The organism is Natronobiforma cellulositropha (genome assembly GCF_025629245.1).
GTDB lineage: Archaea > Halobacteriota > Halobacteria > Halobacteriales > Natrialbaceae > Natronobiforma > Natronobiforma cellulositropha.
This window is the reverse complement of the sequence record NZ_JANZXN010000032.1, coordinates 1-55,882: the sequence shown is the minus strand read 5'-3', so window position 1 is coordinate 55,882 and position 55,882 is coordinate 1. Positions and strand designations below refer to the sequence as shown.

Genomic DNA, 55,882 nt, shown 5'->3' with positions numbered 1-55,882 from the left:
CGAAGGCACCGCGTTTCAGACGAACCCTTGTGGGGTTGAAGTAACCGCCTCGATGCGTTCTGGCACCTCGGTGCGCGTTTCAGACGAACCCTTGTGGGGTTGAAGTGAGAACCACATAAAGAGGTATCAATCCAACGATCGGTTTCAGACGAACCCTTGTGGGGTTGAAGTCAGCCGAAGCCGTCTGATTCGCAAGCGATAGTGCCGTTTCAGACGAACCCTTGTGGGGTTGAAGTGGCCTCGTCGGTGGGGTCGGGTGCTCGTGGATACTGTTTCAGACGAACCCTTGTGGGGTTGAAGTGTGGGCATCGACCTCAACCCCGAATACATCGCGAGTTTCAGACGAACCCTTGTGGGGTTGAAGTGAAGAGTACAGTTACGTCGAGTCGACTGACAGAAAGTTTCAGACGAACCCTTGTGGGGTTGAAGTATGTGTCCTGAAGCCCGCCTGTGGAGTCGAACCACGGTTTCAGACGAACCCTTGTGGGGTTGAAGTTATTCGATAAAGACACTCTATCTCTGTCGCAAACACGTTTCAGACGAACCCTTGTGAGGTTGAAGTCGCCGCCGTCGGTCTGAACCAAAGTCGTCTGGGAATCGTTTCAGACGAACCCTTGTGGGGTTGAAGTCGCTGGTCGCAGGGCGAGACGCTGTTTGTCGACGAGTTTCAGACGAACCCTTGTGGGGTTGAAGTTGTTGCATGGCAACTAATGGCCTAACGGGCGCGAGTTTCAGACGAACCCTTGTGGGGTTGAAGTCCGCTCGAGATCCTGCAACCGGAGCGGGCGTACACGGTTTCAGACGAACCCTTGTGGGGTTGAAGTTACTTCGAGCTCGTCGAACAGGTTGAGCGAGCGCAGTTTCAGACGAACCCTTGTGGGGTTGAAGTATGGACTGGGGCGTCGATCTCGTCATCGCCTATCGGGGTTTCAGACGAACCCTTGTGGGGTTGAAGTGGTCATCGTCTGCTGGTCGTCTTCGTCGTCGTCGACGTGTTTCAGACGAACCCTTGTGGGGTTGAAGTCGGACGAGTGAACCCGTGTTCCGGTGGGAGGACAGGTTTCAGACGAACCCTTGTGGGGTTGAAGTCGGACGTAGGTCCCGGTGAGGTCGTCGTCGGTGAACAGTTTCAGACGAACCCTTGTGGGGTTGAAGTCCGTCGCGGAACGCGCGGTCTGTCGTCTTTGTCGCGGGTTTCAGACGAACCCTTGTGGGGTTGAAGTTCACTCATCGCTGCCACCGTCCGTTGCCGCTGCTGGTTTCAGACGAACCCTTGTGGGGTTGAAGTCCTCCGAGAATTGCACGGCCTCCGTGAGTTGGATTTGGTTTCAGACGAACCCTTGTGGGGTTGAAGTCGTGGAGAGGGCGACCTGGCATCGTACGACGTGAGGTTTCAGACGAACCCTTGTGGGGTTGAAGTCCCCGGACCTGCTACTTCGGAGAGGCTTGGGCACCGGTTTCAGACGAACCCTTGTGGGGTTGAAGTCATCAGCTGGTAGGTGATGACTCTCCCGTCTCTCTCTAGTTTCAGACGAACCCTTGTGGGGTTGAAGTCCCGCCCGGCCTGGCTTGCTAAAGTCTACGGTTGTTTCAGACGAACCCTTGTGGGGTTGAAGTTCTAAGTCGTCGATGACGTACTCGGCGAGGACGTGGTTTCAGACGAACCCTTGTGGGGTTGAAGTTCTCCTAGCCACTCTTCTGCAGCGTCTTCTAGAGTTTCAGACGAACCCTTGTGGGGTTGAAGTTAACTGTTCCCCTTCCTTGCGGTCGACTTGTCTGGGTTTCAGACGAACCCTTGTGGGGTTGAAGTGTACGACGAGTGTCCGCACGGGACGACACCGAGCGGTTTCAGACGAACCCTTGTGGGGTTGAAGTCTGGCCTGCCTCTCGGAGGACGTCCAGGTCTTCCTCGTTTCAGACGAACCCTTGTGGGGTTGAAGTGGTCGACGCGCTCGTCGAGGCCATCGACAGCGCGCGTTTCAGACGAACCCTTGTGGGGTTGAAGTGGTCGACGCGCTCGTCGAGGCCATCGACAGCGCGCGTTTCAGACGAACCCTTGTGGGGTTGAAGTGGGGTTGGCGAGTCGCCGGTGATCGTCTCGAGAGCCGTGTTTCAGACGAACCCTTGTGGGGTTGAAGTCGACGCCAACCGTGTGGACATCTACGTCTACGACGTTTCAGACGAACCCTTGTGGGGTTGAAGTCTCCGGTCGAACTGCGATTGGACCGAGGAAGACGTGTTTCAGACGAACCCTTGTGGGGTTGAAGTAACTCCGGAGAACACCGTTCCAGACCCCTCCACAGGGTTTCAGACGAACCCTTGTGGGGTTGAAGTTCGAACTAGATAAAAGTCACTGGTGGTGATCTAAGATCGTTTCAGACGAACCCTTGTGGGGTTGAAGTTCGTTTGGACCCAACAGACAGGACAGTCAGGTCCGCGTTTCAGACGAACCCTTGTGGGGTTGAAGTTCGAGGAGGTAGAGTGGAAAGGACCGGACTACGCATCGTTTCAGACGAACCCTTGTGGGGTTGAAGTCCGTGGCGGTGTGTCTGACGTTCCGCTTCGAGTAGTGTTTCAGACGAACCCTTGTGGGGTTGAAGCGCCCAGACGACGACCCACACGCCAGCGACGCAGATCAGGTTTCAGACGAACCCTTGTGGGGTTGAAGCGCCCAGACGACCCCTCTCAACGTGACACACTCGAGACGACGTTTTTTGTACGATTCGAACAGAGGAGACACTAATGAAGATCATCAAAGACAGCGTCCACGATCACATCACGATCGACGGGGTGGCGAGAGACCTCCTCGATACGCCTGCGCTCCAGCGCTTGCGGAGGATTTCACAGCTGGGGACGGTGTCGATGGTCTACCCGTCGGCGAACCACACGCGGTTCGAACACAGCCTCGGGGTCTACCACCTCGCGTGTCTGGCACTCGAGCACCTGGGTATCGGCGGCAAACAGGCAGAGCGGGTGCAGGCGGCGGCGTTGCTCCACGACGTGGGTCACGGCCCGTTCAGTCACAACGTCGAGGACGTGACCTACCGCGAGACGGGGCGCTATCACGACGATGTCGAGCACCTGCTGACCGACGGGGAGATTGCGCGCGTACTCGAGGCACACGACCTCGAGCCGAAGCGGGTGGCGGGGCTGGTGGCGGGTGAGGGGCGGTTCGGCCAGCTGGTCTCGGGCGAGCTCGATGTCGACCGGATGGATTACCTGGTGCGGGATGCCCACCACACGGGGGTGCCGTACGGGACGATCGACCACGGACGGCTGGTCCGGGAGGTGACGTTCGTCGACGGCGAACTCGTCGTCGGTGAGGGGAACGTCCAGTCGGCCGAGAGTTTGCTGGTCGCGCGGGCGCTGATGAACCCGGTCGTCTACAGCCACAGCGCGGCGCGGATCGCGAAGTCGATGTTGCGCCGCGGGAGCGAGCACTTACTCGAGTCGCCCGAGAACGACGTCGACGCCGAGGTCCTCCAGCGGATGGACGACCACGACCTGATCGTCGCGTTACGAAACTGTGAGGCTGCGGCGACGTTCTCGGAGGGGCTCGACCACCGGCGGCTGTACAAGCGGGCGGTGTGGGCGGAGATCGACGACGTGCCGGGGGGGATCATCGAGGCCGACCACGAGTCGATCCGGGAGTTCGAGCGTGAGATCGCCGACGAGGCGGGTGTCGGTGCGGACGACGTGTTGGTGGACGTCCCAGGCCGGCCCTCGATGGCGGAGTCGACGACGCGGGTGGTGGTCAACGGGGAGGTCCGGAAGCTGGGTCAGCAGTCGCCGCTGGTCGACGCGCTTCGGGCGGCGCAGTACTCCCAGTGGCGCCTCGGTGTCTACTCGCCCCCGGCGTGTCGAGAGCCAGTCGGCCACGCGGCCCGTCGCGTCCTCGGTCTCGACATCGACGGCCCGCTCGTCAGCGAGGTCAGAGACGGGCTGTACGCGACGCTCGACGAGTTCACCGAGTGAGGCGAGTGTGTGGCGAACGCTTCAAGGGTACGAGCGCACAATCGCCCACATCGACTATGGAGACAGTATACGAGGGGACGATTCTCGCCGGGGAGGCGTTCGAACCGACCGAGGGCCACCTCGTCGTCGACGACGGAACCATCGTGGGGATCGAGGAGGCGGCGGTCGACTCGAGCGACATCGTCGTACCGGCGTTCGTCAACGCACACACGCACGTCGGCGATTCGATCGCAAAAGAGGCGGGCGCGGGGCTCTCACTCGAGGAACTGGTCGCACCGCCCGACGGGCTGAAACACCGACTGCTCCGGGCGGCCTCGCGTGAGGAGCTGTGTGCGGGGATCCGCCGCTCGATCCGATACATGCAACGCGGCGGGACGGCCCGCTGTCTCGACTTTCGAGAGGGCGATGTCGAGGGCGTCGAGCTGCTCAGGGACGCCGCAGACGGTCTCGAGATCGAGGCACTGGCGTACGCTCGCGGGTCGCTCGAGGCGATGGAGGCGGGCGATGGCTTCGGTGCGAGCGGGGCGAACGACGCCGACTTCGGGCGCGAACGCGAGGCGGCGCGCGAGACGAACACGCCCTTCGCGATTCACGCGGGTGAGGGGGATGCGAGCGACCTCGACGGCGCGCTCGACCTCGAGCCCGCCTTTCTCGTCCACGTCGTCCATCCCGAGGCGCACCACCTCGAGCGGATCGAACACGAGGGTGTGCCGGTGGTCGTCTGTCCGCGGTCGAACCTCGTCACCGGCGTGGGACTGCCGCCGCTCGAGGACCTGGTGGCGCGGACGACCGTCGCGCTCGGGACGGACAACGTCATGCTCAACGCGCCGTCGATGTTCCGCGAGATGGAGTTCGTCGCGAAGCTGAGCGACCTCTCCGCTGTCGAGGTGCTTCGGATGGCGACCGCCAACGGCGCGCAACTGGCCGGACGCGACGACGGGATTCTCGAGGCTGGCCGTCCGGCGAACCTGTTCGTCCTCGACGGCGACTCGGACAACCTGGCGAGCGCACAGGACCCCGTACGCGCCGTCGTCCGCCGTGCCAGCGTGGCGGACGTGAAGACGGTCGTCCTCGAGGGCTGACGAGAGGTTTCGAATCGAAACATTCGGGCCGCTCGAGATTGCTTTCTCGAGAAATTCGCTGCGATAACGTTATCAACTCACGCGTTCGTATGTCATACGATCACACGATGCACGACTGTATCCTCGTCCCGACCGATGGCTCGGTGGAGGGCGAGCAGGCGCTCGAGTACGCGATCGACCTCGCACGGGTTCACGATGCGACGATCAGGGCGCTCTACGTCGTGAACGCAGCGAGCTACGGCGGTCTCCCGATGGAGACCGCCTGGGACGGCATCAGCGACGCGCTCCGCCAGGAGGGGCAGGCGGCCGTCGAGCGGGTCGAGGAGCTGGCACCCGAGGACGTCCACGTCGAGACGGTCGTCCTCGAGGGGTCGCCCAGTCGCGTTATCGTCGAGGAAGCGGGCGCAGAGGACTGCGACCTGATCGTCATGGGAACGCACGGCCGCGGCGGCATCGACCGCCTCTTACTCGGCAGCGTCGCCGAACGCGTCGTCCGCTCCTCGCCAGTACCGGTGTTGACCGTCCGCGTCGAGCGAGGCGAGCGACTCGAGGACGCGAGCGCCGACGCCCAGGTCGCCGTCGAGTAACCCTCCCTCTCGAGCCACCGGACCGCTACTCACACCGGCCGGAGGTGTGTACAGTCGCCAGCGGTGACCGTCACCCGCTCGCCGCTTCCCTCGAGTTCGACGACTAACCCGCCAGAGTCGGTGACTTCGAGCGCCACCCCGACCACCTCGTCGCCCGCTCGCTCGACGCGAACGCGCTGGCCGAGCGTGAGCGCGAGCGCGCGCCACTCCTCGAGCGTTCGCTCGAGGTCGTTTCGGCAGGCGTCGAACTCCTCGAGGAGGCGCTGGAGGAACACCCGCCGGTCGACGTCGCCCGCCTCGTCGCGGATACTCGTGGCCCCCCCGGGCAGGGCCGCAGCGTCGAGGTTCGCGTTGACACCGATGCCGACGACGAGCCAGGCGATACGGTCGGTCTCACCTTCCATCTCGGTCAGGATGCCCGCGAGCTTTCGGTATCCGGTGGCGGTCTCGTCGGACGGGACGACCACGTCGTTCGGCCACTTGATCCGGGCGTCGACGCCCGTCTCGCGTGCCGCCCGCGCCGTCGCGACCGCCGCCGCGAGGGTGAACAGCGGTGCGCTGGCGGGTGGAACGTCCGGCTGACAGACGACGCTGAACCAGCAGCCACCGGCAGGTGCGCTCCAGGCCCGCTCGAGTCGGCCCCGCCCGCCGGTCATCTCCTCGGCGACGACGACCGTATCGGCCGCGTCCGCCGCGGCGAGTTCGCGCGCCCGGTCGTTCGTACTCGCGAGCGTCTCGTGGAACTCGACCGAGAACGGAGCCTCGAGTCCGTACTCGATGGCGGGACCGTTGTAGGCGGGAATCGAGGCGAGCGCGTAGCCGTCCGGTCCGCTCTCGATCTCGAAGCCCGCTTCACGCAGCGCTTCGACGTGTTTCCAGATGGCCGCGCGTGACATCTCGAAGCGCGAGGCGAGTGCGGGACCGGCGACCGGTCCGTCCGCGAGCGCGTCGAGAATCGCCCGTCGCGTCTCGTTCATACCGGTAGTTCGCGGGAGCGCTCTTCAAACGGTCGACTCGGGGTGGACTCGAGCGCCTACAGAACAGGTGTCGGGCTACTCGCCGCGGATCTCGCGGAGTTTCTCGCGGCCGGGGGCGATCAACTCGTCGAGGTAGCGCGCGAGCGTCGCCTTCGCGTCGGCGGGGTGGAGGTCGCCGGACTCGAGGTCGGTCGCCAGCGCCTCGTACTCGTGGTAGGTGAGGTCGCCGCCGTACTTCGGCGGGCGCTCGACGGTCACGTCGTCGAAGCGCGCGAAGATGTGGTACTCGAACAGTTCGAGGACGGGGTTCTCGAGGTCGCCCTCGGGGTCGCGCGTCGGCGGACAGAAGGCCGAGTTGACCTTCTCTTCGAGGTCCTCGGTCGAGTCTTCCATCGAGATGGTGACGCCTGCACTCGAGGACATCTTCCCCTCGCCGGTCGTGAGGTCGGCGACGATGGGGGTGTGCAGACACGGGCGAACGTCGTAGCCCAGTTCCGAGAGTTCCTCGCGGGCGAGCATGTGGACCTTGCGCTGGTCCATGCCGCCGACGGCGAGGTCGACGTCGAGGTACTCGATGTCGAGCGCCTGCATCAGCGGGTAGACGACGTGGCTGACGCGGGCGGACTCGCCGGACTGTAACTCGGCCATCGCGCGCTGGGCGCGGTTGAGCGTCGTCGAGAGCTCGAGCTGGTGGAGATCCAGGACGTACTCCTCGTCGAGCTGGTAGTCGGAGCCGTAGACGAACTCGGTCGAGGCCTCGTCGAGACCGTAGGCGAGAAACTGTGCGCGCATCTGTCCAGCGGTGTCGCGAATCTCCTCGAAGGTGCCCTTCCCGTTGAGGTAGGCGTGGACGTCAGCCAGCAGGATGACGACCTCCATGCCCGCCTCCTGGAGGTCGATGAGCTTGTTCGCCGTCAGCAGGTGGCCGATGTGGAGGACGCCCGAGGGTTCGTAGCCCACGTAGGCGCGCTTGCCGTCCGGATCGGCGGCCAGTTCGAGCACCTCCTGGTCGGTGACGACCTCCTCGACGTTTCGCGTGAGCAGGTCGTGAGTCTCGTACGGGCCGCGGTCGTCCGACGCGTCGGACTGGCTAGTCATACCCGGAGGAAGCGCGAGGAGGGATTTATGCGTTTGTTTCCGCCCGCGTCAGAACGGTCTGACGAGCGAGCCGAGTCGGTCGCGTGCGGTCCCCGCGAGGTAGCCCGTCGCCGCGCCGACGCCAGCGCCGACGGCACCGGTCACCGGCCCGCCGAGACCGCCGATTGTGCCCCCGGTTTTCGCGCCCTTCGCCGCACCGCGGGAGGCGTGTTTCGATCGCAGACAGGGTGGCTCGAGTCGTGGCATACGCGCTTCATCGGCCGAGAGGGGCATAATCGTTGGGTCCCACCGGTTCAGTCGTCGATCAGTCCGCGGCCGTCGTTCCGGACGCGCTCTCGAGCCGGGTCGAACGCCAGAAGCCCTGGACGTACGCGCCGATGAACATGCCGGCGATACCCCAGAGGATGGCGTAGTTTCCGATTCCGAGGCTGGCGTAGGCTGCACCGGGACAGATGCCGGAGAGACCCCAGCCGACACCGAAGATGCCGCCGCCGACGACGACGTTCCGGTCGAGCGACTTCAGGCGGCGCTCGTAGGCCTTCGCGGTGAGCGGCGCACGGTCGAGAAAGTGCGTCGCCCCGAAGAAGGTGATGCCGGTGACGATGGCCGCGCCGAACATGACGAACAGGAGACCGAAGTCGGTCAGCTGGAGGAACGAGAGGACAACCTCCGGCTGGGCCATGTTACTGAACGCGAGACCGAAACCGAAGACCAGCCCGCCGAGGAAGATCAGCGGCATGAACAGCGGATGGTTCTCGCTCTCGCTCATGGAACCACCTCCAGGGCGAGCACGAGCTGGGCGGTCCCGATGGCGATCAGGAGGAAGGTCGCGACGCCGACGAACGAGGTCGACGAGACCGAGCCGACGCCACAGACGCCGTGGCCGGAGGTACAGCCCTTTCCGAGACGCGTCCCGATACCGATGAGGATGCCACCGAGGAACAGCCGCCAGGCCTGGACCTCCGTCACCCAGAGGGCGTCCTGATACAGCAGGGCGTAGACCCCCGCCCCGGCGACGATACCGAGCGTGAAGACGACGCGCCAGTCACGCGAGGGACGATACTGCTGGAAGCGAGAGAGATTCGAGCCGTAGGAGAGTGTCGACTCGAGGAAGGTGCTCGCGCCCGCGATGTGGCCGGTGCCGAGGTAGATGACGGCGACGCCGAGACCGACGAGCACCCCGCCGACCGCGTAGTGGGTGATGCCTTCGGGAAACGGCTCCGCGAGGATCCCGAAGACCAGTTCTGGTGGAATCATTACTCCCCGAGAGGGAGCGAACGGGTATGAATCCCCCCACTGAGGGGAAAATTGTGGCTATCGCGGACGCCAGCGTTTACACGCGCGTCGGCTTCGCGATCACGTCGAGTTTCTTCGCCGCGTAGCCGAAGACGTTCCGGTAGCCGTACGACGACATCAGCACGGGGTAAAACGGCTCCGCGGCCACCTGCGTGTCGCCGTCAGCGGCCGCGAACGGCGCACCCGCGTCGACGCGTCTGAAGTTCTCGACGAACACCTCGTAGGTGTCGGCGTCGGTCTTCGGAATCCGCTCGATCAGCTGGTAGACCGGGAGTTCGCGCGAGACGGTGTCGCCGGGGAGCGCCCCGACAGCCGTCAGAAACGCCCGCGTGAGCCGGTCGGCGTTCTCCGCCGCCGTCTCAGAGCCCTGGAGTCCACACTCGACTTCGATCGTCTCGACCGAGGAGAACAGCCGCCCACGCGAGAAGTTGCCCGTCTCGACGAGCGCCGCGACCGGCAGCTGTGGACAGATCTCTCGAGCGAGATCGTCGATGCCGTGGACGATCGCGAACGGCTCGCTGTGACTCTGCGTCGAGTGCATCGAGAACGTCAGACAGCCCTCGAGTTCGGCCACCAGATCGGCGGCGAGTCGCCCTTCGTGCGTCTCTGCGTCCGGGTCGCCCGGAAACGCCCGGTTCAGGTCCTCGTCGACGAAGCGAACCTGGCGCTCGAGCGCCTCCTCGTTCACCACGACGAGTTTCACTGGTCGCGTCACCCGCGGGCGGTCCGCGAGCAGCCGTTCGATGGCCCGGACGCCACACGGTTCGTCGCCGTGGATACCGGCGACGACCGCGACCTCTGGCGTCCCCGTTCCCAGCTGTGCAACTCTCATCGAGGACCCATAGGTGCGTCTCCCTGAAATGTAATTCGGTCCGCCGGGGTGTGGCGTGCACACAACCGGCAGGGTGGTGCGAGTGCGGTGCTCGAGCGCGCGCTACTCGAGCGCCTCGGCGTACTCGAAGTCGGCCGGCCCCGCGACCGGCCGCTCGCCGTCGAGGGTGATCTGCCAGCCGTCGAGCGCCGACGGGTCGGCCAGCGCGTTGGTGAGCGTCGTCCGCACCCCGAGGAGGTCGACCCCGTAGTAGTCGCGGGGGACGCCGTGGAAGTACTGCAGCGCGGTCTCGAACAGCGAGCGCATCCCCGCGTCGTTCTCGAAGTCGACGCGTTTGTACGCCCCGGCGGCGACCTGGACCATCCCGTGGAGGAAGGCACTCTCGGCGCTCCCGCGGCCGTAGTTGTACCACTCGTCTTCGAAACAGTCGTGTGACTCGTGGTAGGCCCCCGCGTTGTAGAGGCGGACGCCGTGGATGGTCGCCCGTCGGAGCGTCCCGTGTTCCCACACCTGCTCGTCCTCGAGCCACCCGGTCGGGTTCCCCGCGGGCGGGCCGACGGTCGGATCGCGGGTGTGCTCGTCCATACCGGCCGTTGGGTGGGCGGGCCGGTAACTCCATCGGTGGACGCTCGAGCGAACGTTTATTTCCGTTGGAAACAGATTCAGACCGAATGCAGTATCCCCGCGGATCGTGCGAGCGCTGTGGTGGACGGCTCTCCGAGCACATCGAGGGTGGGTACATCTGTCTCAACTGCCAGGAGCGCTACCCGGCCGGGTACCTCGAGTGAGGAGGTCCGGTGTGTGGGCCACTCGAGTCGGTGTCCCGTCCGGTGAAAATCGGAGGGTATTCAACGACGACAGGCGTAGGCCGACGTGCGTGCGAGGGTAGCCAAGCGGCCAACGGCGGCGGACTCAAGATCCGCTCTCGTAGGAGTTCGTGGGTTCGATTCCCTCCCCTCGCATCGTAGCGAAGCGCACAAACGCGCTGAGTAAGATGCAGGAGGGATCGAATGACGCTGGGGTTCTGCGCGAAGCGCAGGTTCCCGGAGGTGGTTCGATTCCCTCCCCTCGCATCGCAGTGAGGCACACGAACGTGCCGAACGAGATGCGGAAGGTCCTGCGGTAGAGATCTTCCCTCGCAAAGCGTTCTGTGAACCCGAAGCCCGAGTAGTCACCACTACGAGTCGCTCGCATCCGTGTCGGTGAGAAGTACGATAGCGCTGACGAACAGAAACCCAGCCAGCACGAGATAGAAGACGCCGTCGGAGACGACCCACGGAAAGTCAGAGACCGACCGCAGCAACAGCACGAAGCCGATGACCAGCAACAGTACGGACTCGAGGTTGGCGCGGACCTGCTCGCGGAGCGAGAGAGTCACAGTCGCCACCGACAGCGTACACAGATATCAGTGTGTTGTCTTCTCGTCGCGAGAGACCACCACGCGGACGGTCGCTACCGACGCCTCCGGAACACACGGAAGCGCACATCGCCGGACGGATTCGAGCGCTCGAGCGAGCGAAAAAGGATGGCTGGGAGATCAGCGCCGCCGGAAATACAGCGTCATCGCCAGCAGAACGAGCAGCGCGGGGACCACACCGAAGCCCGGCAGTCCGTCGTCACGGCTGGCCGAGGGAGCGCTCGAGTCTGCCTCCCGCTCGTCGCCCGCCGTTTCGTTCGTCGTCTCGCTCGCGTTCTCGCTCGAGTTTTCGTCAGCTGCCGCGTCGGCGACCGACTCGTTCGCCAGGTCCTCGGCGAGTACCGGGTCGTCGGCACCATCTGCCGGGCTGGTCGCCGTCTGCGTATCCGCCCCATCCGTGACGGTCACGCTCCCGAGTGTCACGCCGTCGAGGCTGATCGTCGCGGCAGACTCGAGCGCGACGCTGAAGGTGAGCGTCCGGCGCTCGTCGGTCTCGAGCGAGAGAGTCCGGTGCTCGAGCGTGGTGCCGTCGGCGCGGAGAGTGAGCGTCTCCTCGCCGGACCCGCCGGTGTTCTCGACGGTCGCCTCGACGGTGACGGTCTCGCCCGGGGCGACGGTTTCCGGGGAGACGCTGCCCGAGACGACGGTGAAAGAGGGGGAGGGGTCCGGGGTGGGCGACAGGAGGAGACCACCACCACCACCGCCGCCCGAGGACGGCGACGCGAGCGAGACCTCGAGCGCCGTCGAGTCGTTGACGTGGAGAGTTTCGACGAGCGAGTCGGCCGCGAACTCGTCGGTGTTCGGCGGGTGGACGGTGACCGTGACAGTATCGTTTGCTCGCAGGCCCGCCACCGGTGCCCCGTCGGCGACGAACGCGCCGCTCCCGTTCGTCGCCCCCGTCAGTGCGTGGTGGTGGCGGTCGGTGTCGGCGACCGGGGCGATGGCGACGCTCGCGTTCTCGACGGGAGCGCCCTCGTCGTCGGTGACGGTGATCGCGAGGTCGTGCCAGTCGGGAGTGGCGAGCGACCCGAGGTCGGTGTCGTTCGCGAACGCCTCGTGGGCGAGCGTCGCGATGGCTGGCGGGGCCTCGGCCGGGTCCTCGAGCAGCGTCACGTGGTGGAGTGCGTCCTCGAGACCGAGTCCAGCGAACCCGCCGCTCGAGTCGACCGGCGCGTCGTCGGCCCAGTCGGCCGGTTCGGGGTCGACGCGGACGGTCGTCTCGTTCGGAGACGTACCCGTAAGTGTCCCGGAGATGGTGATCGCCGGCCGGTCGGTGACGTAGAGGCTGCGCTCGAGCGTCTGGGTCTCTCCGCCGAGGGCCGTGAGCGTCGCCGTCACGGGTCGCTCGCCGACGGTATCGAACGCGAGCGAGACGTTCCGGCCGACCGCCGTCTCCTCGTCGTCGGCCGTCCAGTCGACGCGCTCGAGCGCGTCGGTGTCTCCCGAGACCGAGAACGCCGTCGGTTCACCTTCGAGCGTCCACGCCGGGCCCTCGAGCGTCGCGTTCGCGAACGGCTCGTCGTAGGCGACCGCCAGCGTCAGCCGGTCGTGCTCACCGGCCGCCCACGCGCTCGAGCCGCCCGTACTCGCGTTCTCGAGGGCGAACTCGACCGTCTCACCCGCCGTTCCAGAAACCTCGAGTGGGCCGTCGCTCGCCCCGAGGTCGCCGACGCCGAACCAGCCACCCTCGACGGGGGCGCTCGCGCGTTCCTCGCCGTCGACGAGCGCGCGGACCGTCAGGCCGTCGCGGGCGAGGTCGCCGTTGACCGAGACGGTTCCCTCGTAGGTCGCGGGCGGGTCGCTCGAGACGATCATCGCACGAGTGGTCGCCACACCGCCGCGCTCGTCCTCGAGTGAGAGCTGGAGGACGCCCTCGACACCCGCCGCGACCGTCGCGTTCACCGGAACGCCGCCGCGGACGTGGCTCGCCTCGATCGCGAACGGGTCGCCGGGGGTGACCGTCTCGCCGTCAGCCCAGAGGGTGACGTTCGCGGGGTCGACGGTCGTCTCGGAGCCGAGCGAGAGCGTGACGTTCCCGGGTTCGGTGACGCCGAAGAGCGCCGACTCTGGCTCGCCGCTGACGCCGTAGTGGCCGACGTCCCGAGCCACGTAGGTCGCCCCGTCCGTGAAGTACGCGACCGCGTTGGCGACGACGGCCGCCCCCTCGTCGGTGAACGCCCCATCGCGGGGCGTGCCGGTGAACAGGACCTGTCGCTGCGAGCGCTCGAGCGCCAGCCCGCCGCCGTCGCCGAGCACGCCGTCGGTCGTGACCGCGGCGAGTCGCTCGAGGTCGTCGCCCTCGTGGTCGAACCAGGTCCGGTTGGTGGCGCTCTCGACGAGCGTGACCGACTCCCGCTCGGCGGCGACACCCGCGAGCAGCGGGTGTGTGCGGTCGGCGACGACGGTGAGCGCCCCGGCCGTGCCGGGGTCGTCACCTGCGGGCGCCGTCTCGAGCGTCGAAGGAGTTCCGGTCGCGGCGCGCAGTCCGGAGAGTCCGTCCCGCTCGTCCGCCCCGCCGAGGTAGAGGACGCCGACGCCTTCACTCGCTGCAGCGTCGACGAACTGCGCGGACGCCGTCTCGTTGCCGTCGAACTCGAGCGCGACGAACGCGTCGTACTCGTCGACGAGCGCCGGGACCTCGGCGGCATCGACGTGGTGGAGGCGGTGGGCGACCGAGAGCCGGGTGTCGAGGTCGTCGCGAAGGGCGGTTGCGGCCTCCGTCTCACCGTCGGCGACGACGCCCACGTCGTAGATGCGCGGAACGACGGCCGTGGGTCCGACGCGAACGACCCGTTCGGCACCGTCGCTGGCGGCGAACGTGAACGCGAGTTCGAGCGTCCCGTTCGCACCGTCGTCGATACCAACGTCGACGACGAGGGGGTCACCCTCGGTGTGAGTGCCGACCTCGAATTGCTCGTCGAACGACTCCGGAGCGCCGTCGGCAACCAGTGAGAGCGCGTCGGTCTCGAGCGTCGCGTTCTCGGTGAGCGAGACGGAGACTGTGTCAGCACCCGCGACGGCGACCGTCGCGTTCGCACTGGCGTTTCCGCTCGATTCGAGCAGTTCCGGTGGCGCTTCGAGGAGCGTCACCGAGAGCGTCGCCTCGAGCGTGACGTCGTGAGTGGTCACCCCACCACTGAGCGCCGTGACGGTGCCGGTACTCGTATTGTACCCGCCGGCGTCGACGGTCACCGACCGCTCGCCGGCGTCGACGAGGAGGTCGTAACTGCCGTCGGAGGCGGTCGTCGTGGTCCAGGTGCCGTCGACCGAGACGGATGCACTCTCGATCGGATCGCCGACTTCGTCGGTGACGGTTCCCTCGAGCGTCGCCGGCGCGTAGCTGTCGACTGCGCCGCGAACGTCGACGATGCCGTGGCCGTATCTGGTGTCCGGGTCGCTCGGCTCACCGGCCGGTTTCCACGCGGTGTCGTAGAGGGCGGCCTTCACCTCGTCGGGCGTGGCGTCGGGGTGAACCGAGCGAAAGAGTGCGACGGCACCGGCGACGTGTGGCGCGGCCATCGAGGTCCCTTGCTTCGAGCCGTAGCCACCCGGAACCGCACTCTCGACGGCGACACCGGGTGCGGCGATCTCGGGGACGACGTACTCCTCGGGCCACTCTTCCGGTGGGTTCGACCACACGTCGTCGGTGACGACGGTCTGGCCGCCGGAGAACGAGGCCACGTCACCCGACGCGTCGACCGCACCGACGCCGACCGAATCGTAGCTGTTGCCCGGCGTGCCAGAGATCCCGTGGCCGTCGTTGCCGATGGAGGCGACGACGGAGACGCCCGCGCTCTCGGCGTTCCTGATCGGCTGGATCATCCCGTCGACGAAGCCGCCGCCTTCGGGTCCGAGACTCATCGAGATCACGTCGGCGTCGTGGTCGACGGCCCACTGCATCCCGCCGACGACACTCGAGAACGTCCCACCCTCGGGTCCGAGGACGCTCCCGTGCATGAGGTCGACCTCGGGGGCGACGCCGATCCAGGTCCCGCTCGCGTTCCCGCCCGCGACGGTGCCGCTGACGTGCGTCCCGTGATCGCCGGCGTCGAACGGCTCTGAACCACCGATCTCGTTCCCGCTCGAGTCGAACTCCGCCCAGCCACCGGGGTAGGTCGGATCGGTCGCGTCGGCCGTGTACAGCGAGAGGTCGGGGTGCGAGGCGTCGATGCCGGTGTCGAGGACGGCCACGCGCGTCCCCACACCCTGCGTCTCGTACGCCTCCCAGACCGCCGTCGCATCGATCGCCTCGATGCCGTAGGTCGTGTCGTACGCGGCCGGTTCGACCTCACCCGTACTGGTGAGGGGAGCGGTTGCGGTCGCTCCATCGTGAACGGCCACCTCGAGATTCGCGTGGATGGTGTGGACCGCATCGAACGCGCCGAGCGTCTCGAGGTCGACGCGGTCGGTATCGACCGCGAGAACCACGGCATTGGTGAGCCAGAAGCTGTTCTCGACGGTGACTCCGGGCGTCTCGTTCGCGTAGGCGATGACGTCGACCTGAGTCGTCTCGGCGTGGGTGGAGAGGTGGTCCCGGACCGCGGCGGACGACCCGCCAGGTGGCGGGGTCGTCTCCGTCAGTCGGACGACGACTTCGACGGTTCCCGACATCGACTCGAGTGCAGGATCGAACTCGAACGACGGCGGCTCGGCCGTCTCGGGTTCGGCCGCCTCGTCGGCGGCGGTTACCGAACCACCGCCGACCACGGGGGCGACGAGGAACGCACTGCAGAGCCAGAGTGTGACGAGCACGAGCACTGTCGTTCGAAGGTGCGAGCGCTCGAGGCGGGGACCGGACATTCACCGGTGGTGGGCGTTCACGGCGGAAAGAGGTTCCGGCCGGTGAGAGGTTCCGGTCAGTGAGAGGCTTCGGCCAGTGAGAGGTTCTGGCCGGGATATATTTGATGGTGCGAGCGCGTGCGTGCCGAGCGGTTCGTCGACGGCGTGTGAAGCGACCGGTGTACCTGGTGGGTGCGAAGTGCGCGGTTCGTCTGGTGGGCGCGGAGAACGGTGTGTCGAGTGCGTACGGAATCCGCCATCCCGCGAGCCCACAGCGTTTTGACGGTTGCAGTGGTCACCCTCGACCATGCGCGACGAGTCAGCCAGGCGGGCGATGGTCGCCACGCGGGCCGCGAACGCAGGTGCAGAGATCGCCCTCGAGCGGTTTCGAACGGACCACGACGTGGATACCAAAGCCGGAAAGACGGACGTGGTGACGCAGGCCGACCGCGATGCCCAGGCGGCGGTCGTCGCCGTCATCCGCGAGGCGTTCCCCGACGACCCCATCGTCGGCGAGGAGGACGACGAACTGAAGGTCGTCCCCGAGACGGGACCGGCGTGGATCGTCGACCCCATCGACGGGACGAGCAACTACGTCCGGGGGAGCCGAACCTTCTGTACCGCCGTCGCGGCCGTCATCGACGGCGAACCGGTCGCCTCGACGACCGTCTTCCCGGCGCTCTCGGACACCTACCACGCAGGACCCGACGGGGCGTTTCTGAACGACGAGGCGCTGGCTGTCAGCGACCGTTCGGACCCGGAGACCTGCATCGTCTGCCCGACGATGTGGTGGGACCACGGCCGCCGCGACGAGTTCACCGCCGCCACGAGCGCCATCCTCGAGCGCTTCGCCGACCTCCACCGCTCGGGGTGTGGCCAGGCCTCGCTCTCGCGGGTCGCCGCCGGTATCTACGACGGCACGATCACGAACCTCACGCCCGACCCCTGGGACAGCGTCGCGGGCGTCCGCCAGATCCGCGACGCTGGCGGCACCGTTACCGACCTCGAGGGCGAGCGCTGGCGTCACGACAGCCACGGACTGGTCGCCTCGAACGGCCGGATTCACGACCTGCTGCTCGAGGCGGCCCGCGAAATCGAGGCGGTGCGGTGAGCGATGAACGTGACGAACCGGAACGATAAAACGCCAGTGTCACCCGATATCGGGTATGCGTGAGAACATCGGCCGACTCGGTGCGTCCGTCTCGTCGGCGCTCGAGAGCGCAGAGGCGAGCACGCGGGCGTTCGTCGATCGGGTCGGTGCGGAACGCCTCTGGGCGGCGACCGTCCTGGCCCTCGTCGCCGTGTTGGCGCTCGGTTCGCTGTTGTTCCCCCAGCAAGTCTACGTCGACTTCATCTGGCAGTACTACTGGGGACCGGTCTACGCCGACGCCCACGGTCTCGGGACGAACGGCTGTGTCGCCTGGGCTGACGGCGCACACGAACTCTACGGCAACTGTGCCAACGCGCCCGCCGACGCCGGGCCGACCGCGAGTCCCGGCTACACCTTCGTCTCCTACGCAGGGTACATCCCGACGCTCGTCCTCTTTCTCGTCGGACTCCTCTTCCTGATCCGCAGGCTCGAGGTGACGCGCTACCGGGCGGGCTTCTACGCACTGTTCCCGTTCATGCTCTTCGGCGGGGCGCTGCGAACCGTCGAGGACGCCAACGTCGCCGCTCCCGACCTGCTGCTGCCGGTGCCCTGGACCGCCCTCATCATCAGCCCGTTCATCTACTTCACCGTCGCGCTCGTCGCGGCGATCGCGCTCACCGTCTCGGTGGTTCTCGAGCGCCGCGGGTACGTCTCGGGCTACGAGTATCCGCTGTTCGGGTTCGGGACGGCCGCGTTCGTGCTCACCGTGGGCTACCTCTCGTATCTCGCGGCGACCGAACCCTGGGTCGACTTTCACGCCGCCATCCTCGTACTGACGCTCGTCGGTGCGACGGCCGCGACGGGACTCGCCTGGTGGGGTATCGTCCGCTTCGCGCCGGAGATCAACCAGGGGACGCTCTACATGGGCGTCATCGTCATCTGGGCGCACGCCGTCGACGGCGTCGCGAACGTGATCGGTCTCGACTGGGCGTCCTCGCTCGGCTGGGAACACAACCTCAGCCCGAAACACCCGATCAACGCGGCCATCGTCGAGTACACCGGCGCGTTGCTCCCGAGCGCCGTCACCGAGGTCACCGGCCAGGCCTGGCCGTTTCTCATCGTGAAAATCGCCGCCGCAATCGCGATCATCTGGGTCTTCGACGAGAGCGTCTTCGAGGAGAGTCCGCGCTACGCCTACCTGCTCATGGTCACCGTCGTCGCCGTCGGCTTAGGTCCCGGCACGCGCGACATGCTCCGGGCCGTCTTCGGCATCTGAACGGACTCACCCGGTTTCAGTGCAGTTGCGCGAGCGCTGTGAGCGACGTCACCCTCGGACGGTCCCTGCAGACTCGTCCTCGAGACCGCCCGAAACTGTCTCGAGTACCAAGAGTTATCCGCAGCGTCGACGGAAAGAGAACAGATGGATGATATGAGCGTCGAGGAAGCGATGGAACGCTACGGACCGAGCGAACTCACCCCCGAGGACCTGCTGGTGCTCGAGGATCCACACTTTCACGGCGAACACGTCGCGGTCGTGACCGGTTCCAGTTCGGGTATCGGCCGGGCGACGGCGCTGGCGTTCGCCGCGAACGGTCTCACCGTGGTCGGGACGGGTCGAGACGAAGCGACGCTCGAGTCCGTCCGCGAAGACGCCGAGGCGTTCTCGCTCCCGGGATCGGTCGTTCCCGTGACGGCCGATCTGACCGACGACGAGGACATCGAGCGGCTCGTCGACGAGGCAGCGACCTACGGGGCGGTTCGCTACCTGGCGAACATCGCCGGCGTCCAGCACGTCGCCCCCATCGAGTCGTTTCCGGTCGAGCGCTACGACCTGATCCACGCCGTCAACCAGCGTGCGCCGTTACTGCTCGCGAAGGCGTGTCTCCCACACTTTCGTGCGAACGGCGGCGGGGTCGTCGCCAACATGTGTTCGGTCCACGGCCACGTCGTCACCCAGGACAAAGTCGGCTACAACACCACGAAGTTCGGCCTGCGCGGGCTGACGAAATCGATCGCCGCCGAGGGCGACGGCGCGGTCAGGGCGTTCACCGTCTCGACGGCCTACGTCAAGACCGCCCTCCTCGCCGAGCAGCTACCGGCGACCGCGAACCGCCGCGGGCTGACGGTCGAGGAGGTCGTCGAGGACGTGATGCTCGAGCCCACCCGCGTCAACGAGCTGATGGAACCGGTCGAGGTCGCGAACCTGTTCGTCTTCGGCTGCTCGAATCACAGCGACCACCTCAACGGCACCGACCTCACCTACGACGGCGGGATGACGGTGACTTACTGAGGATCAGGCTTTTCGCTCGAGGAACGCACGCGCTTCGCGCTCGCCGTCGCTGAACAGGCGGTCGATGAACGCGGGGTCGCGGTCGAGTTTCGTCCGCCAGTCGAGGTCGTCACCGCCTGGGAACGGGATGCGCTCGACAGTCGTGTGCGTGTACTCCTCGGGGAGGTAGCCCGCCTCGATCCAGCCGTTGACCTTCTCGAGGAAGTTGATCTCGACGTTCAGCGAGAGGTTGCCCGAGAGTTCGTTCCGGCGGTTGTCGATGCCCTCCATCGACTGCGGCGGGCCGGGGCGCTCCTGTGGGTTGATCTTGAGCAGCCAGATCTCGTCGGGGTCGGGCACGTCGTCGGCGCTCATGAAGTCGTTTATCGGCGGGTTCTTCGCGAACAGCCCGTCCCAGTAGTGGGTGCCGTCGACCTCGACGGCCTCGAACAGGTGTGGCTCGGCCGCCGACGCCAGGATCGCCCCCGCCGAGAGGTCGTCCTCGCGAAACACCTCGAAGCGGCCCGCACAGACGTCGATGGCGCTGATGAACAGCCCCGGTTCGTCGCCCTCGAGCAGCGACGGAACCGCCTCGAAGTCGACGTGTGACTCGAGGACCTCGCGAAACTGTTTCAGCCCCCAGCGCGATCCGGGCGAGTTCGCCGGACTCACCTCGGGTAGCGGGACGCCCGCGCGCTGGAGTCCGATCGTCCAGCGGATGACGTTGTTCGCGGCGCGGTGCAGCGGCGTCGACGCCGAGAGGTCGTCCCAGAAGCGCTCCAGGAGATCGCGTGGATTCTCCTCGGGGTGGACCTGCCCGTACCACGCGAGCGTCGCACAGGCCGCGCCGCCGGAGGTGCCGCTGAAACCGACGATCCGGTGATTCTCGGGGAGATTCTCGAGCAGTTCGCTCAGGACGCCCGCGGTGAAGGCGGTGTGGCTGCCACCACCCTGGCAGGCGATGGCGACGGTAGTCTCGTCCGGTGACATCGTCCGGGTGTTCACGCTCGATGACAGTAACTGGTCCGGAACGCACCGGGGCGCGTCGTGGACGGGACAGCCGGAGGCGAAAGCGGCCGCTGGCCCGAGCGCTCGGCGGGCGCGCGTATCGGGACCGGTTTAGGCTCCGGCCACGCTAGTGGCAGTATGAACGAGAGCGAACGGGCCGAGGCGGGGTGGTTCGCCGCCGTCGACCGGGACGAACCCGACAGTGTCCGACGGGCGCTCGAGAACGGGCGTGCAGACGGTCCCGCCGACTGGCCGCGACTGGCCGTCGAGGCGGGCTTCGCCGCCGACGAGGACGCCTACTACGACAGCCTCCACGAGGCGACGGTGACGGCGACGCGAGCGGCCGTCACCGAGCGCGAGCGGGCCGACGACCGCCAGCTCGTCCACGCGGTGCGCGCGATGGACGACTGTCGGCGGACGGCGAACGAACTCGCCGAACGGCTCGCCGAGTGGGCGGGCACGCTCGAGGCCGAGGCGGGAACGGGACTCGAGTACGCGCGCGTCCTCGCCGCACGCGACCCCGAGCCGCACGAGAGCGCGGTGGTCTCGCTGGCAGGGCGCGTCGTCGATCTGGCCGACGAGGCCGACGACTTACACGCACTGGTCGAACGCCTCGCGCCGACGGTCGCCCCCAACCTCTCGGCGCTCGCCGGCCCGGTGCTCGCGGCGCGACTCGTCTCGCTCGCGGGCGGTCTCGAGTCGCTCGCGAAGAAACCCAGCGGGACGATTCAGGTGCTCGGCGCGGAAGACGCCCTGTTCGCGCACTTACGCGGCCACGCCCCGTCACCGAAACACGGGATCATCTTCACCCACGACGCCGTCCGCGGGACGCGCCGCGAGGACCGAGGATCGGCCGCGCGAGCGGTCGCCGGAAAGCTGGCCATCGCCGCCCGCGTCGACCACTACGCGGGCGACTACCGGCCGGAACTCGAGACCGAACTCACAGAGCGGATCGAGACGATTCAGGCTCGAGCGGGCGGGGCGGACGGCGCGGACGACGGAGGGAACGATGAGTGAGCCAGGAGCGCTCCCGGCGGGCGTCGAACGGCGCGTGATCGACGGCCGCGAGCGCCTCGCCACCCGCGGCGAGGCGGTCTACGGTGAGCCGACCGACGGTCCCTGGCGCGCGTGGGACCCCAACCGCTCGAAACTCGGTGCGATGCTCGAGTCGGGGATGGACACCGGTCTCGAGGGCGGCGAGACGGTCCTCTACCTCGGTGCGGCGAGCGGGACGACCGTGAGCCACGTCGCCGACGTCGCGGACGCGACCTACGCAGTCGAGTTCGCCCCCCGACCGGCGCGCGACCTGCTGGAGGTCGCCGAGGGCCGGCCACGGCTGTTCCCCCTGCTCAAAGACGCCCGACAGCCCGAAACCTACGCCCACGTCGTCGAGACCGACGTCGACGCCATCGTCCAGGACGTGGCGACCCGCGGACAGGCACGCGTCGCCGTCGAGAACCGGCGTTTCCTGGCCGACGACGGCCGCCTGCTGCTCGCGGTGAAAGCCCGCAGCGAGGACGTGACGCGCGACCCCGACGAGGTGTTCGCCGACGTGCTCACCGACCTCGAGTCGGCCTACGAAGTGCTCGAGGAGCGCCGTCTCGACGACTACCACGTCGACCACCTCGGCGTGGTCGCACGCCCGCGCTGAGGGGGCGGCGGGCCGCGCGGAGTCGGGAGGGCCAGTCCACACCGTATTTAGTACCGGGGGCCGAAGCGGGGACCGATGGAACGCGGGTCGCCGGAATCGTTCACGCGGATGGGTACGCTGGGCATCGAAGAGGAGTGTTTCGTCGTCGACGAGCGGGGCCGACCCGCGAGCGCGACCGACGAACTCGTCTACGAGACGGAGCCACCCGAAGCGCTCGAGGGGAAACTCGACCACGAACTGTTCACGTTCGTCATCGAGACGCAGACGCCGGTGATCGACCACCCGAGCAACGCCCGCGAGGCGCTGCTCTCGGTCCGCGAGGCGCTCGTCTCCCACGCCGCGGCCCACGGCTACGGCATCGCCGCCGCCGGATTACACCCGCTCGCGAACTGGCGCGAACTCGAGCACGCGGACAAACCCCGCTACCGCGCCCAGCTCGACCGGATTCGCTACCCACAGCACCGGAACACGACCGCGGGCGTCCACGTCCACGTCGGCGTCGACGACGCGGACAAGGCCGTCTGGATCGCCAACGAACTGCGGTGGTACGTCCCGATCATCCTCGCGCTCTCTGCGAACTCGCCGTACTGGTGTGGCTTCGATACGGGTCTCGAGTCCGCGCGGGCGAAGATCTTCGAGGCGCTGCCGAACACCGGCATGCCGACGGCGTTCGCGGACTACGAGGCGTTCGACGCCTTCGAGCGCCGGATGGTCGAGACGGGGTCGATCAGCGACCGCGGTGAACTCTGGTACGACGTCCGCCCACACTCGAGTCACGGCACCGTCGAGATCCGCACGCCCGACGGGCAGGCCGACCCGGAGGTGGTGCTCGCGTTCGTCGAGTACGCCCACGCGCTCGTCTGCGCGCTCGCCGACGACTACGACGACGGCGTCTCCCCTACCGACCACCGGCGCGAACTGCTCGACGAGAACAAGTGGCGCGCGCTGCGCTACGGCCACGAGGCCTCGTTCATCGCACGCGACCTCGAGGGGACCGTCACGCTCGCGGAGGTCGTCGAGCGCGAGTGCGACCGACTGGGAGTCGACGGCATCCGTCGCGTCTTCGAGACCGACAGCGGGTCGACCCGCCAGCGCCGACTCCGCCGAGAGGAGGGTGACGACGCACTGTGTGCCTCGCTCGCACTCGAGACCTCGTGACGGTCGGGACGTGTCGGCCGGGCCGTCGGCGGTGGCCGCTCGAGTCACCCGGTCCGTTCGTCCACTCTCGCTCGGGTCCTCACCCCGTTTCCTCCGTTGTGTGCGAGCGCGGATCGATTCGTAAAAACTGATAACCATCCCACGTATATCGATGGTAGTGACAGTCGCCCTCCAAGATTGTGACGGACGAACGCCGCGCGTGGTGAGCGGCCGATGAAACGCCGAGCGGCGCTCGCGCTCGTCCTGGCACTCGGCGTCCTCGGCGTTCTCGTCCTCGCCGTCGGCTGGGAAGAGGTCTTCGAGGCCATCGGACGGGCCTCGCCGGAAACCTACGCGCTCGCGTTCGTGTCGACCGGCGTCTGTTTCGCCTGCCGCAGCGCGGTCTGGTATCGCGTGCTGGCCGTCGTCGACCAGCCCCGGCCGTACTGGCTGGTCGGGAGCGTCTTCCTGACGGCGTCGTTCGCGAAGTACGTCACCCCCTACGGACAGGTCACCTCCGGGGTCGGCGTCGCCGCAATCGTCAGCCGCTACACCGACACCGCCTACGAGGAGAGTCTGGCGGCGATCATCTCAGCCGACATCCTGAACTATCTCCCGTACTATACGTTCGGCTTTCTCAGCGCCGTCTACGTGGTCGTGATCTACTCACCGCCGGTCGACCTCGGGACGCACGCCCTCCCCATCGTCGCCCTGGTCGGCGTCATCGCGACCGTCGGACTCGTTCTCGCGACCCAGCGCGCCCTCGTACTCGGTGTGTTCTACCGCTTCGTATCACTCCTCCGGCGAGGCGTCGCCCGGGTCTCCGAGCGCGCCGCGGCCAGGCTCACCCGCGAGAACGTCGAGCGCAAACTCGAGGGCTTTTACACCACGCTCTCGCTCGTCTCTCGAGACCGGCGGTCGATGACGGTCGCGCTCGTCTACGCCCACCTCGGCTGGCTCGCACTCGCCACCACCCTCTACCTGAGCGCACTCGCACTCGACGCACCGGTCGCCTTCGGCGTCGCGATGCTCGTCCTCGCGGTGAGCAAACTCGGATTTCTGGTGCCGACACCCGGCGGTCTCGGCGGCGTCGAGGCGACCATCGCCACCGCGCTCGTCCTGTTGACGCCGACGACCGTCACCGTCGCGGCCGCCATCGCCCTGCTCTTTCGCTTCGCGACCTACTGGCTCACCGTCCTCGTCGGCGGCGGCACGTCGGTCGCACTCACCGTCACCGATCCGCTCCCGGCGGAGTGAGCCACGAGAACGCGCTCTCGGCGTCACAGGGGCGTGCCACAAAGGTTTATCCGCGCGGGTGACTTTGTCCTCACCGAGAGGACACATGGCTTCGGATGATACCAACGACGAGCGGGTAGACGACGCCGACGACTCGAGGGTGGGCGACGGCGAAGACGAGGAGATACCGGTCCACGTCGAGCAGCCAGACGATGCGGACGGACACCCTCGAGAGGGCGTCGGCGCGGCCGTCGAGGAGATCGACGGGCGGATCGTCGACGTACTCGCCTGGATTCTCGATACGGAGACCCGGGCGAAGATCTACGTCTACCTGCTCGCGAACCCCGCCTCGACGAGCGAGGAGGTCGCGAAAGGCACCGGTCTCTACCCGAGTACGGTACGAGAGGCGCTCGCCGAACTCCACGACGAAGAACGCGTCAGCCGGCACAAACGTGCGAGCGAGGGGGCCGGAAACAACCCCTACGAGTACACCGCCATCCAGCCGAGCGAACTCGTCGGCGGCGTCGTCGACCAGATCCAACACGAGTTGAACACCGTATTCACGCTCGACCGTCTCCTCGAGCGACGCACCGAGGACGACGCCTTCGGCGAGGACGTCGAACCCGTCCGGATCACCGTCGACGACGTCTCGAGTGAAGAGTCCGTTGACGGGAGTTCGGACGACGGTTCGGGCGGTCCCGACGAGGAGGACGGAAGCGACGAAGACGACGGTCCCGGACCGTAACGACGAGTGCCGACGGAGAGCAGACGACTTTTCTCCTCGAGCCAGCACCCGACGGCTCACCCGTCGCCGTGGTGGATACCGAGGATGCCGGGGCGCTCGAGTGTCCCCGCTGTATCGATCGCATCGACCTCGAGCGTCGGCCAGCCACCGGTCGCGGTCAGCGTCTCGAGGTCGCCGTCCTCGGTGAGGAGGTGGGTATCTTCGCTCTTTGCGCCCTGAATCGTCGGGTTCCAGGCGTAGGCCATCGGCGCGACGACGGGCGTCTCGAGGTCGGGCGTCGCGATCCACTCGCGGCCGGCGAACCCGGCCGCACCGCCCTGGTGGTGGTGTTCCCACTCGCCGTCGACGCCGACCGCCGCGTAGGCCTCCTGAATCGCGGCGAAGACGTCGCTCGCCGTGCCATCGGCCGCGGCGGTCTCTCGCGTGGCCGCGAGCGCCGTCGCCTCGACACGAGCGGCGTCCCGGTGACGGGACTCGAGCCACTCGGGCGGGTCGAAGGCGACGGTGCGGGTACAGCTCGCGTGGAGACCGTAGCGCTGGGCGGTGACGGAGACGAGTGCGTACGCACCGAGGTCGGTCTGCGTCGGCGTGTAGTGGCGGTATATCCCGGCGCGCTTCGAGCCGCCGACGAGGACGACGGGGGCTTCGATGCCGCGCGAGCGCAGGGCGATCGAGAGCGCGGCCGCGACCTCGTCTTCGGTGTCGTCGGGACGGAGTTCGCGACAGACCGATTCGACCGCGGCGGCGGTTTCGCGGCCGAGGTCACGGTAGCGCTCGCGGTCGCGTTCGGTGAGTGGCTGGCGAAGCGGCGTCGGATCGAGCGAGGCGAGGCCGGGAACGTCGACGTCCGCGGCGGCGGGACCGTCGACGGCGTCGGCGAGCGCCTCGGCGAGCGAAGCCGAGTACCACGGATAGGTCTCGACGGGCGTCTCGTCGGGCAGGTCGGGGAGTTCTTCGGCTTCGATCCGGTCGGCTTCGATCGTATCGGTCAGGACGCGTACCTGCGACCCGTCGTAGCCGACGGCGGCGACGCCCACTGGCGACTCGCGGTCGACGACGTTGTCGCCGCCGGTCAGCCAGGCGAAGGCGTTCGGCCGGGCGAACCAGACCGAGGTGAGGTCCTCAGCGTCGAGGAGGGCGTCGAGGCGCTCGAGTTTTGCAGCTAGCACGGACGGTGACTCGAGCGGAGGGTTCTTGAATCCGACGAAGGCGGTGGTGTCGACGGACTCGAGGCGGGCAGGCCGAACACGGGACCTTGAAGTACGGCCGTTCCTAACGGGCGCTCAGAGAACCCGTGTCGTTCGACACCCACACGTCCGACTCTCGAGGCCCCTCGTTCGGCCGGTTTGGCTTCCCGCACCTGCTCGCCGCCACGGTCGCGCTCGTCGCGGCGACGATACTGCTCGGCGTCGCCGCGAAGGCGACGGGGTCGGGACTCGCCTGTGACGCGAACTGGCCGCTGTGTGACGGCGGCATCCTCAACCTGTTCCCGGCGAACTTCCCGAGTTTCTTCGAGTGGATCCACCGCGTGGTCGCGATGGTCGCGGGCGTCTTCATCGTCGCCACCGCCGTCGTCGCCTGGCTGGGGGCGGTCACCGACCGACGGATCACCGCCGCGATCACCCTCGGCCTGGTCCTGACGCCGATTCAGGTGTTCCTGGGCCGGGAGACCGTCCTCTCCTACGAGTTGACGATCCTCTCGCTGCACTTCTGGACGGCCGTCGTCATCTTCGTCCTGTTCGTCGCCTCGGCGGTGCTCGTCTGGGCCGACCGGATCACGACGAGACACGTCTCGGGTGCGCTCGCACTGGGTGCGGCGATGGTACCGCTGCACGTCCTCCTCAGCCCGCTGTTCATCGGCACGTACACCTCGGTCATCCAGACGACCCAGTACGCCGTCGTCCTCACGCTCCTCGCGTCGGTCATCCTCGCCGCGATCGTCACTGCCCGCCGGTACGAGCGCCGTCGCGTCTCGGGTGTCGTCCTCTCGACGCCACTCGCCGCCCTCGCAGTGCTGGTACTCGGCCGCCGCTCGGTCATGGCGTTCGCACCCGCACTCGACGTCCTCTACGTCGTCGTCGCGGCTGGTTCGGTCGTGCTCCTCCTCGCCGGTGCCATCCTCACTCACCGGTACGGTCAGTAACTGATCGCGAGGACGGCGGCGAGCAACGCCACGGCGAGTCCGAGACCCAACAGTGCGTAGTTCGCGACCACGTTCGAGGCCCGTGTGAGCGAGACGCTGTAGCGACGGTTCGAGAGCGGCCAGAACGGACGGATACCCGCCGGAGTGAGCGCGTCGGCGAGGAGGTGTGAGAGAATCGAGAGCGAGCCCACGGCGAAGGCGAATCCGACCACACCGAGACCGGCGAACGCGACTCCCTCACCGACGAGCAGTGCTGCGACGCCAGCGAGCGCGACACCCACCAGAGCGGCGAACGCGAACGTGTGCGTCGGCCCGCGGTGCTCGAGCGCGGGGACCCGCTGGTCGTAATCCGGAAGCGTCGAGAGGGCGAGGACGGTCACACACCCGACGATTGCAGCGGGTTCGTACCCTGCAGACGCAACCACGAACCCGAGTGGTGCGTACACCAGGAGTGCAACACCGTAGTGTCCCGGCCGGTACATCACTCTCCGCGAGGACGTGCCGGAAAATAAACCCCCCGCCGAACGCGAGTCCGTGGCGAGACGACCGCGCAAATCCAGGCCGGTCGCTCGAGCGACTGACGGCTCGATCGAAATTCATCCCGAGTGACTGTCGAAAATTGTAAGCCATGTACGGTGCAACTTGTGGCTATGCGAACTCTAGACGAAACTGACCTCAACATCCTTCGCCTCCTGGTCGAAGACGCACGCAGGCCGTACAGCGACATCGCAGACCGTGTCGACGTCTCGGCACCGACCGTCTCCGACCGCATCGACCGCCTGAGTGAACTCGGCGTGATCAACGGCTTCACCGTCGACCTCGACCGAACGACGTTCACCGACGGTATCGACGTGCTGATCGACGTCGAACTGCGCGCCGGAACCGACGACCGCCTCGTCGACCGGGTCGCGGCTATCGACGCCATCGAACACGTCTTCGTGACGGCCGACGCCCGACTGCTCGCCGTCGCGACCGCACCGATCGGCCGCATCCGAGACATCCTCGCGGAGGGAATCGACCTCGAGTTCGTCGACTCCTACCGCGTCCACCTCGTCGAGGAGCGACGCTGGCAGCCGACGATCGGGAGCGCAGAACTCGCACTCAGCTGTGACGAGTGTGAGAACACCGTCACCAGCGAGGGCGTCTCGCTGCGCCTCGGTGGCGACCTGTATCACTTCTGTTGCCCGACGTGTCGATCGAACTTCGAGAACCGGTACGCGAGCCTCACCGAATCCGTCTGAGTGTCAAGCGAGCACGCGTCGACGCCGCGGCGAGACGGCACCCACGAAGATCACGGGAGTTTTCCTCGAGTACCGCCTACGGACAGCTATGCGGACGAGTCTCAACGTCCCCGACGAGATGATCGACGAGTTCGACGCGACGTGGCGCGCGGAGGGACTCGACTCACGGTCGCGTGCACTACGCGAGGCGATCTCAGAGTACGTCGAAACCCACCACCGACTCGAGTGTGCAACCGGGCCGGTCGCCGCTGCGGTGGTCTTCGATTACGAACACGACGACGTGATCGAGCGGCTGCACGACCTCCAGCACGAGTGGCAGTCGGTGATCGACACGACCAGCCACGTCCACCACGGCGAGTGGTGTCTCGAGACCGTGTTCTGTCACGGCCCGGCAGAGGACGTGCGCGAGTTCGTCTACAGTCTCAAGGACTTCGACGCAGTCAGTCGCGTCTCGGTGATGCTGTTACGCGCCGATCCGCCGTCTCGAGGCGAGGGTGAACGCGCGGGAGACTAGCCCGGTATCGTGAGACGGCCCACGGCCGGGTACCGCACCCGACAACGTGTACGTGGGCCACCAGGTGCGCCGACGGTCGGATAGTGGGGTCAGTCTCGAGACGTCCATAAAGCGCTTCGATATCTAAGGCGACCTTTCTTGCAGTGGACGAGCAATGTCTGAGTGACCAGCCTGTATGGAGTCCCCACGCAGACGTTCGTCGACGAACGCATCGACACCGGATGGTGACCGGAGCGCGCAGCCGGTTCACTCACGCCAGCGCGTCTCCAGGGTGGTGTCTCCCCGATGAGCGTCATCGCGAGCGTTACGATCCCCGCAGACGAGTTCCCGCTCGGTTCGCTCCTCGAGTCCGACACCGCTTCGACGGTGAGCGTCGAGTCGACGGTGCCGACGGACGAGTCGGTCATCCCGTACCTCTGGATTCCCGAACGGGCGACCGACGGTGCACTCGAGGAACTGGGTCGCGTCGACGTGGTCACGGACGCAGCCGTCATCGACGAGGTCGACGGCCACACCCTGGTTCACCTCGAGTGGGCCAGCGAAGTCAACGGCTTTCTCGAGTCCGTTCGCGAGACGACGGCGATCGTGACCGGTGCCGCCGCCACCGCCGAACAGTGGACGTTTCGGCTCCGCTTTCCCGCCTACGAAGGTCTCTCGGCGTTTTACACCCGCTGTCTCGAGCAGGACATCTCGGTCGAACTCGTCCAGATCCACGAGGCGATCGGTCCCGAAAACAGGCCGCGCTTCGGTCTCACGGAGGCCCAGCGAGAACTCGTCCTCGCAGCCTACGAGGACGGCTACTTCGACGTGCCGCGGCAGACGACGCTCGTCGACCTCGGCGAGAAACTCGAGGTGTCAGATTCGGCGGTCTCACAGCGACTGCGGCGCGGTCTGGCGTCGCTGATCCACTCGACGGTCGTCATCGGAGAGTCCGCCGATACCGACGTGCCGAAGTGACCGGCGGCAGCGGACGTATCCGCACCCCGAGAGCGAACCCGCGCCGTCAGTGTCCGTCGCCGTCGGACACCGAGGGTCGGGCGGTCCCGGTGTGTACACCCGCCCTGTCGACGGACGCGGTCTCGTCGCCTGCGGGCGTCGACTGCCCGCCCGTCGGCGTGTAGTGCTCGGCGACGTAGTCACGACCGAAGGGGTGTTTCAACAGTCCCCAGTAGACGAGCAGTCGGTGCAGGCGGAGGGTGAGGCGCGTTCGGAAACTCATCAGAGGAGACAGTCACCGAACCGGCTTATACCCTCGCCGCGTATCGAACGGTGAGTCGTCGTCACCCTGGACGACAGGTCGAGGTGGTGAAACGAGCATTCGACCACGAGACGGCGCGAGAGAGACCCTTGCCGGCGGATCGATTTCGTTATGCGGGGTGGACGCGTAACTCACCGCGTGAAGAACGTCACTGATCGACGGAGCAATCCGTTCGGAATGCGTCCTCCGTTCGAGCGACACGATCCTGACGCCCACCCTGCAGTCTTCGGCTACGGCGACGCCAACGCGGACTTCCACGTCATCGGCGACCACCCCGGCATCCACGGCGGTGAGACGACCGGCGTCCCGTTCACCGAGACCGAAGCCGGCCGCGCGATCGCCGCCCTCCTGCGGACGCTCGAGTTCGCCAGCGGTCCCGCCGAGCGGCCGACCCTCGAGAACTGCTTTCTAAACTACATCCACATGTGTACACTCGAGGGCGGACGGACGCCGACGGCGGCCGAGTACGACGAACTCGAGCGCTACTTCGACGCGGAACTGCGCGCGATCAACGCTCACATTCTGTTGCCGGTCGGCGAGCGAGCGACCGATCACGTACTCAGAGAGTACACGACCCAGCGCCACCGCTACGGGCCCGGCCTGGACGTGGCGGCGCTCCACGGCGTCGACATCCGCGGCCGCGGCTTTCTGGTGGTTCCGGTCCGCGAACCCACGGAGTGGGAAGCGGGCGACGAAGACACCATCGTCGCGGCGCTCGAGGCGATTCTCCGGTCGGACTACCGGCAGACGAAAGGCGTCGCGACGCTGATCGGCTGATCAGCGCCCGAAACGCTTGCGGATCGTCGTCCGGATCGGCAAGCCGAGTGCTCCGGCGACCGGCACGAGGACGTACGCGAGGAGGTCAGACGGTAGCGACGCGTATCCGACGGCGGCCAGCGCAAGCGCCAGCGCCGGCACCGAGACCGCGAGGACGAAGAGGTACGACGGCGACCAGCCCGGGAGCGCGTGCGTCCGGTGGACGACGACGCCGAACAGCAGCGGCATGAGGACGACCCCCGCGAGGAACGGGCCGCCGACGAGCGTCGTCGTGACCGCGAGCGCCAGGGCGAGCACGATCGTCTCGTCTATCGAGACCGGACCCCAGGTGTCCGCTCGCCAGCGCACGCGAGCGACGAGCAGTGCGAGTACCGATACGCAGACGACGCCGGCGAGCGCGCCGTACCACTCGAGCGGAGCGAGCGGTGGGTCGATCAGGTCGACCCCCGCGACGAATCCGGCGGCCGTCTCGACGCCGTGACGACTCTCGGTGAGCGTCGCCCACATCGTTCCGACGTCGCCGGCGGCCGTCAGCGACGCGAGGAGCGACTCGAGTGCGTTTCGGTTCTCGAGACCGAAGTGGGAGAGTCCGCCGAGGTAGATGGCCGTCGAGAGCCAGAGCAGCGGCCAGGCGACGTTCTGTCGGCGCCACCAGCGGACGAGCGCGTTGTCGCTCTCGCTCGATGCGCCGCGAGCGGAACGACGCCTCCGGCCCGTCGTCGTGCCACTCCCAGCTCCGGTTGCGCTGGAACCGGTCGTCGTGCCACTCCCAGCCGTCCCGGTTGCCGTGCCCGTCGCCGATCCGGTCGCCGTCGAACTGGTTGCGTTGCGCCGCGTGCGCCGGGAGCGACTCGAGGACGTCGACGTCTGTCCCGTCCCTGCCGTCTTCGTCCCCGTCGAACCCGCGGCCGTCTCCGTGGTTCCGGTGGCGTCGTCCTCGCCGACGACCCGCTTACGTTTGGTCTTCGTGGGGCGTTTCTTCCACGCGTCGGGGGAGGGCAGCCCCTTCGTGCGCTTTGCGACGTAGTCTTCGTGGCCGAGTCGGTCGTACGCCCGCCGTTCGACCGGGTCGCCGAGGATGTCGTAGGCCTTCTTCAGCGCGGTGAACTGTGCTCGTGCGCGCTCGTCGTCGTTCAGGTCCGGGTGGTAGATGCGCACCTGCTCGCGAAACGCCTGCTTGATGTCGTCCTGTGAGGCCTCAGAAGACACCTCGAGGAGGTCGTAGAAGTCGAAGTCCTCAGTCATGGAAGATCTGTCGTGTTTGGGGAGACCACGTTTCCCTCTCGGATTCGTCGGGGTATAATTTCAACGTTCCTGTCAGTCCCACCCTCCCGTCGGCGTTCGAGGAAGTTGGGTATTTCGGCTAGTCGTGTTCGTCGTTCGCGAAGTCGACGAGCGTCGACTGCCCCCCACGGCGACGCCCCGCCGACTGCTCGTCGGTGGAGACGGTGTCCTCACCCACCGGAACCGACGCCTCGCCGTCCCACCCTTCGAGACTGGTCTGTTCACCCGCGGCGAACTCGAGGTTGGCGAGGCGGACGCCGACTTTCCGGACGCGCTCTCGTTCGAACTCCGCGAACAGCGAGAGCGCCGTCCGCTCGACCAGGTCGGGGTCGTCGACCGGTCCCGGCAGCGAGTTCTCGCGGGTGTGAACGTCGTACGGCGGGGTGACAGCCTTGATGCCGATCGTCCGGTACAGTGCGCCCTCGCGGGTCGCCCGCTCGGCGACGGCCGCCGCGAGGGTGCGGATCGTCTCGCGTTTCGGTCCCGGCGCTTCGAGACTCGCGTCGAACGCCGACTCGCGCGAGAAACTCTTCGGCACCCCGGTCGGTTCGACGCGCCGATCGTCGACGCCGCGGGCACGCTCGTACAGTTCGCGGCCACGCTCGCCGAAGGCGTCGACCAGCGGCTTCGGGTCGGTCTCGGCGACGTCAGCCGCCGTCTCGAGACCCATCCGTCGCAGTTCGCGGGCGGTCACGGGACCGACGCCGTAGAGCAGGTCGACCGAGAGCGGGGCGAGAAACTCCCGGACCGCAGCCGGTTCGACGACGGTGAGACCGTCGGGTTTCTCGAAGTCGCTCGCGATCTTCGCGACGCTCATCGTCGAGGCGACGCCGACGCTGACGGTGACGCCGACCTCGCGACGGATGCGATCTTTGACGTGACGGGCGAACCCCTCGGCGACCGGCCAGGCGGTCCGCTCGCTCACGTCGAGGTAGGCCTCGTCGATGCTCACCTCGCGGACGACGTCCGCACACTCGTGGAGGATCGTCCGCACGTCGGCGGCGACCGACTGGTAAAATTCCATGTCGACCGGCCGGTAGTAGCCCGTCGCATCCTCGTCGAGGTCCGGCCGGTCGGCGCAGTCGGCTCGGCGCGGTAAGCGCTCGAGCGCGCTCGAGATGGCCTGGGCGCTCTCGACGCCGAAGGCGCGGGCCTCGTAGCTCGCGGTGGCGACGGCACCGACGGTCTCGTCGGCTTCGTAGCCCATGCCGACGACGACGGGTTCCCCACGGAGGGCGGGTTCGCGCAGTCGCTCACACGAGGCGTAGAAGCAGTCGGCGTCGACGTGGAGGACGATCGGCTCCGGCTCGTCACCGCCGTCGTCGACACCGGGCAGTCGAGCCCCCTCTCTCATACGATAGACGCTAGTTGGCGTCCAGCCTCGTGAACGTTCTGTCTCGAGCGAACGGCGGTCGGGTTCCGGACGGACGCACCGCAGTAACCAACACGTCGAGCGCTGTGCACAGGTGTCACTCAGATCCTCAAACAACAGAGAGTTATGAAAAACTCGATAGCATATGACGGTGGGGCGTGTGAAACTAGCCATGGCCCTTACACTCGACGATCACCTGGAGGCGGTGGCGAACGTCTACCGCCGGGAGATGTTACTCGCTCTGACCGACCACAATCCGCAGTTCGACCGCGCAGCACTCACCTACGGCTCGAACCAGCCGCTCGAGGACCGACAGGTGGCCCTCGAGATGGAACACGTTCACCTCCCGAAGCTGGTGGACATGGGGTTGATCAGATGGAACCGAGGCGAACACGAGGTGAAGAAGGGACCCGAATTCGAGAAGATCGAACCGCTGCTGGCGGTCTTACCCGGGCGGCGGAACAGTCTCGTCGACGACCAGTCGCCGTAGCTCCCGTCGTACCTGGTTTTCCCGGTAGTGAGACGGTGTGGGACGACGGAAAGTAGTGGTTTCGACGCACCTGCCGGTCCCACGAACGCTGTCACCGGGTGACAGCGATGGTACGGAAGAACACTGGTTGGGACCCAACTGCACTCCGTACCGAGTACTGCTTGGCCCGGCCCCCGTATAACCTTACTGTGATTATCTGGGTGAATTGCGTTTTCGCCACGGACGACGGGTGAAGCCCTTGGAAACGATACAGGAAGTCTCTTGTGAGCACTCGTACAACAGGTAACACGGTACAGAGTCGGTAGTATGGTTGGGACCCATGGAAGAACTATCTAATCACCAACGAGCAGTAGAATTACTTCAACAACTGGGGCTGAAAGAGTACGAATCGAAGTGTTTCGTCGCCCTCTCACAGCTCCCGAAAGCGACCGCAAAGGAGATCAGCGAGCTCTCAGACGTTCCGCGGACCCGCGTCTACGACGCCGTTCGGGTCCTCGAGGCGAAGGGGCTCGTCGAAGTGCAGCACTCGAGTCCACAGCAGTTCCGTGCGGTCATGACCGACGAAGCCGCCCAGACGCTCCGCAGGGAGTTCGAATCCCGGACGGAGACGCTCGTCGACGTTCTCGGGAAACTCGAGCCGACGAACTTCGACACCGACCGAGAGATCACACACGAAGTCTGGTCGCTGTCGGGGAGTACGTCCATCGCGAACCGAACACACCAGCTGATCGGGTCGGCAGAACAGGAAGTTGTGCTGATACTCAACCGCCGAAAGATCCTCACGGACGAGTTACTCGAGCACCTGCGAAACGCCCTCGAGATGGATCTCGACGTCCTCGTCGGAACGGCGAACGACGAGGTCCGCGAGACGGTAGAGGAGGCACTTCCCGATGCACGGGTGTTCGTCTCCGGACTCGAGTGGCTTCACAGCTCTCCGGCGGACGCGGCCGACGACACGACGATCAGTCGGCTCCTGTTAGTCGACAAAAACACGATTCTGGTCAGCTCAGTTCACGCGAACCAGCCCGAGCGAGAAGCGCACGAAAAAGCGGTGTTCGGACGGGGATTCGACAACGGAATCGTGGTGATCGCCCGCCGACTGATGGCGACGGGGCTGCAACCAACCGACGACCCCGGCCTACCCGGCACGTAGTCGCGACACCGCCCGGGTCGGCGCTCAGGCGATCTGGTCTTCGTACTCCACAGCTTCGAGCAGGTCGGTCTCGTCTCCCGATGGGTCGATCTCGAGCATCCAGCCCTCGCCGAAGGGGTCGTCGTTGACGAGTTCGGGCGCGTCGAAGACGGCGTCGTTGACGCCGACGACCTCGCCGCTGACGGGCGCGTAGAGGTCGGAGACGGCCTTGATCGACTCGACAACGCCGAAGGCGTCGCCCGCGGTGACGGCCTCGCCGACGTCGGGGAGTTCGACGAAGACGACGTCACCGAGTTCGTCCTGTGCGAAGTCCGTGATGCCGACGCGGACGACGCCGTCGGTCTCGAGTGCCCACTCGTGCGATTCCAGATACTGCCGGTCGGTTGGAACGTCGAAGCTCATTGTTATCTATCAGATGGTGTCGATGAACGGGATCGGTTCGACTCGCGCCTTCTTCGATTGGCCGCGGACGATGACGCGGAAGGTCGTCCCCGGCTCTGCGTACTCGACCGGCACGTAGCCGAGGCCGATCGGTGCCTCGAGCGTCGGACTCATGGTCCCGCTCGTGACGGTGCCGATGACGCGCCCTTCGGTGCTCGTGATGTCGTAGCCGTGTCGGGGGATGCCCCGGTCGATGAGGCGGAAGCCGACGAGTTTCTCCTCGACGCCCTCCTCGTGGACGCGCTCTAAGGCGTCCCGGCCGACGAACTCGGTGTCGAGTTTGACGGTGAAGCCGATGCCAGCCTCGTAGGGCGTACGCGGGTTCGACTCGTGGTCGAAGTCCTGTCCTGCGAGGACGAGTCCGGCCTCCATCCGCAGGGTGTTTCGCGCCCCGAGACCGCAGGGCTGACACTCGAGGGCGGTCCAGACGGTCTCCGCCTCGCGCCACGGCACGACCAGTTCGAAGCCGTCCTCGCCGGTGTAGCCGGTGCGGGCGGCGAGACACTCGACGCCCTCGATGGTGACGCTCGTCGTCTCGAAGCGGCCGACACCGGTGAGCGACTCCTCGACGAGGTCGGCGACGAGCGAGCGGGCGTTCGGTCCCTGCACGGCGAACATGGCGAACTCGTCGGTCTGGTTGTCGACGGTCGCCTCGAGACCCCACTCGTTGCGGTAGTCGATCCAGCGCTCGTGCATCGCCTCGTCGTTGCCCGCGTTCGGCACGAAGAGGTAGGCGCACTCGCCGCCTTCGTCCGGTAGCCGGTAGACGACCGTGTCGTCGATGACGATCCCCTCCTCGTCGGTGATCGTCGCGTACTGTGCGTCACCGACCTCGAGCGCGTCGACGTCGTTCGAGGTGAGTCGCCCCATCAACGCCGTCGCGTCGGGTCCGGTGACGTGAATCTGGCCCATGTGCGAGACGTCGAAGCGGCCGACGTCATCGCGAACGGTCTCGTGTTCCTCGCGGATCGAATCGAACTCGACCGGCATGTCCCAGCCGCCGAACTCGGTGAACTTCGCCCCGCGCTCGTCGTGTAACCCACGTAACGGCGGCGCCTGTAGCGGCATACTCGCTTCGACACCCTCGGAGTAGTAATGTCTTTTCGTCCCGGTCGGGTGGGCGGCGTCAGGCGAATTCGAACGGGACGGCCGCCGGAACCACAGCCGTTGCACGGACCACCGCTACCAGTAGATCCATGCGACTCGCTTGCCGACGAGTAGGTCGAATGGTCAGAATCGCGTTCATCGGCGCGGGCAGCATCGTCTTCTCGAAGAACCTCGTCGGCGACATCCTCTCGTTTCCCGCACTCGCGGACAGCGAGATCGCGCTGATGGACATCGACGAGCACCGACTCGCCCAGACGACCGCCGCCGCGGAGGCGATGGTCGAAAACGGCGACGTCGGCGCGACCATCGAGTCGACGACCGACCGCCGCGAGGCGCTCGAGGGCGCCGACTACGTCCTCAACATGATCAACGTCGGCGGCACCGAACCGTTCGAGAACGAGATCCGCATTCCGGAACGGTACGGCGTAGAGCAGGCGATCGGCGACACCCTCGGTCCCGGCGGCATCTTCCGCGGCCTGCGAACGATTCCGACGCTCCTCGAGATCGCTCGCGACATCGAAGCCCTGTGTCCGGACGCCCTCCTGCTCAACTACACCAACCCGATGGCGATCCTCTGTCAGAGCCTCTTCGAGGCGACCGATGTCGAGACCGTCGGTCTCTGCCACAGCGTCCAGCACACCGCCGACGCCATCGCCGACTACGTCGACGTCCCTCGAGACGACCTCGAACACTGGGTCGCGGGCATCAACCACATGGCCTGGTTCCTCGAGTGTACCGCCGAGGGTGAGGACCTCTACCCGCTGCTCGAGGAGGCGATGACCGACCCCGAAATCTACGAGCGAGATACGGTGCGCTTCGACCTCCTCGAGCACTTCGGGGCGTTCGTCACCGAGTCGAGCCACCACGTCAGCGAGTACCTCCCCTACTTTCGGACGAGCGAGCGTGAGATCGAGCGCCTGACCGGTACCGGCTACGCCGGGCGGATGCCGACGGCGACCTATCTCGAGGGGTGGAAACGCCGCGCCGCAGAGCGGGACGCGGCAGGCGTCGAGGTCGACCCCGAGGAGGCACGGATCGAACGCTCCGAAGAGTACGCCTCGCGGCTGATCCACTCGATCGAGACCGACACGCCCCGGCGGCTCAACCTCAACGTGAGCAACGAGACGGGCGCGATCGAGAACCTCCCGCGCGAGAGCTGCGTCGAGGTGCCCTGTCTCGTCGACGGCCGTGGCGTCCACCCCTGCTCCGTGGGATCGCTCCCGCCGGAACTCGCCGCGCTCACCCGCTCGAACGTCGACGTCCAGCGCCTCGCCGTCACCGGCGGTCTCGAGGGCGACCGCGAGGCGATCCACCGCGCCGTCAAACTCGATCCGCTGACTGCGGCGACGCTCACACTCGCCGAGGCTCACGAGATGACCGAGGACCTGCTCGAGGCGAACGCGGCCTACCTGCCCGAACTCTCCTGAGGGAGGACTCGAGCAGTTGGCTCGAGTCCCACCGGTATACGTGCGGACTGCTCACCCGAATTGCGGCTCGCGCACACGTCCCAGTGGTTCAACCGAAGCCGCGCACACACCACGGGAGGTAGTGTAGACACACACTAGGGTTTATAGACGGCAGTCTCGTAGCCTCGAGTATGAGTAGCGAGCGTGTCGACGCCGAGAGCAAGGTCTCGGGGAATCAGGCGAACATTCCCGCTCGCATCCGGCGAGAACTCGACATCGACGACGGCGACAGACTCCGCTGGCACGTCGAGGACGACGGCACGGTTCGCGTGCAGGTCGTCCAGCAGCGAGGCGGAACGTTCAGCGACTTCGACGGCTACGATGGTGATCGGGCGACAGCCGTCGAGAGCGAGCACGACACGTGGGGCGTCGACACCTAGATGCCGCGCGCACTCATCGATACGACCGTCCTCTTCGCAGCGGCCTACCGTCGTGACGGTACACACGACGAGGCGCTCCCAATCCTTGTCGGAATCGACACCGCAGACCTTCCAGCGGTGGTGATCCTCGAGTACGTCCTCGCAGAGACACTGAACGGGCTGATGACGCACGCAGGTCACGACGCCGCGGTCGACTTCCTCGACCGGATAGCGGAGAACACCCGATTCCACATCGACTCACTGACCGCGGACGAATTCGCCGCGGCAAAAGCGCTCTTCCGGCAGTACGAGCGGTTCTCGTTCGTCGATGCGTCTATCGTGTCCTAGATGCAGACGGAAGGACTCGAGTACCTCTACTCGTTCGACGACGACTTCGACGCTGCAGCGGACGTCTATCGTCTCGACGTCCCCACGAATCCGTATCGGCCGGAGTGATCGGTACGTCGACCGGTATCTGTAAGCCCTCCTGGAACAGCCCTCAGAATCCGTGAAATTACCCGTAGTTGCCACCTACAGGTTCGTCGTTCGAACTGTCTGCAAACTCCTCGGAAAGTGTGGGAAGTATAATAGTGAGCACTCGTGAGCCAGCGAGCAACGGCATTTCTCGCAGTACCGAGACAAAAATATGCACGTAACACTGTATTATCACTCCCTACCGGCTGGCTCGGGTATCGAGCGCGTCCGAACGGGATCCCTGGTCGAATTTAACGAATGTCTGGGGGAAATGTGACTCGCGTTTATATCGGGTAGCTCAGCATAAACAATAGCGCACACCAGTAGTTATCCGATATGGATTACAATCCGTCCAGAAGAACCGTCATCACATCGAGTGGGCTGCTCACAGCCGGTCTGGCAGGCTGTCTGGGTGCCGCCCAGGAAGATAGCGATCCGGGAGATACGTCCGCGAACCAGATCCAAATCCAGCAAGACGGTCCAGCACCGGTCGATCTCGGGACGGCCTGTAACTTCTCGATCCTGGCAAAATCCGGGATCTCGAGCGTACCCAATTCCGACGTGGCAGGAGATATCGGCGTGAGTCCGATCGCGTCGACGGCGATAACCGGGTTCGGTCTGACGCTAGATGCATCCGGCGTCTACGCGACATCGACCCAGGTGGGCGGACGGGTGTACGCGGCCGATTACGCGGAGCCAACGCCGTCCAGACTGTCCACGGCCGTGAGCGATATGGAAACCGCCTTCACCGACGCCTACGGCCGCGTCCCGCCAGACGAGACAGAGTTAGGCGGCGGCAATATCGGCGATGAGACACTCACTCCAGGAGTCTACAACTGGAGTACAGACGTCCTGATCGACGACGACATCACCCTCGACGGTGGCCCGGACGACACCTGGATCTTCCAGATTGCGGGAGATCTCACCGTGGCGAGCGGGGTAACGGTCAATCTGGAAGGGGGTGCGCAGGTCGAAAATATCGTCTGGGTGGTCGCCGGCGGTGCCGGTGTCGAGATCGGAACGAACGCGACCTTCGCAGGGATCGTACTGGCCCAGACCGGGATCAACGTACTCACCAATGCAACGGTGGATGGCTGTTTGTACGCCCAGACCGACGTCAACCTGCAGATGGCGACGGTTACCGGGTGCGACTGTGATCTCGTAGACCTGCAAGTGGAGTCGACGTGTGAGGACGATGAGGGGACGATCACGGTAACGAATCCCAACGACGTCTCGGTGATGGTAACCGTCACCGGTCCAGATGGGTACGAGGAGACGATGGAGGTTCCCGCGGGCGGGTCGGCGACGTGGGGGAATCTCGCGGACGGAACGTACTCACTCGAGACCGACAGTACCGCGATCGGCCTCGATATCACGACGCTCGACATCAGTTGCGATCCGGCCGTCCCGGACGTCGTAACGACGCCAGCGACGGACGTCAACGAATCGACCGCGACGCTCACCGGCGAACTCCTCGATCTCGGTGACTTCGCCACCGTCGACGTCTTCTTCGAGTGGCGCGAACTCGGCGCGGACGAGTGGATCGCCACCGCGCCCCAGACGCTCGAGGAACCCGGCGACGTCAGCGCCGAAATCGACGGCCTCGAGCCCGGCACCACGTACGAATTCCGGGCGGTCGGGCTGGCGAACGGTGAACGGGTCGAAGGAGCCACGCTTCGCATCGTCAAGCTGGTGCCAGGTGTACCGGAGGTCATCACGTCGCCAGCGACGGACGTCAACGGCTCGACGGCGACGCTCACCGGCGAACTGCTCGATCTCGGCGACTTCGCCACCGTCGACGTCTTCTTCGAGTGGCGTGAACTCGGCGCGGACGAGTGGACCGCCACCGCACCCCAGACGCTCGAGGAACCCGGCGACGTCAGCGCCGAAATCGACGGTCTCGAACCCGGAACCACCTACGAATTCCGGGCGGTCGCAGTGGCCAATGACACGCGTGCCGAGGGAGCTATTCTCTCGTTCACCAAAGCCGAACCCGGCGCACCTATGGTCGAGACCCAGATGGCGACGGACGTCAACGGCTCGACGGCGACGCTCACCGGCGAACTCCTCGATCTCGGTGACTTCGCCACCGTCGACGTCTTCTTCGAGTGGCGCGAACTCGGCGCGGACGAGTGGACCACGACCGCACCCCAGACGCTCGAGGAACCCGGCGACGTCAGCGCCGAAATCGACGGCCTCGAGTCCGGCAGCACGTACGAATTTCGGGCGGTCGCCGTGGCCAATGGCGAGCGCTACGACGGAACCATCGTCTCGTTCACCAAAGCCGAACCCGGCGTCCCGAGCGTCGAGACACAGCCAGCGACGGACGTCAACGGCTCGACGGCAACACTCAACGGTGAACTGATCGATCTCGGAGACTTCGACGCCGCCGACGTCTTCTTCGAGTGGCGTGAACTCGGCACGGACGAGTGGACCACGACCGCACCCCAGACGCTCGAGGAACCCGGCGACTTCAGCGCCGAAATCGCGGGTCTCGAGTCCGGCAGCACGTACGAATTCCGTGCAGTCGTGGTCGCAAACGACGAACAGTTCCTGGGATCCACACGCTCGTTCACCAAACTGGCGCCGGATGAGTTGGACGTCGAGACGCTGCCAGCGACCGACGTCACCGGATCGACGGCGACGCTCAACGGCGAACTGCTCGAGGCTGGCGATGCAGAGGAGGTTTCGGTCTACTTCCTCTACCGCGTCACGGGAACGTCGGTGTGGCTGTTTACGGACGAGGCGGTCCTCACCGAACCCGGGCCGTTCAGCGCCGAAATCGACGGCCTCGAGCCTGGCACAACCTACGAGTTCCGGGCGGTCGCCCAGGTGGGAAGCGCGGTTGTCTTCGGCGACATTCTGGAGTTTACGACGGTTCGTGACGACAAGAAAGGCAAGAAACGCAAGAAAAAGCGCGAGTATGAGCGCGCAAAACGCGAGTACGAGAAGTACACAAAGAAATACGAGAAGGGGAACACGGACGAGAAGCAACTGAAGAAGAAGAGACACGCCTACGAGTACGCAAAACGCGAGTACGAGACGTACAAACGGACGTGTGAGAACGCGTCCTGATTCGGTCGAGTGACGCGATTCACGCCCGCCGTGAACGGCGGAATTTTCTCGCTGTGTAAAGATAGTCTGAGAAGGCACAGTCAGTATTATATACATATCAGCCTTCGTTCAGTCCGCGCACGGAGTTACCGAACCGCTGCTGCGGTTGCGAGCGTGTTTCCGAATCGCGAAACCGCGTCACTGTCTCCGGTATCAGTGGCGGACTCGAGCAGTTGGCTCGAGCGCGTCGTAACACCGACCACCACCGCCGCGAGAACTTATATCCGATGGGGCGGCCAGAGCCGTCGATGGACGCCTCCGCCGAAGTGGTGGTCGACCTCTCGCTGAGCGGGCAGGTCGTCGTGTGGGTACTCGCCGGTGCCCTCCTCGGGACGATCAGCGGCCTCGTCCCCGGCCTCCACGCGAACAACTTCGCGCTCGTACTCGCTGGCGTCGCCCCGTCGGTCCCCGGCCCGCCGCTGTTAGTCGGCGTCGCCATGCTCGCTGCGGGCGTCGTCCACACCTTCCTCAACGCGGTCCCCGCGATGGCCCTCGGCGTTCCCGACGCGGAGATGGCGGTCACCGCCCTCCCCGGCCACCGGATGGTGCTGGCGGGCCGGGGCTACGAGGCGATCCGCCTCTCCGCACTCGGCAGTCTCCTCGCCGTCGTCCTCGCCGTCCCGCTCGCGATTCCGATCACCGCCGGTGTCACCGCCGTCTACCCGACGCTCCGTTCGAACCTCCCACTCGTCCTCGTCCTCGTCGTAATCGGCCTCGTCGCCTCGGAGTACACCTGGCGGGCGCGCTTCGGCGGCCTCCTCTCCTTTACGCTCGCAGCGATTCTCGGCGCGCTCACGCTCGAGCTATCGCCCGACGCGCCGCTCGAGGCGGGCGGGATGCTCGCACCCATCTTCGCCGGACTGTTCGGCGCGCCGGTGTTGATCGACGCCATCCGCGGCGGTGGGATTCCCCCACAGCGCGACCGGGAGATACGGCTCCCACGCGGGTTTCTCGCCCTCGCTGCGCTCGCCGGCGCCCTCGCGGGTGCGGTCGTCGGCTACCTGCCGGGTATCTCGGCGGCCATCGCCGCCGTCGCCGTCCTGGTGTTGATTCCGGGCGGGACGAACGACCGGAGTTACATCGTCGCGACGAGCGGCGTCGACACGGCCAACACTATTTTCGCGCTCTTCGCACTCGTCGCCATCGGCCAGCCACGGACGGGCGTCATGGTCGCCTTCCAGAGCGCGAACGCGCCGTTGGCCCTCCCGGTGCTCGTCTCCGGCGTCCTCCTCGCGGGGGTCGTCGGTTTCGTCCTCGTGATCGTCGTCGGCGACGCCTACCTCGACGTGATCGGACGGCTCTCGTATCTCACCATCTCGGTCACTGTACTCGCGCTCCTGCTGGTCCTCTCGTATCTCTTCACGGGCTTCCTCGGCGTCGGCGTCTTCGTCGTCGCGGCGGCGATCGGCATGGTTCCCATCCGGTTTCGCGCTCGCCGAGTCCACCTGATGGGCGTCCTGATCGGGCCGCTGATCGTCGGCGCGTGACGCGCGGCGGCGTGTCCGACGCTCGAGTCCCGACCGGTCACGCGCTGTCGGCCGGCCGTCCGCGGCGGTCGAAAGACAACCGTTAAAAGCGCCGGTGCGGAACGTGGGTGTATGAGTACGACGGACCAGCAGGAGACGCGTTCGTGTGTCTCGTGCGGGATCAACATCGCGGGGACGAACGCAGCAGCGTTCAAGTGCCCGGAGTGTGGCAAACAGATCTACCGCTGTGCGAAGTGTCGCAAACAGAGCAACCTCTACGAGTGCCCCGACTGCGGGTTCACCGGACCATAGAGCCATGGGAAAAGTCGCCGCCAAAATCAAGGTCATGCCGAGCAGCCCAGAGGTCGACCTCGACGAACTCGAGGACGCCCTCTCGAGCGCCCTCCCCGAGGGCGTGAAGATCAACGGCGTCGAGCGCGAAGAGGTCGCCTTCGGTCTCGTCGCCCTCTACCCGACCGTCATCGTCCCCGATGGCGCAGGCGGCACCGAAGCCGTCGAGGAGACCTTCGCGGACGTCGAGAACGTCGAGAGCGTCGCCGTCGAGAACGTCGGCCGCATCTGAATCGATTTCTTCGACTCTGCACCGAGCCCGCCAGTGAGCGACGCGTCGGCTCACTCGGTGCACTCACTCCCGCTCGCGTGAGCCGACGGCCCGGAGGTACTCTTCGAGGAGGTCGGGAAACTCCCGCCCGCGGAGATAGCGCAGGCCGAAGTCCTCGGTCCAGGCGATGATGCCGGTGTCCTCGGTGACGACGCCCGCCTCGAGTTCGATGCCGAGGACCAGCAGGTCGAAGTCCTCACGTGAGTCGAGGACGCCCCGGCGCAACGCCTCGCGGTACTTCGAGCGCAGGTCGGAGATGACGGTGTCGACGGCGCTCATGTACTCGTCTTCGGCGGGTGGCTCCCCCTGAGTGGTCTCGGCGCGCCTGACCGCCTCCTCGGAGACGCGAAGCCCCCGGTTGACGCGGTCGCTCATCTCGTCTACGAACTCGTAGACGACGTTCGCGGGAATCGCGACCTCGTGGCGGGCCGGATGCTTACGGATCACCCAGGTGTTGAGTTTCGAGGTGAGGTCGTCCGAGACGCCGCGACTCTCGAGAATCGTCGTCAGTTCGTCGTGGATCGACGGCGGCATGTAACAGGAGATGTGCAACTCGAGTCGGGCCTGTGCGAGGAGGTCGAGGAGGCGTTCGAGGGCGTCCTCGAGCGATTCGCCGTCGTCGCGAATCTCGTCGGTGAGGAAGACGGAGGTGTCGAGGACGAACCGCTGTTTGAACGGGCCGCCTGCCATAGCGACCGTTCACCGGCCAGCGCCAAATAGGGCGGTGGCGCAGGGTCACGGAGACGGGGACAGCGAACACCTGTGGCGGACGGTGGGCGTTCTTTACCCATGGCTGTGGTAGGGAGTGGGTATGACTGCGGCGTACCACGAGGCGCTCGAGTGCTCGCCGGAGGTGTTCTCACGGCTCGAGGAGCACTTTCGCCGCCAGCACTACGAGGGACGCCCGTATCGGTACCTCCCGAACGCCCGCGGGAGTTTCGAGCGAGGGACGGTCCTGATCGGCGACACCGTCGTCCGCGGCTATCCGAAGATCGGACGGACGCTCGTCCTCGAGCCAGGGATCGAGAGCCACTTCGACGGCGACCTGGCCATCGAGGAGAAGTTGAACGGCTACAACGTCCGCGTGGTTCGACTCGAGGGCGACCTGCTCGCGTTCACGCGCAGCGGACTGGTCTGTCCGTTCACGACGCGCGTACTCGAGCGGCGACAGGGGGCACAACTCGGCGCGCTGTTCGACGCTTATCCGTCGGCGATGGTCTGCGGGGAGATGATAGGCCCGGAGAGTCCCTACATCCAGCACGAGTATCCAGGCGTCGACTCGCTCGCCTTTCGGGCGTTCGACTGGCGCGAGCGCGAGGGCGGTGAGCCGGTTCCGGTGGCCGAGCGCCGGCATCGCTACGCACGGTTCGAGGTCCCGCAGACGCGGCTGTTCGCCATCGAAGACGCCGACGCAGCCGCAGCCGTCTGCCGGCGCGTCGTCAAGGAACTCGAGCGCGACGGCCGCGAGGGCGTGGTGCTGCAATCGGCGGACGGCGACCGACAGGTGAAGTACACGGCCGGTAGTGCGAACCGCGGTGACCTCGCCTACGCGTTCTCGCTCCCGTTCGACTACGGCCGGGAGTTCGTCTTCCGCCGGGTCGTCCGCGAGGCGTTCCAGTCTCACGAGTTCGGCGAGTCGGCCGCCGAGCGACGGGCGCGCGCACACCGGCTCGGAGAGGCGATTCTCCTGCCGATGCTCGAGACGATTTCGCACGTCGAGGCGGGCCAGACGGCGGGCGAGCGCCACACCGTCCGCGCCGACGCCGAGACGGTCGACGCGCTGCTCGCTCACCTGCGCGAGCAGGGGCTGACACTCGAGGTCGTCTCCGACCGCGAGACCGACGGCGAGCGCGTGGTTACGTTCACGAAACGGGCGTACTCGACGAGCGACTCGATCGATTCGGCGCTCTCGGGGCACGTTTTCGAGGAGTGATCGAGCGGCCACCGTATCGCCGCGGGCGGAAGACGTGTGTTTTATAACCGCCACCGAATAAGAGGGGCGTACGACTATGCCGAACTCTAACGGACCTCGTCAGGGAACCCGACGAAAGCTCGCGAACAAACCTCGAGAACGCGGTACCTCGCCACCGCAGCGGGCGATTCAGGAGTTCGACGAGGGCCAGAAGGTCCACCTGAAGATCGACCCGAGCGTCCCCGACGGACGCTACCACCCGCGCTTCGACGGCCAGACCGGCGAAGTCGTCGGCAAACAGGGCCGTGCGTTCAAGGTTCTGATCACCGACGGCGGCAAGGAGAAGACGCTGATCGTCACCGCCGCACACCTGCGTGCACAGGGAACTGATCAGGCGCAGGTCCCCGAGCAGTAAGGAATGACGATCTTCAAAGAGATCGTCGACGAGGAGTACCTGACCGTCTCGGAAGCGAAGGAACTGCTCGCCGACGTCGAGACCGAGCGTGCCCTCGACGAAGAGCGTGAGCTTCGGTACGAACTGGCTCGAGCGATCGAACACGTCAACCGCTTCGCCATCCTCGACCCCGCCGACGCGACGGCACTCGTCGAAGAGTTACAGGAACTCGAGAAGGTCAACGAGGAGACCGCCTACAAGATCACTGACTTGCTGCCGCGAGACCGCGACGAACTGCGCTCGGTCTACTCACAACAGCGCTATACGCTCTCGGGTGAGGAGCTAGACGAGATCCTCAACGTCGTCGCCCAGTACGTCTGAACTGAATCCGCGCCGACGCGTTCGTGATCCGACGACGGGGCAGCGGTGTGCGGAAATTCGCCAGCCTGCGTGGCCGACTCTTTAAGTACGCGCTCACCGTACCCAGAATCTATGAGTGAATCCGACAGCGACGAGACAGACGTTCGGCGCGCGGTGGTGCTGGATTACCTCCCACACGGTCTGTCGGACGACGGACGGCCACAGTATCAGAAGTCTCCAGCTGGATACGCACTCGGCACCGACGACTTCGAACTGTACCAGGTAGCGTTCGACGAGAACGAACGGCTGACGATCGGGACGCGGGTCGTCGTCGAGCCACGGGACGCGCGCGATATCGTCCTCGAGTGTCGGTCCGTCGGCTACGGCGACCTCACCTCCGGTGCACACTCGGAACTCGAGTACGTGGTGGCCGACCTGATCGCCGAGGAAGAGCGGCGCTTCGTCGACTTCTACAACGAGGCGCAGCCGATCACGCTCCGACTCCACCAGTTGACGCTCCTGCCGGGCATCGGGAAGAAGTTGCGCGATACGATCATCGAGGAGCGAAAGCGCAAGCCCTTCGAGAGCTTCGACGAACTCGAAGAGCGCGTCTCCGGACTCCACAACCCCGCCCAGGTGCTCGCCGATCGGATTCTCGAGGAGTTGCGCGACGAGGACGTCAAGTACAAGGTGTTCGTTGGACGCCGCGAAACGGCCTGAAGCTCTGGTTTCGAATCGCATCCCGCGGCGGTCAGGTGCGCGGCGAGACGGTGTGTTTACAGCGTCGCCTCGAGTAGCGCGAGTATGCGAGACCCAGATCGCCTGCTCGAGCGGGCGGGCGTCCGCGGCAATCCGGATCGCGACCAGCACTTTCTGATCGACGACCGGGTGCTCGACCGACTGCCGACCTACCTCACAGAGATCGATGCCGACACGAGTCACCTCCTCGAGATCGGTGCCGGAACGGGCGCGCTCACCGACCGGCTGCTCGCTGTCGGCGAGCGCGTGACGGCCGTCGAGCGCGACCCGGCGCTCGTCGAGTTTCTGCGCGAGGAGTTCGCAGACGAACTGGCTTCGGGACGGCTGACGCTGCTCGCCGGCGATGCACTCGAGGTCGACCTCCCCGAGTTTACGGCGTCGGTCTCGAACCTCCCCTACGGTGTCTCGAGTGAGATCACGTTCCGGCTGCTCCCGGAGAAGCGCCCACTCGTGTTGATGTTCCAGAAGGAGTTCGCAGAGCGGATGGTCGCCGAAGTCGGGACGTCCGAGTACGGTCGGCTCTCGGTGTCGACCCAGCACTACAGCGCGCCGGAACTCGTCGAACCCGTCCCGAAGGGCGCGTTCTCACCGCCGCCAGCCGTCGAGAGCGCGGTCGTCCGGACGGTCCCGCGCGACCCCGACTACGAGGTCGACGACGAGGCGTTCTTCCTGCGATTCGTCAAGGCGCTGTTCACCCAGCGCCGGAAGACGATGCGCAACGCGATCCGGAACACGGCCCACATCTCCGGGCTCGACGACGCCGACGCGGTCGTCGCGGCGGCCGACGAAGACCTGCTCTCGCGGCGCGCCGGAACCGTCTCGCCCGCGGAGTTCGCCGCGCTCGCGACGCTCGCGCTCGAGGTCGGTCTCGGGGAGTGAGAACGCGTCGCTCACGCAGACAGCAACCGTGAGTGCTCGAGTGGGTGACGGCCCGAGCAGCGGCAGAACCGACGACTATTCAGTGACGGACTGAGCACTCGAGGAGGAGTACGATGTTCGAGACGCTCACACGCCTGGACTGGCTCTCAGAGCAGGTCACGACGGTAAACGGCCGCCTCGCGGTGACAGTGGCTGTGGCCGGCCTGTTACTCGTCGTCCTGCTCACCTCACAGCCTCGGGGGCGGTGGCTCAACGAGCGGATCCGGCCGCTGTACGCCGACATCGTCTCGACGCTCGTCCTCGTCGGCACGGTCGCACTGACCGTCTCGGTGACCGTCGGCGTCTGGGGGCAGGCCGGAGAAGTACAGCGGCGAGCGTCGGCGCACGACCTCGAGAGTGCCGTCATCGCGCGGGCCGTCCTCTCGTTCGTGGTGCTGCTCAGCGCGTACATCGTCGCGCGGTTCGTCCACCGCTTGCTCCGGGAGGTGCTCGCCTCGGCGTCGGCGGTCACCGACCACCAGCGCGAGATTACCTACCGGCTGACGCAGGTGACCATCTGGGGGCTGGCACTCATCGTCGTCCTCGGCGTCTGGATCGACGACCTCAGCGGCCTGCTCGTCGGGGCAGGCTTCCTGGGAATCGTCCTCGGGATGGCTGCCAGACAGACCCTCGGCGCGATGCTCGCGGGCTTCGTCCTGATGTTCGACCGGCCGTTCGAGATCGGCGACTGGATCGAGATCGACGACCAGGAGGGGATCGTCACCGACATCTCGATCGTCAACACCCGCATCCGCTCGTTCGACGGCGAGTACGTGATGGTGCCGAACGACGTCGTCGGCTCGCAGATGGTCACCAACCGGACGAAACAGGGCCGTCTGCGCGTCGAAGTAGAGGTCGGCGTCGACTACGAGTCAGACCTCGAGCGGGCGAGCGACCTGGCACGGGAGGCGGTCGAACAGCTCGAAGAGTCGATCGACGCGCCCGCCCCGCAGGTCGTCACGAAGGAATTCGGCGACTCGGCGATCGTCCTGGGCGTCCGCTTCTGGATCGACCGGCCGAGTGCGAGTCGGCGCTGGCGCGCACAGACCGCCGCCATCGGGGCGATCAAAGCGACGTTCGACGAGCACGGAATCACGATCCCCTACCCCCAGCGCGAACTGTCGAGTCGAGACGACGCCGACGGGGTGAGCGTCGCGATGGACGAACGCGCGCTCGAGGGTGGCGGCCGGGAGAGCGGCGACGAGACGGAAGAGCCAACCCCCTCGAGTGCCGACTCCGAGTAGATGGACCTCGCAGAACGCCGTGGACTCGAGACGGAGGTCTACCAGCCAGCGGAGGATTCACACGTACTCGCGAGCGTCTGCGGTGAGCGACTCGAGGACGGGATGGTCGTCCTCGAAGTCGGCACCGGGTCGGGCTACGTTGCCGAGCGGATCGAGACCGAGACCGGGGCGACGGTCGTCGGAGCCGATCTGAATCCACACGCGTGCGAGCAGGCGCGCGAGCGTGGTGTCGAGGTAATTCGGGGAGATCTTCACGAACCGTTCGGCGACGGCGTCTTCGACGCCGTGGTGTTCAACCCACCGTACCTGCCGGTCGACCCGGAGGCGACGCGAGACGACTGGATGGAGGTCGCCCTCTCCGGCGGCGACACGGGACGGGAAGTCATCGAAGCGTTTCTCACGGGTGTCGGGCGTGTCCTCGCGCCCGACGGCGTCGTCCTCCTCCTCGTCAGTAGCCTCACTGGCGTCGAAGAGGTCGTCGAATTCGCCGGCGAGTACGGCTTCAGCGCCGCCGCCCGCGCCGACGAATCCTTCCCGTTCGAGACGCTGACCGTCCTCGAACTGTGGCAGTGAGCCAAACAGGCCGCTCGGACCTCTGCAGACGCCGCTACCGCGATTTTGTCACTCGATAACACGCCTCTGAGACACGCCGTATAATTACTGGCGCGTATTTGCAGTGATGGTAAATATTAAGCGTCGGCATAGCCTAGCCCGGTGTACGCATGACCGAATACGTCTCGACCACACCGGGGCTGTTTCCGCTCCCGGACTGGGCGAAAGACGACCTCTCGGACCTGAAAGGGCACCAGAAACACGATCTGATCAGCGGTGACGAAGGCGAGGAGATCACCGCCGCCTACGAGCAGGCGCGCGAGGAAGTGATCGAGGTCCAGCACGAGGCTGGACTCGACCGGATCAGCGAGGGGCAGCTGCGCTGGGACGACATGCTCGCGCACCCGCTGGCCGTCCACGACGCCGTCGACACCCGTGGAATCGTCCGCTACTACGACAACAACAACTTCTACCGCGACCCCGTCGTCACCGACGACCTCGACTTCTCGGGCGACGTCGCGGGCGAACTCGAGACCGCGAGCGAACTGGCCGACGGCGACCTCCAGGCAGTCCTCCCGGGACCGTACTCGCTGTTCGACCTCTCGACGGACGAATACTACGGCACCGACGAGGAGTTCCTCGCCGCCGTCGGCGAGTTCCTCGCCGGCGAAGTCGAGGCGTTCCCCGAGCACGAGACGCTGTTCCTCTTGGAGCCGTCGCTCGTGACCGACGCGCCCGAAGACGGACTGGACGAACTCGCGAGCGAAACCATCGACACCGTCGCCGCATCGACGGACGCCGAGGTCGTCGTCCACACCTACTGGGGCGCGCTCACCGAGAAGGTCCACGCACACCTGCTCGACGCCGGTGTCGACGCCATCGGCTACGACTTCGTAACCAACCAGGAGGATAACCTCTACAACATCAACGAGTACGGCAGCACGGACAGCGTCGCACTCGGTCTCGTCGACGGCCAGAACACGCTCGTCGAAGACCCCGAAGCGGTCCGCGACCGGACCGAGTGGGTGTTCGATCAGCTCCCGGTCACCGAGTTCGAGACGGTCTATCTGAGCACGAACACCGAGACGTTCTACCTCCCAGTGAACAAGTTCGAGGAGAAACTCGCCGCCCTTGCAGAGGCCGCGGCACTCGCAGAGGTGACCCCAGCATGAGCGACGACAACAAACAGCAGTTCCGACCGGACGACCACCCGAACGACCACTTCCTGCTGACGACCGTCGTCGGCAGCTACCCCAAACCGAAGTGGCTCAACCGCGCGAAAGAACTCTACCAGGACCCCGAGCACGACTTCAGCGAGGACCACTGGCAGGAGGCGACAGACGACGCCTCCCGGCTCATCACGAACGAACACGAGCGCGCCGGACTCGACGTCGTCGTCGACGGCGAGATGCGCCGCACCGAGATGGTCGAGTACTTCGCTCACCGCATCGATGGCTACGAGTTCAACGGTCCCATCAAGGTCTGGGGACACAACTACTTCGACAAACCCTCCGTCGTCAGCGAAGTCGAGTACGACGAGACCTGGCTCGTCGAGGAGTACAAGTTCACCGCCGCTGCCGCAGACCGCCCGGTCAAAGTCCCCATCACCGGCCCGTACACGCTCGCGAACTGGTCGTTCAACGAGGCCTACGACGACGAGGAAGCACTCGCCTACGACCTGGCAGACCTCGTCAACGAAGAGATCAACAAACTCGTCGACGCGGGCGCTCGCTACATCCAGATCGACGAACCCGCACTCGCGACCACCCCGCGAGACCACGCCATCGTCGGCGGCTGTCTCGAGCGCATCGTCGACGGGCTCCCCGACGACGTCCGTACCGGTCTCCACGTCTGCTACGGCGACTACTCGCGTATCTACCCCGAGATCCTCGAGTTCCCCGTCGACGAGTTCGACCTCGAGCTCGCCAACGGCGACTACGACCAGCTCGACGTGTTCAAAGACCCCGCGTTCACCAAGGACCTCGCGCTCGGTGTCGTCGACGCCCACATCGCCAAGATCGACTCGGTCGAACAGATCGAGCGCAACATCCTGAAGGGTCTCGAGGTCGTCCCCCCGGAACAGCTCGTCATCTCGCCCGACTGCGGGCTGAAACTCCTCCCGCGTGAGATCGCCTACGGCAAGATGGCCAACATGGTCGAGGCCGCACGCAACGTCGAGGCGAAACTCGACGCCGGTGAGATCGACATCGGCGCGCCAGCGCCGAGTGCGGACTGAGCGGCGCGAACCCGGTTTCGTATCGGGGTACTTTTGATTCCGACTCCCCTACTCGAGGACGTGCTGTCGGTCGAACTCCACGTTCACTCAGAGCAGTCCTACGACGGCCGCGACCCCGTCGACCTCATCTTAGCGCAGGCCGCAGCGGTCGGACTCGACGCGATTGCGATCACCGATCACGACGAGATCGACGCGAGTCTCGAGGCGCTCGAGCGCGCCCCCGAGTACGGCCTGGTCGCGATTCCGGGGATCGAAATCTCGAGCAAAGCGGGCCACGTCCTCGGTCTCGGTGTCGAGCGAGCGGTGCCGCCAGGACTCCCCTTCGAGGAGACGCTCGAGCGCATCCGCGAGCAGGGGGGAATCGCGGTCGTCCCCCACCCGTTCCAGGAGTCACGCCACGGTGTGATGGCGCGCATTTCACGCGACCAGCTCACACAGGCCGACGCGATCGAGGTGTACAACTCGCGGCTGCTGACCGGGCGCGCGAACCGACAGGCAGAGCGCTTCGCGCGCACACACGGTCTCCCGATGACCGCCGGGAGCGACGCCCACATCAGCGAGATGGTCGGCCAGGCGGTCACCCGGGTCGACGCCGACGAGCGGGCGAGCGAGGCGATTCTCGAGGCGATCGCCGACGGACGGACCTCCGTCGAGGGCAAACGAACCCCCTGGCACATCAGTTTTCGCCAGGCCGCCGGCGGCGCGAAGCGCCGCGCGAAGAACCGGTTCTCGGAGCTCCTCGAATGACTGGCCACGACGGACCGTCCGCGGCCAACGGACTCCGCGGTAGCGACGAGACGGTCGTCCGCGACGCACTCGAGCACCGTGACCCACTTCCTGGCACGACCGGCTTCGCGGGCGAACTCGACGGCCGACTCGTCCGCGACGTCCTCGGGCGCGTCCCGCTGTTCGTCGAGGCCGAGGCGAGTAATCCGGCCGCCGACGGGGCGTGGGCGTTTCGGCCGACCGACCTCGAAGAACCCACGCTCGTCCCCTCGGGATGTGCACTCGACGCCACCGGCTGTGAGCGCGTCTGGGAGCTGCCCGACCCGCCGGTAGACGACGACCACGAGCGCGCGCTCGAGCGCGTCGCCGAGGGATTCGAGACCGCCATCGAGAGCGTCTCGAGTGAGGCTCACACCGCCGTCGCCTTCTCCGGCGGGATCGACTCGGCGCTGGTCGCGGCGGCGCTCGACGCACCACTCTACGTCGTCGGCTTTCCGGGCAGCCACGACGTCGAGGCAGCGCGGACGGCCGCCAGCGCGATGGGGCGTGCCGACGCGCTGACGGTGGTCGAACTCGAGCCGGCGACCCTCGAAGCCGCGGTGCCCGAGGTCGCCCGCGCCACCGGGCGGACGAACGCGATGGACGTCCAGATCGCCCTCCCGCTGTATCTCGTCGGCCAGCGGGCCGCCGCCGACGGGGTCGACGCGCTCGCGGTCGGCCAGGGGGCCGACGAACTGTTCGGTGGCTACGAGAAGGTCGTTCACCTGGATCACCGGGTCGAGGCGCGGACGGTCCGCGGTGCGGTCCGTGAGCAGATCCGGACGCTCCCCGAGCAGTTGCCCAGAGACGTCCTCGCGCTCGAGGCGGCGGGCGTCGAGGCGGTCGCTCCCCTGTTACACGACGCGGTGGTCGACGCCGCACTGCGCCTCCCGGAGGAACTGCTCGCTGACGACCTCGAGCGAAAACGGGCGTTGCGACTCGTCTCGAGGGCGTACCTCCCCGCCGAGGTCGTCGACCGGGAGAAGAAGGCCGTCCAGTACGGGAGTCTGGTCGCCCGCGAACTCGACCGTCTGGCGCGACAGGCGGGGTACAAACGCCGGATCGGCGACCACGTGACGAAGTACGTCGAGTCGCTGGTGTAGCCGTCGCAGAGGTGGTGGGTGACGGTCTCGAGTCGGGTATCATATATTTTAGGTCACCGAAACAACATCACAGATATGAAGAAAACATCGAAACGACTCAAATATCATATCAGGGGTTCACTCGTCGTTGTACTCGTTCTTGCAGCATTTCAGTACTGGCAAAGCGCCCTCAATATCGGAGAGTTGCTTGTAGCGGCAGTCGGGTACATTATTCTCAGAATGATATTTGATTTCGTTATCGGTTGGTACCTGCATTCCTGAACGGTTACTGTTCGCACCTTCTCGAGCAGAGAGTACCCAGTCAAAATGGAATTCGACCTCCGGCTGAAGGAGCAAACAGCATGGGTATCGCTACACCAGCCATTTCACAGCGGGATACTCGAGTTCGGTATCCCGACATACGGTATATCGCGTGAACCCGGAAATCAGTACGTTAAACACCGTGGACGAGAGACCCCCCGGTATGGCTCTTGAACTCGACCACGAGTGTCCCGACTGTGGTGGGGAGCGAACGTTCTACCGCGCGGCGAGCACCACGCTCCACCTCGGGACGAAAGTGAAGTGGCACTGCCCCGACTGTGACTACGGCTTCGTCCAGATCAACGGCATCGACTCGAGCGAAGCCTGAGACGGTCTGGTGAGGGTGTGTCCGGTCCACGGCGTGAAGTCGGACCTCGACGCACGCACACGAGACGGGACGGGCACTCGAGTGCGTTTTTCAGCAGTCTATCCTCGAGAGCGGGCGCGCCGTGGCCCTGCTCGGCAATCTCAGTCGCTCGGTGTCGATTCTCGAGCGAGCGGTGCTCGTGTGATCAGTACGGCGACGACAGGCCAGGCCGGACGCTCGACTGGGAGCCGGTAGTGGTCTCGAGTGCCACCCGCCCACCACGACAGATCGTCGTGGTGTGCTGACAGCAGCGATCGAGGAGTCGCCCGTTGGTCCCATCGGTTCGCGACGAGAGGTCCGGTCCGGCTGGAACGAGGCTCGAGGAGCCGTGGCCGTCGGTGAGCAAGCGAACGGAGACCACAGCCGCCGCACCACATACACCAAATGCCGGTATACGAAATCGCCCGCCTGATGTTGCGAAGATGCCTCTATGATGCACAGGTTTCACGACTAAACAGGCTGAAAGAACTCTCCGAGAGCCATTGAGAACGCACTTCTGAGAAACCTATCGG

General features: G+C 66.1%; 54 protein-coding genes, 1 tRNA gene, 1 pseudogene and 1 CRISPR repeat array (1 of these 57 cut by a window edge). Of the genes and pseudogenes, 38 read left to right on the top strand and 18 right to left on the bottom strand.

Annotated elements, in window-relative coordinates:
* Positions 1-2,669: direct repeats of the CRISPR family, unit length 30 nt; unit sequence GTTTCAGACGAACCCTTGTGGGGTTGAAGT (it extends 780 nt beyond the left edge of the window).
* Between the two features lie 73 nt (positions 2,670-2,742).
* From N0B15_RS14910 to N0B15_RS14900, 3 genes are all read left to right on the top strand, one after another.
* Entirely contained in the window at positions 2,743-3,975 is a 1,233-nt protein-coding gene (locus N0B15_RS14910) for an HD domain-containing protein (RefSeq protein ID WP_263020509.1), read from the top strand.
* Between the two features lie 56 nt (positions 3,976-4,031).
* Positions 4,032-5,057: an amidohydrolase family protein gene (locus N0B15_RS14905; protein ID WP_263020508.1), complete on the top strand. Its 1,026-nt coding sequence runs from the start codon at positions 4,032-4,034 to the stop codon at positions 5,055-5,057.
* Between the two features lie 107 nt (positions 5,058-5,164).
* Complete coding sequence (locus N0B15_RS14900; protein ID WP_263020604.1) at positions 5,165-5,644, top strand: universal stress protein; 480 nt, start codon at positions 5,165-5,167, stop codon at positions 5,642-5,644.
* Between the two features lie 29 nt (positions 5,645-5,673).
* Here N0B15_RS14900 and N0B15_RS14895 read toward each other — a convergent pair whose 3' ends face one another.
* The 7 genes from N0B15_RS14895 to N0B15_RS14865 form a co-directional block, all read right to left on the bottom strand.
* Entirely contained in the window at positions 5,674-6,621 is a 948-nt protein-coding gene (locus tag N0B15_RS14895) for a biotin--[acetyl-CoA-carboxylase] ligase (protein WP_263020507.1), read from the bottom strand.
* Positions 6,622-6,696: 75 nt separating this feature from the next.
* A complete protein-coding gene (locus N0B15_RS14890) occupies positions 6,697-7,719 on the bottom strand; it encodes a tyrosine--tRNA ligase (RefSeq protein WP_263020506.1) in 1,023 nt (340 codons plus the stop codon).
* A gap of 48 nt (positions 7,720-7,767) precedes the next feature.
* Complete coding sequence (locus tag N0B15_RS14885; protein ID WP_263020505.1) at positions 7,768-7,965, bottom strand: hypothetical protein; 198 nt, start codon at positions 7,963-7,965, stop codon at positions 7,768-7,770.
* Positions 7,966-8,023: 58 nt separating this feature from the next.
* Positions 8,024-8,488 (bottom strand): DUF6691 family protein, encoded by a 465-nt coding sequence (locus N0B15_RS14880; RefSeq protein WP_263020504.1) that lies wholly within the window; start codon positions 8,486-8,488, stop codon positions 8,024-8,026.
* Positions 8,485-8,976, bottom strand: a complete 492-nt coding sequence (locus tag N0B15_RS14875) for a YeeE/YedE family protein (RefSeq protein WP_263020503.1) — start codon at positions 8,974-8,976, stop codon at positions 8,485-8,487. Before N0B15_RS14875 ends, N0B15_RS14880 begins: the two co-directional genes overlap by 4 nt.
* 76 nt (positions 8,977-9,052) lie before the next feature.
* The gene (locus N0B15_RS14870) at positions 9,053-9,847 is read right to left on the bottom strand and encodes a M14 family metallopeptidase (protein ID WP_263020502.1); all 795 of its coding nucleotides are present in this window, start codon (positions 9,845-9,847) and stop codon (positions 9,053-9,055) included.
* Positions 9,848-9,949: 102 nt separating this feature from the next.
* Complete coding sequence (locus N0B15_RS14865; RefSeq protein ID WP_263020501.1) at positions 9,950-10,432, bottom strand: DUF309 domain-containing protein; 483 nt, start codon at positions 10,430-10,432, stop codon at positions 9,950-9,952.
* Between the two features lie 294 nt (positions 10,433-10,726).
* On the opposite strand from N0B15_RS14865, the gene N0B15_RS14860 reads away from it, so the two are divergent.
* Positions 10,727-10,809, top strand: a tRNA-Leu gene (locus N0B15_RS14860).
* Positions 10,810-11,024: 215 nt separating this feature from the next.
* Here N0B15_RS14860 and N0B15_RS14855 read toward each other — a convergent pair.
* Positions 11,025-11,225 carry a hypothetical protein gene (locus N0B15_RS14855; RefSeq protein ID WP_263020500.1) on the bottom strand — a complete coding sequence of 67 codons (201 nt, stop codon included), beginning with the start codon at positions 11,223-11,225 and terminating at the stop codon, positions 11,025-11,027.
* 159 nt (positions 11,226-11,384) lie between these two features.
* Positions 11,385-16,064: a S8 family serine peptidase gene (locus tag N0B15_RS14850; protein WP_263020499.1), complete on the bottom strand. Its 4,680-nt coding sequence runs from the start codon at positions 16,062-16,064 to the stop codon at positions 11,385-11,387.
* Between the two features lie 286 nt (positions 16,065-16,350).
* Between N0B15_RS14850 and N0B15_RS14845 the strand changes: the two genes are divergently transcribed.
* The 3 genes from N0B15_RS14845 to N0B15_RS14835 all read left to right on the top strand — a co-directional run bounded on the left by N0B15_RS14845 (position 16,351) and on the right by N0B15_RS14835 (position 19,423).
* Positions 16,351-17,154: an inositol monophosphatase family protein gene (locus tag N0B15_RS14845; protein WP_263020498.1), complete on the top strand. Its 804-nt coding sequence runs from the start codon at positions 16,351-16,353 to the stop codon at positions 17,152-17,154.
* Between the two features lie 55 nt (positions 17,155-17,209).
* The gene (locus N0B15_RS14840; RefSeq protein ID WP_263020497.1) at positions 17,210-18,409 is read left to right on the top strand and encodes a DUF63 family protein; all 1,200 of its coding nucleotides are present in this window, start codon (positions 17,210-17,212) and stop codon (positions 18,407-18,409) included.
* 153 nt (positions 18,410-18,562) lie between these two features.
* The gene (locus N0B15_RS14835; protein ID WP_263020603.1) at positions 18,563-19,423 is read left to right on the top strand and encodes an SDR family NAD(P)-dependent oxidoreductase; all 861 of its coding nucleotides are present in this window, start codon (positions 18,563-18,565) and stop codon (positions 19,421-19,423) included.
* A gap of 3 nt (positions 19,424-19,426) precedes the next feature.
* Here the strand turns inward: N0B15_RS14835 and N0B15_RS14830 are convergent, their stop codons facing one another.
* Positions 19,427-20,392 (bottom strand): patatin-like phospholipase family protein, encoded by a 966-nt coding sequence (locus N0B15_RS14830; protein WP_263020496.1) that lies wholly within the window; start codon positions 20,390-20,392, stop codon positions 19,427-19,429.
* Positions 20,393-20,548: 156 nt separating this feature from the next.
* On the opposite strand from N0B15_RS14830, the gene N0B15_RS14825 reads away from it, so the two are divergent.
* From N0B15_RS14825 to N0B15_RS14805, 5 genes are all read left to right on the top strand, one after another.
* Positions 20,549-21,427, top strand: a complete 879-nt coding sequence (locus N0B15_RS14825; RefSeq protein WP_263020495.1) for an NOP5/NOP56 family protein — start codon at positions 20,549-20,551, stop codon at positions 21,425-21,427.
* Positions 21,420-22,061: a fibrillarin-like rRNA/tRNA 2'-O-methyltransferase gene (locus N0B15_RS14820; protein WP_263020494.1), complete on the top strand. Its 642-nt coding sequence runs from the start codon at positions 21,420-21,422 to the stop codon at positions 22,059-22,061. Before N0B15_RS14825 ends, N0B15_RS14820 begins: the two co-directional genes overlap by 8 nt.
* Before the next feature lie 75 nt (positions 22,062-22,136).
* On the top strand, positions 22,137-23,219 hold the full coding sequence (locus N0B15_RS14815) for a glutamate--cysteine ligase (protein ID WP_263020493.1): 1,083 nt from the start codon (positions 22,137-22,139) through the stop codon (positions 23,217-23,219).
* Positions 23,220-23,432: 213 nt separating this feature from the next.
* Entirely contained in the window at positions 23,433-24,455 is a 1,023-nt protein-coding gene (locus tag N0B15_RS14810; RefSeq protein ID WP_263020492.1) for a lysylphosphatidylglycerol synthase transmembrane domain-containing protein, read from the top strand.
* An 85-nt stretch (positions 24,456-24,540) separates the two neighbouring features.
* Positions 24,541-25,179 carry a helix-turn-helix domain-containing protein gene (locus N0B15_RS14805; RefSeq protein ID WP_263020491.1) on the top strand — a complete coding sequence of 213 codons (639 nt, stop codon included), beginning with the start codon at positions 24,541-24,543 and terminating at the stop codon, positions 25,177-25,179.
* A 56-nt stretch (positions 25,180-25,235) separates the two neighbouring features.
* Here N0B15_RS14805 and N0B15_RS14800 read toward each other — a convergent pair whose 3' ends face one another.
* Positions 25,236-26,348 carry a M24 family metallopeptidase gene (locus tag N0B15_RS14800; RefSeq protein ID WP_263020490.1) on the bottom strand — a complete coding sequence of 371 codons (1,113 nt, stop codon included), beginning with the start codon at positions 26,346-26,348 and terminating at the stop codon, positions 25,236-25,238.
* 125 nt (positions 26,349-26,473) lie between these two features.
* Here N0B15_RS14800 and N0B15_RS14795 point away from each other — a divergent pair, with 125 nt between their 5' ends.
* On the top strand, positions 26,474-27,322 hold the full coding sequence (locus N0B15_RS14795) for a COX15/CtaA family protein (protein WP_263020489.1): 849 nt from the start codon (positions 26,474-26,476) through the stop codon (positions 27,320-27,322).
* On the opposite strand, the gene N0B15_RS14790 is transcribed toward N0B15_RS14795, so the two are convergent.
* On the bottom strand, positions 27,316-27,804 hold the full coding sequence (locus N0B15_RS14790; protein ID WP_263020488.1) for a metal-dependent hydrolase: 489 nt from the start codon (positions 27,802-27,804) through the stop codon (positions 27,316-27,318). The genes N0B15_RS14795 and N0B15_RS14790 overlap by 7 nt on opposite strands.
* A 168-nt stretch (positions 27,805-27,972) precedes the next feature.
* Between N0B15_RS14790 and N0B15_RS14785 the strand changes: the two genes are divergently transcribed.
* The 3 genes from N0B15_RS14785 (at position 27,973) to N0B15_RS14775 (ending at position 30,034) form a co-directional block, all read left to right on the top strand.
* Positions 27,973-28,563, top strand: coding sequence for an AsnC family transcriptional regulator (locus N0B15_RS14785; protein WP_263020487.1), 591 nt, complete (start codon positions 27,973-27,975; stop codon positions 28,561-28,563).
* Positions 28,564-28,651: 88 nt separating this feature from the next.
* Complete coding sequence (locus N0B15_RS14780) at positions 28,652-29,077, top strand: CopG family ribbon-helix-helix protein (RefSeq protein WP_263020486.1); 426 nt, start codon at positions 28,652-28,654, stop codon at positions 29,075-29,077.
* Between the two features lie 285 nt (positions 29,078-29,362).
* Entirely contained in the window at positions 29,363-30,034 is a 672-nt protein-coding gene (locus N0B15_RS14775) for a helix-turn-helix domain-containing protein (protein ID WP_263020485.1), read from the top strand.
* A 46-nt stretch (positions 30,035-30,080) separates the two neighbouring features.
* On the opposite strand, the gene N0B15_RS14770 is transcribed toward N0B15_RS14775, so the two are convergent.
* Positions 30,081-30,296 carry a hypothetical protein gene (locus N0B15_RS14770; RefSeq protein WP_263020484.1) on the bottom strand — a complete coding sequence of 72 codons (216 nt, stop codon included), beginning with the start codon at positions 30,294-30,296 and terminating at the stop codon, positions 30,081-30,083.
* Between the two features lie 150 nt (positions 30,297-30,446).
* On the opposite strand from N0B15_RS14770, the gene N0B15_RS14765 reads away from it, so the two are divergent.
* Complete coding sequence (locus N0B15_RS14765; protein ID WP_425494244.1) at positions 30,447-31,112, top strand: uracil-DNA glycosylase family protein; 666 nt, start codon at positions 30,447-30,449, stop codon at positions 31,110-31,112.
* Here the strand turns inward: N0B15_RS14765 and N0B15_RS14760 are convergent, their stop codons facing one another.
* Both N0B15_RS14760 and dinB read right to left on the bottom strand, forming a co-directional pair.
* Positions 31,113-32,357 carry a J domain-containing protein gene (locus N0B15_RS14760; RefSeq protein WP_263020482.1) on the bottom strand — a complete coding sequence of 415 codons (1,245 nt, stop codon included), beginning with the start codon at positions 32,355-32,357 and terminating at the stop codon, positions 31,113-31,115.
* Between the two features lie 118 nt (positions 32,358-32,475).
* Positions 32,476-33,750 (bottom strand): DNA polymerase IV, encoded by a 1,275-nt coding sequence (dinB, locus tag N0B15_RS14755; protein ID WP_263020481.1) that lies wholly within the window; start codon positions 33,748-33,750, stop codon positions 32,476-32,478.
* 190 nt (positions 33,751-33,940) lie between these two features.
* Here dinB and N0B15_RS14750 point away from each other — a divergent pair, with 190 nt between their 5' ends.
* Together N0B15_RS14750 and N0B15_RS14745 are read left to right on the top strand one after the other, a co-directional pair.
* Complete coding sequence (locus N0B15_RS14750; RefSeq protein ID WP_263020480.1) at positions 33,941-34,258, top strand: transcriptional regulator; 318 nt, start codon at positions 33,941-33,943, stop codon at positions 34,256-34,258.
* 319 nt (positions 34,259-34,577) lie between these two features.
* Positions 34,578-35,411 (top strand): TrmB family transcriptional regulator, encoded by an 834-nt coding sequence (locus N0B15_RS14745; protein ID WP_263020479.1) that lies wholly within the window; start codon positions 34,578-34,580, stop codon positions 35,409-35,411.
* A gap of 24 nt (positions 35,412-35,435) precedes the next feature.
* On the opposite strand, the gene gcvH is transcribed toward N0B15_RS14745, so the two are convergent.
* Complete coding sequence (gcvH, locus tag N0B15_RS14740) at positions 35,436-35,813, bottom strand: glycine cleavage system protein GcvH (protein WP_263020478.1); 378 nt, start codon at positions 35,811-35,813, stop codon at positions 35,436-35,438.
* Between the two features lie 9 nt (positions 35,814-35,822).
* Positions 35,823-36,920: a glycine cleavage system aminomethyltransferase GcvT gene (gene gcvT / locus N0B15_RS14735; protein WP_263020477.1), complete on the bottom strand. Its 1,098-nt coding sequence runs from the start codon at positions 36,918-36,920 to the stop codon at positions 35,823-35,825.
* 158 nt (positions 36,921-37,078) lie between these two features.
* On the opposite strand from gcvT, the gene melA reads away from it, so the two are divergent.
* The 7 genes and pseudogenes from melA to N0B15_RS14700 all read left to right on the top strand — a co-directional run bounded on the left by melA (position 37,079) and on the right by N0B15_RS14700 (position 44,421).
* Complete coding sequence (melA, locus tag N0B15_RS14730) at positions 37,079-38,386, top strand: alpha-galactosidase (RefSeq protein WP_263020476.1); 1,308 nt, start codon at positions 37,079-37,081, stop codon at positions 38,384-38,386.
* 170 nt (positions 38,387-38,556) lie between these two features.
* Positions 38,557-38,805, top strand: coding sequence for an AbrB/MazE/SpoVT family DNA-binding domain-containing protein (locus tag N0B15_RS14725; protein ID WP_263020475.1), 249 nt, complete (start codon positions 38,557-38,559; stop codon positions 38,803-38,805).
* Positions 38,806-39,240 (top strand): annotated as a pseudogene (locus tag N0B15_RS14720) (type II toxin-antitoxin system VapC family toxin).
* A gap of 354 nt (positions 39,241-39,594) precedes the next feature.
* Entirely contained in the window at positions 39,595-42,333 is a 2,739-nt protein-coding gene (locus tag N0B15_RS14715; protein ID WP_263020474.1) for an ice-binding family protein, read from the top strand.
* 287 nt (positions 42,334-42,620) lie between these two features.
* Positions 42,621-43,859 (top strand): tripartite tricarboxylate transporter permease, encoded by a 1,239-nt coding sequence (locus N0B15_RS14710; protein WP_263020473.1) that lies wholly within the window; start codon positions 42,621-42,623, stop codon positions 43,857-43,859.
* 111 nt (positions 43,860-43,970) lie between these two features.
* Entirely contained in the window at positions 43,971-44,150 is a 180-nt protein-coding gene (locus N0B15_RS14705) for an HVO_2753 family zinc finger protein (protein ID WP_263020472.1), read from the top strand.
* A gap of 4 nt (positions 44,151-44,154) precedes the next feature.
* On the top strand, positions 44,155-44,421 hold the full coding sequence (locus N0B15_RS14700) for an elongation factor 1-beta (protein WP_263020471.1): 267 nt from the start codon (positions 44,155-44,157) through the stop codon (positions 44,419-44,421).
* Positions 44,422-44,484: 63 nt separating this feature from the next.
* Here N0B15_RS14700 and N0B15_RS14695 read toward each other — a convergent pair whose 3' ends face one another.
* Positions 44,485-45,150 carry an RNA ligase partner protein gene (locus N0B15_RS14695; protein ID WP_263020470.1) on the bottom strand — a complete coding sequence of 222 codons (666 nt, stop codon included), beginning with the start codon at positions 45,148-45,150 and terminating at the stop codon, positions 44,485-44,487.
* 121 nt (positions 45,151-45,271) lie between these two features.
* On the opposite strand from N0B15_RS14695, the gene N0B15_RS14690 reads away from it, so the two are divergent.
* From N0B15_RS14690 to N0B15_RS14635, 12 genes are all read left to right on the top strand, one after another.
* Complete coding sequence (locus N0B15_RS14690; protein WP_263020469.1) at positions 45,272-46,393, top strand: RNA ligase; 1,122 nt, start codon at positions 45,272-45,274, stop codon at positions 46,391-46,393.
* A gap of 76 nt (positions 46,394-46,469) precedes the next feature.
* Positions 46,470-46,787 carry a 50S ribosomal protein L21e gene (locus N0B15_RS14685; protein ID WP_263020468.1) on the top strand — a complete coding sequence of 106 codons (318 nt, stop codon included), beginning with the start codon at positions 46,470-46,472 and terminating at the stop codon, positions 46,785-46,787.
* 3 nt (positions 46,788-46,790) lie between these two features.
* Positions 46,791-47,147 carry an RNA polymerase Rpb4 family protein gene (locus N0B15_RS14680; RefSeq protein ID WP_263020467.1) on the top strand — a complete coding sequence of 119 codons (357 nt, stop codon included), beginning with the start codon at positions 46,791-46,793 and terminating at the stop codon, positions 47,145-47,147.
* 111 nt (positions 47,148-47,258) lie between these two features.
* Positions 47,259-47,846 carry a DUF655 domain-containing protein gene (locus tag N0B15_RS14675; protein ID WP_263020466.1) on the top strand — a complete coding sequence of 196 codons (588 nt, stop codon included), beginning with the start codon at positions 47,259-47,261 and terminating at the stop codon, positions 47,844-47,846.
* Between the two features lie 84 nt (positions 47,847-47,930).
* Positions 47,931-48,764 (top strand): 16S ribosomal RNA methyltransferase A, encoded by an 834-nt coding sequence (locus tag N0B15_RS14670; RefSeq protein WP_263020465.1) that lies wholly within the window; start codon positions 47,931-47,933, stop codon positions 48,762-48,764.
* A 113-nt stretch (positions 48,765-48,877) separates the two neighbouring features.
* Complete coding sequence (locus N0B15_RS14665; protein WP_263020464.1) at positions 48,878-50,047, top strand: mechanosensitive ion channel family protein; 1,170 nt, start codon at positions 48,878-48,880, stop codon at positions 50,045-50,047.
* The gene (locus N0B15_RS14660; protein WP_263020463.1) at positions 50,048-50,620 is read left to right on the top strand and encodes a HemK2/MTQ2 family protein methyltransferase; all 573 of its coding nucleotides are present in this window, start codon (positions 50,048-50,050) and stop codon (positions 50,618-50,620) included.
* Positions 50,621-50,769: 149 nt separating this feature from the next.
* Positions 50,770-51,771, top strand: a complete 1,002-nt coding sequence (locus N0B15_RS14655; RefSeq protein ID WP_263020462.1) for a 5-methyltetrahydropteroyltriglutamate--homocysteine methyltransferase — start codon at positions 50,770-50,772, stop codon at positions 51,769-51,771.
* A complete protein-coding gene (locus N0B15_RS14650; protein ID WP_263020461.1) occupies positions 51,768-52,835 on the top strand; it encodes a methionine synthase in 1,068 nt (355 codons plus the stop codon). Before N0B15_RS14655 ends, N0B15_RS14650 begins: the two co-directional genes overlap by 4 nt.
* Before the next feature lie 60 nt (positions 52,836-52,895).
* Complete coding sequence (locus tag N0B15_RS14645) at positions 52,896-53,582, top strand: PHP domain-containing protein (protein WP_263020602.1); 687 nt, start codon at positions 52,896-52,898, stop codon at positions 53,580-53,582.
* Positions 53,579-54,703 carry an asparagine synthase C-terminal domain-containing protein gene (locus tag N0B15_RS14640; RefSeq protein ID WP_263020460.1) on the top strand — a complete coding sequence of 375 codons (1,125 nt, stop codon included), beginning with the start codon at positions 53,579-53,581 and terminating at the stop codon, positions 54,701-54,703. The genes N0B15_RS14645 and N0B15_RS14640 overlap by 4 nt, the downstream gene beginning before the upstream one ends.
* Before the next feature lie 463 nt (positions 54,704-55,166).
* The gene (locus tag N0B15_RS14635; RefSeq protein ID WP_263020459.1) at positions 55,167-55,331 is read left to right on the top strand and encodes a DUF7838 family putative zinc beta-ribbon protein; all 165 of its coding nucleotides are present in this window, start codon (positions 55,167-55,169) and stop codon (positions 55,329-55,331) included.
* Positions 55,332-55,882 lie beyond the last annotated feature (551 nt).

What these genes read in the sequence shown, in the direction of transcription:
- N0B15_RS14910 (WP_263020509.1), top strand. Translation starts at nt 2,743, where the DNA reads ATGAAGATCATCAAAGACAGCGTCCACGATCACATCACGATCGACGGG.
- N0B15_RS14905 (WP_263020508.1), top strand. Translation starts at nt 4,032, where the DNA reads ATGGAGACAGTATACGAGGGGACGATTCTCGCCGGGGAGGCGTTCGAA.
- N0B15_RS14900 (WP_263020604.1), top strand. Translation starts at nt 5,165, where the DNA reads ATGCACGACTGTATCCTCGTCCCGACCGATGGCTCGGTGGAGGGCGAG.
- N0B15_RS14895 (WP_263020507.1), bottom strand. Translation starts at nt 6,621, where the DNA reads ATGAACGAGACGCGACGGGCGATTCTCGACGCGCTCGCGGACGGACCG.
- N0B15_RS14890 (WP_263020506.1), bottom strand. Translation starts at nt 7,719, where the DNA reads ATGACTAGCCAGTCCGACGCGTCGGACGACCGCGGCCCGTACGAGACT.
- N0B15_RS14885 (WP_263020505.1), bottom strand. Translation starts at nt 7,965, where the DNA reads ATGCCACGACTCGAGCCACCCTGTCTGCGATCGAAACACGCCTCCCGC.
- N0B15_RS14880 (WP_263020504.1), bottom strand. Translation starts at nt 8,488, where the DNA reads ATGAGCGAGAGCGAGAACCATCCGCTGTTCATGCCGCTGATCTTCCTC.
- N0B15_RS14875 (WP_263020503.1), bottom strand. Translation starts at nt 8,976, where the DNA reads ATGATTCCACCAGAACTGGTCTTCGGGATCCTCGCGGAGCCGTTTCCC.
- N0B15_RS14870 (WP_263020502.1), bottom strand. Translation starts at nt 9,847, where the DNA reads ATGAGAGTTGCACAGCTGGGAACGGGGACGCCAGAGGTCGCGGTCGTC.
- N0B15_RS14865 (WP_263020501.1), bottom strand. Translation starts at nt 10,432, where the DNA reads ATGGACGAGCACACCCGCGATCCGACCGTCGGCCCGCCCGCGGGGAAC.
- N0B15_RS14850 (WP_263020499.1), bottom strand. Translation starts at nt 16,064, where the DNA reads ATGTCCGGTCCCCGCCTCGAGCGCTCGCACCTTCGAACGACAGTGCTC.
- N0B15_RS14845 (WP_263020498.1), top strand. Translation starts at nt 16,351, where the DNA reads ATGCGCGACGAGTCAGCCAGGCGGGCGATGGTCGCCACGCGGGCCGCG.
- N0B15_RS14840 (WP_263020497.1), top strand. Translation starts at nt 17,210, where the DNA reads ATGCGTGAGAACATCGGCCGACTCGGTGCGTCCGTCTCGTCGGCGCTC.
- N0B15_RS14835 (WP_263020603.1), top strand. Translation starts at nt 18,563, where the DNA reads ATGAGCGTCGAGGAAGCGATGGAACGCTACGGACCGAGCGAACTCACC.
- N0B15_RS14830 (WP_263020496.1), bottom strand. Translation starts at nt 20,392, where the DNA reads ATGTCACCGGACGAGACTACCGTCGCCATCGCCTGCCAGGGTGGTGGC.
- N0B15_RS14825 (WP_263020495.1), top strand. Translation starts at nt 20,549, where the DNA reads ATGAACGAGAGCGAACGGGCCGAGGCGGGGTGGTTCGCCGCCGTCGAC.
- N0B15_RS14820 (WP_263020494.1), top strand. Translation starts at nt 21,420, where the DNA reads ATGAGTGAGCCAGGAGCGCTCCCGGCGGGCGTCGAACGGCGCGTGATC.
- N0B15_RS14815 (WP_263020493.1), top strand. Translation starts at nt 22,137, where the DNA reads ATGGAACGCGGGTCGCCGGAATCGTTCACGCGGATGGGTACGCTGGGC.
- N0B15_RS14810 (WP_263020492.1), top strand. Translation starts at nt 23,433, where the DNA reads ATGAAACGCCGAGCGGCGCTCGCGCTCGTCCTGGCACTCGGCGTCCTC.
- N0B15_RS14805 (WP_263020491.1), top strand. Translation starts at nt 24,541, where the DNA reads ATGGCTTCGGATGATACCAACGACGAGCGGGTAGACGACGCCGACGAC.
- N0B15_RS14790 (WP_263020488.1), bottom strand. Translation starts at nt 27,804, where the DNA reads ATGTACCGGCCGGGACACTACGGTGTTGCACTCCTGGTGTACGCACCA.
- N0B15_RS14785 (WP_263020487.1), top strand. Translation starts at nt 27,973, where the DNA reads ATGCGAACTCTAGACGAAACTGACCTCAACATCCTTCGCCTCCTGGTC.
- N0B15_RS14780 (WP_263020486.1), top strand. Translation starts at nt 28,652, where the DNA reads ATGCGGACGAGTCTCAACGTCCCCGACGAGATGATCGACGAGTTCGAC.
- N0B15_RS14775 (WP_263020485.1), top strand. Translation starts at nt 29,363, where the DNA reads ATGAGCGTCATCGCGAGCGTTACGATCCCCGCAGACGAGTTCCCGCTC.
- N0B15_RS14770 (WP_263020484.1), bottom strand. Translation starts at nt 30,296, where the DNA reads ATGAGTTTCCGAACGCGCCTCACCCTCCGCCTGCACCGACTGCTCGTC.
- N0B15_RS14765 (WP_425494244.1), top strand. Translation starts at nt 30,447, where the DNA reads ATGCGGGGTGGACGCGTAACTCACCGCGTGAAGAACGTCACTGATCGA.
- N0B15_RS14760 (WP_263020482.1), bottom strand. Translation starts at nt 32,357, where the DNA reads ATGACTGAGGACTTCGACTTCTACGACCTCCTCGAGGTGTCTTCTGAG.
- dinB (WP_263020481.1), bottom strand. Translation starts at nt 33,750, where the DNA reads ATGAGAGAGGGGGCTCGACTGCCCGGTGTCGACGACGGCGGTGACGAG.
- N0B15_RS14750 (WP_263020480.1), top strand. Translation starts at nt 33,941, where the DNA reads ATGGCCCTTACACTCGACGATCACCTGGAGGCGGTGGCGAACGTCTAC.
- N0B15_RS14745 (WP_263020479.1), top strand. Translation starts at nt 34,578, where the DNA reads ATGGAAGAACTATCTAATCACCAACGAGCAGTAGAATTACTTCAACAA.
- gcvH (WP_263020478.1), bottom strand. Translation starts at nt 35,813, where the DNA reads ATGAGCTTCGACGTTCCAACCGACCGGCAGTATCTGGAATCGCACGAG.
- gcvT (WP_263020477.1), bottom strand. Translation starts at nt 36,920, where the DNA reads ATGCCGCTACAGGCGCCGCCGTTACGTGGGTTACACGACGAGCGCGGG.
- melA (WP_263020476.1), top strand. Translation starts at nt 37,079, where the DNA reads ATGGTCAGAATCGCGTTCATCGGCGCGGGCAGCATCGTCTTCTCGAAG.
- N0B15_RS14725 (WP_263020475.1), top strand. Translation starts at nt 38,557, where the DNA reads ATGAGTAGCGAGCGTGTCGACGCCGAGAGCAAGGTCTCGGGGAATCAG.
- N0B15_RS14715 (WP_263020474.1), top strand. Translation starts at nt 39,595, where the DNA reads ATGGATTACAATCCGTCCAGAAGAACCGTCATCACATCGAGTGGGCTG.
- N0B15_RS14710 (WP_263020473.1), top strand. Translation starts at nt 42,621, where the DNA reads ATGGACGCCTCCGCCGAAGTGGTGGTCGACCTCTCGCTGAGCGGGCAG.
- N0B15_RS14705 (WP_263020472.1), top strand. Translation starts at nt 43,971, where the DNA reads ATGAGTACGACGGACCAGCAGGAGACGCGTTCGTGTGTCTCGTGCGGG.
- N0B15_RS14700 (WP_263020471.1), top strand. Translation starts at nt 44,155, where the DNA reads ATGGGAAAAGTCGCCGCCAAAATCAAGGTCATGCCGAGCAGCCCAGAG.
- N0B15_RS14695 (WP_263020470.1), bottom strand. Translation starts at nt 45,150, where the DNA reads ATGGCAGGCGGCCCGTTCAAACAGCGGTTCGTCCTCGACACCTCCGTC.
- N0B15_RS14690 (WP_263020469.1), top strand. Translation starts at nt 45,272, where the DNA reads ATGACTGCGGCGTACCACGAGGCGCTCGAGTGCTCGCCGGAGGTGTTC.
- N0B15_RS14685 (WP_263020468.1), top strand. Translation starts at nt 46,470, where the DNA reads ATGCCGAACTCTAACGGACCTCGTCAGGGAACCCGACGAAAGCTCGCG.
- N0B15_RS14680 (WP_263020467.1), top strand. Translation starts at nt 46,791, where the DNA reads ATGACGATCTTCAAAGAGATCGTCGACGAGGAGTACCTGACCGTCTCG.
- N0B15_RS14675 (WP_263020466.1), top strand. Translation starts at nt 47,259, where the DNA reads ATGAGTGAATCCGACAGCGACGAGACAGACGTTCGGCGCGCGGTGGTG.
- N0B15_RS14670 (WP_263020465.1), top strand. Translation starts at nt 47,931, where the DNA reads ATGCGAGACCCAGATCGCCTGCTCGAGCGGGCGGGCGTCCGCGGCAAT.
- N0B15_RS14665 (WP_263020464.1), top strand. Translation starts at nt 48,878, where the DNA reads ATGTTCGAGACGCTCACACGCCTGGACTGGCTCTCAGAGCAGGTCACG.
- N0B15_RS14660 (WP_263020463.1), top strand. Translation starts at nt 50,048, where the DNA reads ATGGACCTCGCAGAACGCCGTGGACTCGAGACGGAGGTCTACCAGCCA.
- N0B15_RS14655 (WP_263020462.1), top strand. Translation starts at nt 50,770, where the DNA reads ATGACCGAATACGTCTCGACCACACCGGGGCTGTTTCCGCTCCCGGAC.
- N0B15_RS14650 (WP_263020461.1), top strand. Translation starts at nt 51,768, where the DNA reads ATGAGCGACGACAACAAACAGCAGTTCCGACCGGACGACCACCCGAAC.
- N0B15_RS14640 (WP_263020460.1), top strand. Translation starts at nt 53,579, where the DNA reads ATGACTGGCCACGACGGACCGTCCGCGGCCAACGGACTCCGCGGTAGC.
- N0B15_RS14635 (WP_263020459.1), top strand. Translation starts at nt 55,167, where the DNA reads ATGGCTCTTGAACTCGACCACGAGTGTCCCGACTGTGGTGGGGAGCGA.